Annotated in this window: 50 protein-coding genes, 1 pseudogene and 1 riboswitch (2 of these 52 running past the window's edge); of the genes and pseudogenes, 36 read left to right on the top strand and 15 right to left on the bottom strand. The window is 45.2% G+C overall.

Annotation, left to right across the window (positions count from 1 at the left end):
* From KUA46_RS09525 to KUA46_RS09450, 16 genes and pseudogenes are all read left to right on the top strand, one after another.
* Positions 1 to 21, top strand: the 3' end of a protein-coding gene (locus KUA46_RS09525; RefSeq protein ID WP_153119525.1) for a hypothetical protein. It extends 438 nt beyond the left edge of the window; only the last 21 of its 459 coding nucleotides appear in the window; its start codon lies beyond the left edge, outside the window; it ends in the stop codon at positions 19 to 21.
* 192 nt (positions 22 to 213) lie between these two features.
* Complete coding sequence (locus KUA46_RS09520) at positions 214 to 357, top strand: hypothetical protein (RefSeq protein ID WP_153092852.1); 144 nt, start codon at positions 214 to 216, stop codon at positions 355 to 357.
* A 205-nt stretch (positions 358 to 562) separates the two neighbouring features.
* The gene (locus KUA46_RS09515; RefSeq protein ID WP_218487507.1) at positions 563 to 1,771 is read left to right on the top strand and encodes a radical SAM peptide maturase, CXXX-repeat target family; all 1,209 of its coding nucleotides are present in this window, start codon (positions 563 to 565) and stop codon (positions 1,769 to 1,771) included.
* Positions 1,768 to 2,733 carry a CXXX repeat peptide maturase gene (locus tag KUA46_RS09510; protein ID WP_218487508.1) on the top strand — a complete coding sequence of 322 codons (966 nt, stop codon included), beginning with the start codon at positions 1,768 to 1,770 and terminating at the stop codon, positions 2,731 to 2,733. The genes KUA46_RS09515 and KUA46_RS09510 overlap by 4 nt, the downstream gene beginning before the upstream one ends.
* 25 nt (positions 2,734 to 2,758) lie before the next feature.
* Positions 2,759 to 3,034, top strand: a complete 276-nt coding sequence (locus KUA46_RS09505; protein ID WP_118063970.1) for a CXXX repeat peptide modification system protein — start codon at positions 2,759 to 2,761, stop codon at positions 3,032 to 3,034.
* Positions 3,035 to 3,039: 5 nt separating this feature from the next.
* Positions 3,040 to 3,303, top strand: coding sequence for a Sec-independent protein translocase subunit TatA/TatB (locus tag KUA46_RS09500; RefSeq protein ID WP_228115256.1), 264 nt, complete (start codon positions 3,040 to 3,042; stop codon positions 3,301 to 3,303).
* The gene (gene tatC / locus KUA46_RS09495; RefSeq protein ID WP_119237012.1) at positions 3,293 to 4,084 is read left to right on the top strand and encodes a twin-arginine translocase subunit TatC; all 792 of its coding nucleotides are present in this window, start codon (positions 3,293 to 3,295) and stop codon (positions 4,082 to 4,084) included. The genes KUA46_RS09500 and tatC overlap by 11 nt, the downstream gene beginning before the upstream one ends.
* Before the next feature lie 44 nt (positions 4,085 to 4,128).
* A complete protein-coding gene (locus tag KUA46_RS09490; RefSeq protein ID WP_218487509.1) occupies positions 4,129 to 4,488 on the top strand; it encodes a hypothetical protein in 360 nt (119 codons plus the stop codon).
* A gap of 122 nt (positions 4,489 to 4,610) precedes the next feature.
* Positions 4,611 to 5,393, top strand: coding sequence for a glycoside hydrolase family 25 protein (locus KUA46_RS09485; RefSeq protein ID WP_218487510.1), 783 nt, complete (start codon positions 4,611 to 4,613; stop codon positions 5,391 to 5,393).
* Between the two features lie 95 nt (positions 5,394 to 5,488).
* On the top strand, positions 5,489 to 6,139 hold the full coding sequence (locus KUA46_RS09480) for a murein L,D-transpeptidase catalytic domain-containing protein (RefSeq protein WP_218487511.1): 651 nt from the start codon (positions 5,489 to 5,491) through the stop codon (positions 6,137 to 6,139).
* Between the two features lie 12 nt (positions 6,140 to 6,151).
* Positions 6,152 to 6,838 (top strand): hypothetical protein, encoded by a 687-nt coding sequence (locus KUA46_RS09475; RefSeq protein ID WP_218487512.1) that lies wholly within the window; start codon positions 6,152 to 6,154, stop codon positions 6,836 to 6,838.
* A 388-nt stretch (positions 6,839 to 7,226) separates the two neighbouring features.
* Positions 7,227 to 8,240: an aspartate-semialdehyde dehydrogenase gene (locus KUA46_RS09470; RefSeq protein ID WP_006848280.1), complete on the top strand. Its 1,014-nt coding sequence runs from the start codon at positions 7,227 to 7,229 to the stop codon at positions 8,238 to 8,240.
* 106 nt (positions 8,241 to 8,346) lie between these two features.
* Positions 8,347 to 9,372: pseudogene (locus tag KUA46_RS09465) on the top strand (AAA family ATPase); the annotation flags it as partial.
* Between the two features lie 217 nt (positions 9,373 to 9,589).
* On the top strand, positions 9,590 to 10,084 hold the full coding sequence (locus tag KUA46_RS09460; RefSeq protein WP_153084284.1) for a C-GCAxxG-C-C family protein: 495 nt from the start codon (positions 9,590 to 9,592) through the stop codon (positions 10,082 to 10,084).
* Between the two features lie 12 nt (positions 10,085 to 10,096).
* A complete protein-coding gene (locus KUA46_RS09455) occupies positions 10,097 to 11,746 on the top strand; it encodes a vWA domain-containing protein (protein WP_218487514.1) in 1,650 nt (549 codons plus the stop codon).
* A gap of 267 nt (positions 11,747 to 12,013) precedes the next feature.
* Complete coding sequence (locus KUA46_RS09450; RefSeq protein ID WP_218487515.1) at positions 12,014 to 13,492, top strand: L-fucose/L-arabinose isomerase family protein; 1,479 nt, start codon at positions 12,014 to 12,016, stop codon at positions 13,490 to 13,492.
* Between the two features lie 198 nt (positions 13,493 to 13,690).
* Here the strand turns inward: KUA46_RS09450 and KUA46_RS09445 are convergent, their stop codons facing one another.
* The 6 genes from KUA46_RS09445 to KUA46_RS09420 all read right to left on the bottom strand — a co-directional run bounded on the left by KUA46_RS09445 (position 13,691) and on the right by KUA46_RS09420 (position 21,355).
* Positions 13,691 to 14,695, bottom strand: a complete 1,005-nt coding sequence (locus tag KUA46_RS09445; RefSeq protein ID WP_006848275.1) for a TerC family protein — start codon at positions 14,693 to 14,695, stop codon at positions 13,691 to 13,693.
* 317 nt (positions 14,696 to 15,012) lie between these two features.
* Positions 15,013 to 15,477 carry a copper resistance protein NlpE gene (locus tag KUA46_RS09440; protein ID WP_006848274.1) on the bottom strand — a complete coding sequence of 155 codons (465 nt, stop codon included), beginning with the start codon at positions 15,475 to 15,477 and terminating at the stop codon, positions 15,013 to 15,015.
* Positions 15,478 to 15,627: 150 nt separating this feature from the next.
* Positions 15,628 to 15,921 (bottom strand): hypothetical protein, encoded by a 294-nt coding sequence (locus tag KUA46_RS09435; protein ID WP_118063993.1) that lies wholly within the window; start codon positions 15,919 to 15,921, stop codon positions 15,628 to 15,630.
* A gap of 60 nt (positions 15,922 to 15,981) precedes the next feature.
* Positions 15,982 to 17,637 carry a carboxylesterase/lipase family protein gene (locus KUA46_RS09430; RefSeq protein ID WP_218487516.1) on the bottom strand — a complete coding sequence of 552 codons (1,656 nt, stop codon included), beginning with the start codon at positions 17,635 to 17,637 and terminating at the stop codon, positions 15,982 to 15,984.
* Positions 17,638 to 17,791: 154 nt separating this feature from the next.
* Entirely contained in the window at positions 17,792 to 18,550 is a 759-nt protein-coding gene (locus tag KUA46_RS09425; RefSeq protein ID WP_228114855.1) for a glycerophosphodiester phosphodiesterase family protein, read from the bottom strand.
* A gap of 78 nt (positions 18,551 to 18,628) precedes the next feature.
* Entirely contained in the window at positions 18,629 to 21,355 is a 2,727-nt protein-coding gene (locus KUA46_RS09420) for a TonB-dependent receptor (protein WP_218487517.1), read from the bottom strand.
* Between the two features lie 208 nt (positions 21,356 to 21,563).
* Here KUA46_RS09420 and pafA point away from each other — a divergent pair, with 208 nt between their 5' ends.
* From pafA to KUA46_RS09400, 4 genes are all read left to right on the top strand, one after another.
* The gene (pafA, locus tag KUA46_RS09415; protein WP_218487518.1) at positions 21,564 to 23,189 is read left to right on the top strand and encodes an alkaline phosphatase PafA; all 1,626 of its coding nucleotides are present in this window, start codon (positions 21,564 to 21,566) and stop codon (positions 23,187 to 23,189) included.
* Positions 23,190 to 23,402: 213 nt separating this feature from the next.
* Positions 23,403 to 24,581: a glycosyltransferase family protein gene (locus KUA46_RS09410; RefSeq protein ID WP_218487519.1), complete on the top strand. Its 1,179-nt coding sequence runs from the start codon at positions 23,403 to 23,405 to the stop codon at positions 24,579 to 24,581.
* The gene (locus tag KUA46_RS09405; RefSeq protein WP_218487520.1) at positions 24,508 to 25,506 is read left to right on the top strand and encodes an alkaline phosphatase family protein; all 999 of its coding nucleotides are present in this window, start codon (positions 24,508 to 24,510) and stop codon (positions 25,504 to 25,506) included. Before KUA46_RS09410 ends, KUA46_RS09405 begins: the two co-directional genes overlap by 74 nt.
* A 106-nt stretch (positions 25,507 to 25,612) precedes the next feature.
* Positions 25,613 to 26,638 (top strand): lysylphosphatidylglycerol synthase transmembrane domain-containing protein, encoded by a 1,026-nt coding sequence (locus tag KUA46_RS09400; RefSeq protein ID WP_218487521.1) that lies wholly within the window; start codon positions 25,613 to 25,615, stop codon positions 26,636 to 26,638.
* On the opposite strand, the gene KUA46_RS09395 is transcribed toward KUA46_RS09400, so the two are convergent.
* Positions 26,628 to 27,668 (bottom strand): carbohydrate porin, encoded by a 1,041-nt coding sequence (locus tag KUA46_RS09395; protein ID WP_218487522.1) that lies wholly within the window; start codon positions 27,666 to 27,668, stop codon positions 26,628 to 26,630. The two genes, KUA46_RS09400 and KUA46_RS09395, sit on opposite strands and share 11 nt — an antisense overlap.
* Before the next feature lie 309 nt (positions 27,669 to 27,977).
* Here KUA46_RS09395 and KUA46_RS09390 point away from each other — a divergent pair, with 309 nt between their 5' ends.
* Positions 27,978 to 28,451 carry a PaaI family thioesterase gene (locus KUA46_RS09390; protein WP_022121659.1) on the top strand — a complete coding sequence of 158 codons (474 nt, stop codon included), beginning with the start codon at positions 27,978 to 27,980 and terminating at the stop codon, positions 28,449 to 28,451.
* A 964-nt stretch (positions 28,452 to 29,415) separates the two neighbouring features.
* On the opposite strand, the gene KUA46_RS09385 is transcribed toward KUA46_RS09390, so the two are convergent.
* The gene (locus KUA46_RS09385) at positions 29,416 to 31,401 is read right to left on the bottom strand and encodes a heavy metal translocating P-type ATPase (protein WP_218487523.1); all 1,986 of its coding nucleotides are present in this window, start codon (positions 31,399 to 31,401) and stop codon (positions 29,416 to 29,418) included.
* A gap of 237 nt (positions 31,402 to 31,638) precedes the next feature.
* On the bottom strand, positions 31,639 to 32,076 hold the full coding sequence (locus KUA46_RS09380) for an Hsp20/alpha crystallin family protein (protein WP_022121596.1): 438 nt from the start codon (positions 32,074 to 32,076) through the stop codon (positions 31,639 to 31,641).
* A gap of 449 nt (positions 32,077 to 32,525) precedes the next feature.
* Between KUA46_RS09380 and KUA46_RS09375 the strand changes: the two genes are divergently transcribed.
* Positions 32,526 to 35,180: a SusC/RagA family TonB-linked outer membrane protein gene (locus tag KUA46_RS09375; RefSeq protein ID WP_218487535.1), complete on the top strand. Its 2,655-nt coding sequence runs from the start codon at positions 32,526 to 32,528 to the stop codon at positions 35,178 to 35,180.
* Between the two features lie 12 nt (positions 35,181 to 35,192).
* Positions 35,193 to 36,875: a RagB/SusD family nutrient uptake outer membrane protein gene (locus KUA46_RS09370; RefSeq protein WP_153137882.1), complete on the top strand. Its 1,683-nt coding sequence runs from the start codon at positions 35,193 to 35,195 to the stop codon at positions 36,873 to 36,875.
* Positions 36,876 to 37,055: 180 nt separating this feature from the next.
* On the opposite strand, the gene KUA46_RS09365 is transcribed toward KUA46_RS09370, so the two are convergent.
* Positions 37,056 to 37,658 carry a hypothetical protein gene (locus KUA46_RS09365; protein ID WP_006846405.1) on the bottom strand — a complete coding sequence of 201 codons (603 nt, stop codon included), beginning with the start codon at positions 37,656 to 37,658 and terminating at the stop codon, positions 37,056 to 37,058.
* A gap of 33 nt (positions 37,659 to 37,691) precedes the next feature.
* The gene (locus KUA46_RS09360) at positions 37,692 to 37,967 is read right to left on the bottom strand and encodes a hypothetical protein (protein WP_022121591.1); all 276 of its coding nucleotides are present in this window, start codon (positions 37,965 to 37,967) and stop codon (positions 37,692 to 37,694) included.
* 234 nt (positions 37,968 to 38,201) lie between these two features.
* Here KUA46_RS09360 and KUA46_RS09355 point away from each other — a divergent pair, with 234 nt between their 5' ends.
* The 5 genes from KUA46_RS09355 (at position 38,202) to KUA46_RS09335 (ending at position 45,328) form a co-directional block, all read left to right on the top strand.
* Positions 38,202 to 39,359 (top strand): glycerate kinase family protein, encoded by a 1,158-nt coding sequence (locus tag KUA46_RS09355; protein ID WP_218487524.1) that lies wholly within the window; start codon positions 38,202 to 38,204, stop codon positions 39,357 to 39,359.
* A gap of 51 nt (positions 39,360 to 39,410) precedes the next feature.
* Positions 39,411 to 40,049, top strand: a complete 639-nt coding sequence (locus tag KUA46_RS09350; RefSeq protein ID WP_218487525.1) for an HAD family hydrolase — start codon at positions 39,411 to 39,413, stop codon at positions 40,047 to 40,049.
* Between the two features lie 121 nt (positions 40,050 to 40,170).
* Positions 40,171 to 40,353, top strand: a riboswitch (cobalamin riboswitch).
* A gap of 75 nt (positions 40,354 to 40,428) precedes the next feature.
* On the top strand, positions 40,429 to 42,420 hold the full coding sequence (locus KUA46_RS09345) for a TonB-dependent receptor (RefSeq protein ID WP_218487526.1): 1,992 nt from the start codon (positions 40,429 to 40,431) through the stop codon (positions 42,418 to 42,420).
* A 5-nt stretch (positions 42,421 to 42,425) separates the two neighbouring features.
* Positions 42,426 to 44,486, top strand: a complete 2,061-nt coding sequence (locus KUA46_RS09340) for a YncE family protein (protein WP_218487527.1) — start codon at positions 42,426 to 42,428, stop codon at positions 44,484 to 44,486.
* 38 nt (positions 44,487 to 44,524) lie between these two features.
* Entirely contained in the window at positions 44,525 to 45,328 is an 804-nt protein-coding gene (locus KUA46_RS09335) for a DUF4465 domain-containing protein (RefSeq protein ID WP_218487528.1), read from the top strand.
* Between the two features lie 564 nt (positions 45,329 to 45,892).
* On the opposite strand, the gene ettA is transcribed toward KUA46_RS09335, so the two are convergent.
* Positions 45,893 to 47,590: an energy-dependent translational throttle protein EttA gene (ettA, locus tag KUA46_RS09330; protein ID WP_006847047.1), complete on the bottom strand. Its 1,698-nt coding sequence runs from the start codon at positions 47,588 to 47,590 to the stop codon at positions 45,893 to 45,895.
* Between the two features lie 182 nt (positions 47,591 to 47,772).
* Between ettA and KUA46_RS09325 the strand changes: the two genes are divergently transcribed.
* Positions 47,773 to 48,426 carry an MgtC/SapB family protein gene (locus tag KUA46_RS09325; RefSeq protein WP_218487529.1) on the top strand — a complete coding sequence of 218 codons (654 nt, stop codon included), beginning with the start codon at positions 47,773 to 47,775 and terminating at the stop codon, positions 48,424 to 48,426.
* 58 nt (positions 48,427 to 48,484) lie between these two features.
* Here KUA46_RS09325 and KUA46_RS09320 read toward each other — a convergent pair whose 3' ends face one another.
* A complete protein-coding gene (locus KUA46_RS09320) occupies positions 48,485 to 49,210 on the bottom strand; it encodes a class I SAM-dependent methyltransferase (RefSeq protein ID WP_218487530.1) in 726 nt (241 codons plus the stop codon).
* Positions 49,211 to 49,247: 37 nt separating this feature from the next.
* On the bottom strand, positions 49,248 to 49,937 hold the full coding sequence (locus KUA46_RS09315) for a DUF4476 domain-containing protein (RefSeq protein WP_218487531.1): 690 nt from the start codon (positions 49,935 to 49,937) through the stop codon (positions 49,248 to 49,250).
* Positions 49,938 to 49,973: 36 nt separating this feature from the next.
* Between KUA46_RS09315 and KUA46_RS09310 the strand changes: the two genes are divergently transcribed.
* The 7 genes from KUA46_RS09310 to KUA46_RS09280 all read left to right on the top strand — a co-directional run bounded on the left by KUA46_RS09310 (position 49,974) and on the right by KUA46_RS09280 (position 56,561).
* Positions 49,974 to 50,141 carry a hypothetical protein gene (locus KUA46_RS09310; RefSeq protein WP_218487532.1) on the top strand — a complete coding sequence of 56 codons (168 nt, stop codon included), beginning with the start codon at positions 49,974 to 49,976 and terminating at the stop codon, positions 50,139 to 50,141.
* Positions 50,142 to 50,558: 417 nt separating this feature from the next.
* Positions 50,559 to 50,816, top strand: coding sequence for a hypothetical protein (locus KUA46_RS09305; RefSeq protein ID WP_006847053.1), 258 nt, complete (start codon positions 50,559 to 50,561; stop codon positions 50,814 to 50,816).
* 479 nt (positions 50,817 to 51,295) lie between these two features.
* Positions 51,296 to 51,967 carry a hypothetical protein gene (locus tag KUA46_RS09300; protein ID WP_218487534.1) on the top strand — a complete coding sequence of 224 codons (672 nt, stop codon included), beginning with the start codon at positions 51,296 to 51,298 and terminating at the stop codon, positions 51,965 to 51,967.
* A 105-nt stretch (positions 51,968 to 52,072) separates the two neighbouring features.
* On the top strand, positions 52,073 to 52,543 hold the full coding sequence (locus KUA46_RS09295; protein ID WP_434725787.1) for a hypothetical protein: 471 nt from the start codon (positions 52,073 to 52,075) through the stop codon (positions 52,541 to 52,543).
* 263 nt (positions 52,544 to 52,806) lie between these two features.
* Positions 52,807 to 54,282, top strand: coding sequence for an IS66 family transposase (gene tnpC / locus KUA46_RS09290; protein ID WP_434725783.1), 1,476 nt, complete (start codon positions 52,807 to 52,809; stop codon positions 54,280 to 54,282).
* A 49-nt stretch (positions 54,283 to 54,331) separates the two neighbouring features.
* Positions 54,332 to 55,129, top strand: coding sequence for a transposase (locus KUA46_RS09285; RefSeq protein ID WP_434725786.1), 798 nt, complete (start codon positions 54,332 to 54,334; stop codon positions 55,127 to 55,129).
* A 223-nt stretch (positions 55,130 to 55,352) separates the two neighbouring features.
* Positions 55,353 to 56,561, top strand: coding sequence for a PD-(D/E)XK nuclease family protein (locus tag KUA46_RS09280; RefSeq protein ID WP_218487910.1), 1,209 nt, complete (start codon positions 55,353 to 55,355; stop codon positions 56,559 to 56,561).
* A 384-nt stretch (positions 56,562 to 56,945) separates the two neighbouring features.
* Here KUA46_RS09280 and KUA46_RS09275 read toward each other — a convergent pair whose 3' ends face one another.
* A protein-coding gene (locus KUA46_RS09275) for an acyl-CoA dehydrogenase family protein (RefSeq protein ID WP_218487911.1) crosses the window boundary here: on the bottom strand, positions 56,946 to 57,671 show its 3' end. It continues 978 nt past the right edge of the window; the window shows 726 of its 1,704 coding nt (coding positions 979-1,704); the start codon falls outside the window, past its right edge; it ends in the stop codon at positions 56,946 to 56,948.

Genomic DNA, 57,671 nt, shown 5'->3' with positions numbered 1-57,671 from the left:
GGAAAATGGCAATTTCTTTAAAATGAATATAATATATGAATAATAAAATTCAATCAAGGCGTGAATTCTTTAAGAATGCAGCCAAAAGTGTTTTGCCCATACTCGGATGCATGATGCTTCCTGGTAGTATTATGGCACATGAGTTTGTGAGTGAAGAGGCTCCTCAATCTTGTAATGGCTCTTGCTATGGTCTTTGTACAACAACATGTACAAATGGTTGTAAAGGTCAATGTAAGGGATGCAAGGGTAGTTGTGAAAATGGCTGCTCTGGTGGATGTTCACGAGAGTGTACAAGCTCATGTGGCAGTGGTTGTGGGCAAGGATGTGCTCAATCTTGTGTTACAGAATGTTCTATAGGTTGTGCGCAAAGTTGTGGTATGGATTGCCAAAATCAGTGTTATTATAATTGTGGAAACAATTGTTTGTCAACCTGTACTGGCGGTTGTAGTCGTGGCTGTAGCGGTAATTGTCGTGGGGATTGTACGGGAACATGTAGTGGTCGTTGTGGGTTAGGCTGTTCTCGTGGTTGTTCGGGTGGTGCTATATTTGTATCTTATTAATTATGGATGGAATTAAAGAACGAAGAGAAGAGTGGCAATCTGGAATGGCAAAGAACATTACTTTCATTGTTACGAAGGATTGCCAATTAGCTTGTAAGTATTGCTATCTTATAGGAAAAAATACGAAAGAACGTATGTCTTGGGAGATAGCAAAGGCTGCTATTGACTATATTCTCGATCATGAGGAGGATATGAAAGAGGAAAGTGTGATATGGGACTTCATTGGTGGAGAACCATTCTTGGAGATTGACTTGATAGACAAAATATGTGACTATCTTAAAGTCGAGATGTATCGCAGAAATCATCATTGGTTCAACTCTTTTCGTTTTTCTTTCTCAACGAATGGCATTAATTATAGTTCAGAAAAAGTACAAAAATTCATTAAGAAGAATCATTCTCATTTGAGTATTGGTATCACTATTGACGGAACTAAACGTAAGCATGACCTCAATCGCATTTGGAAGGCCAAGGAGATGGAGCAAGGGATGTTGCCTAAAACAGAAGACGAGAAAGGGTCTTACGATGATGTTGTCAAGAATATCCCTTTGTGGTTAGAGCAATTCCCTGGCGCAGGTACAAAAGTGACAATAAGTAGTGCAGACATACCTTATATAAAAGAAAGTGTGCTCCATCTATATTCATTGGGAATCCATGAGGTAAACATAAACTGTGTGTTCGAGAATGTATGGAAGCAAGGAGATGATATCCTGTTTGAGAATCAACTGATAGAATTAGCTGACGCAATCATAGAGGAAGATTTATATAAGGACAATGCTTGCTCTTTTTTTATGGAGCACATAGGAAAACCATTAGATTGCATTACTAACAATCAAAACTGGTGTGGGGCAGGTCAGATGCTTGCTGTAGATGCTGAAGGAACATTCTATCCGTGTACCCGATTTGCTCAGTATTCTCTTCGTAATAAGAAAGCTTGGGTTATAGGTAATGTTCGTGATGGCATAGACAAAAATAAACTTCGTCCATTTTTGACATTGGATAGATGTACTCAATCTACACTGGAATGTATTGATTGTAATGTGGCGTCAGGTTGCGCTTGGTGTCAAGGAGAAAATTATGATGCTGCAGACACTCCAACTGTATTTCAACGTTCAATAGCTATCTGTAAGATGCATAAGGCAAGAGTCAGAGCTAACAATTATTATTGGAATAAGCTCTATCGTAAACTCGAAAGGGAAGGAGGTGAGAAATGATGCAATATCTCGTGATATTATTGGATGATACATCAGTATCTTTCTGTCATTATTCAAATGATTCAAAGGAAAGTAACTTGATGCCTATTGAAACATTGAAGGCAGGTATCGTTTTTGCGATGAAGGAGAACCTGAACATTCAATTTGTTTATCCTTGTCATAAGTTACCGCAGGAGTATCTTGAAGTAATAGATCGAATTGATCATACTAATATTCAGCCGGCTTGTAGGGGTGGAAATGGTGAGGTCATCGTTTTAAACGATATTGATGATACTGAAACTGTCGTGTTGAGACATGGAGTATCTTATGTCTTGCGGATAGATAAGCTTACGTTGTTTTCAAAGGTGGATAAGGTATGTGAGTTGCTGCAACAGGTAATGCGACTGAATGTTGTAATAACTGACGTAGAAACCTTTAAGGATAAAGATATCCCTCTGTATAAAGAGTGTTTGAACAAGTTGTCTATGGCTGCAGAGCTTAGCTTTTCAAAAGGAAAAAAAGTACAGTGTAATTTATTGACGGATAGAATGGTGCTTGATAAAATGAATAATTGTGGTGCTGGTGATACAACGATTACATTGGCACCTGATGGAAAATTCTATATTTGTCCAGCATTCTATTTGACAGATGAAGTAGATGCATTGGGGCGTTTAAACTATAGTATAGGAGACTTGCAGAATGGAATGAATATCAAGAACTCTCAGTTGTATAAACTTGATTATGCTCCACTTTGTCGTCAATGCGATGCCTATCAATGTAAACGTTGTATTTGGTTGAACCGTAAAATGACATACGAGGTGAATACACCAAGTCATGAACAGTGTGTGATGGGACATTTGGAGCGGAATGCAAGCCGTAACTTATTGCAAAATATTCGCAAATATGGCACGTTCTTATCGGGTCGTGATATCAGAGAAATCAATTATCTTGATCCCTTTGATGTGAGAAAAGAAAGGGAATAATCAAATTTTAAAAGAATAAAGAATAATGGCTACAAGAAAAAAGATAGGTCAGGTTACACCTGAAGAAAAGAATGAGATACAGCAGTTGTTTGAGCGTCGTAATGGCTTGAACGAGTTGGCTAAGATTTTAACGGCAGACAATGCTGAATTATATGAGAAATTGGTGAAAGATCTTGGTGAAACAGGAACCAAGTTCCAATCTTGGTGGGATAGAATGGGAGCTAAATATCAATGGGAGAGCATTGAGGGAGGCAACTGGGAAATCAATTTTGATACGTGTGAAATCTATTTGGTTGCATAAGGCTTATGGTGAATTTATTATTAATGATAGGTACATCGGAATTACTGCTTATTGCAGCTTTGGTGTTGCTTCTCTTTGGTGGTAAAAAATTGCCAGAGATGATGAAAGGATTGGGGCAGGGTGTACGTAGTTTCAAAGATGGAATGAAAGAAATTTCAGATCCAGATAGTGATGAACCTCACTCTCGTCAGCAAATGCACTCTACAGAGCAGACATCTACATCCAAAGTAGATAAAACCGATAAACAAACGGAAGAGAATGGCAAATAATCAGAATGATAATCTGATGACTTTCGGAGAGCATCTTGAGGTGTTCCGCAGGATGCTCTTTCGCATCATTGCTATTACAATTTGTTTGACAGTCGTTATTTTCTGTTTAAAGGATACTACGTTTCATTTATTGTTGGCTCCGTGTGACAATCATTTTGTTACTTTTCATCTGCTTGAAGAGGTATTCGAACGGTTGGAAATTGATTTTCGTTTCGAGCCATATTCAATACGTTTGATTAATACAGAGTTGTCGAGTCAGTTTATGACTCATGTGTCAACATCGGTGTATTTGGCATTGCTATTGGTTTCTCCCTATATTGTGATAGAGTTGTATCGCTATATAGCACCTGCATTGTACGTGGATGAACGTCGATATTCTGTGTTGCTGGCAATAGCGATATATCTGTTGTTTATTTTGGGAGTATTGATGAGTTACTTTGTGTTGTTTCCATTTGCATTGCGTTTCTTGGGAACATATCAGGTTGCTGCAAGTGTGGTGAATCAAATTAATCTAGATTCGTATATTTCAACATTTGTTACCTTGACACTTATGATGGGGTTGGTGTTTCAATTGCCTATATTGTCTTTATTTTTGGCAAAAATGGGAATTTTAGAAGCTAAGTTCATGAAGCAATATCGTCGACATGCTTTTGTTTTGATAAGTATTGTTGCTGCTGTCATAACTCCACCAGATTTGTTTACTTGTATTATGGTGCTGCTGCCGATGTATGGACTCTATGAGGTAAGTATTTTTGTGGTTGGTAAAGTTAGCCAAGGATAGACTGTCAATGTATTTGATATGAAATTTTAAAATGGTATATTATTATGAATAAGTTTTTGCTTTTTAGTATTCTATTGCTTGTTGGTTGTCATGAACAAACGACAAAGCAACAAGAGAAACAAGTTGAAAATAGCTCGGTGCAAGTTCCAAGTAGTGTATATGCAAATTCTAGATGGAAATGTCCTTATTGTGGAATGGAACTTGATGTTTTTGATACATTTATAATGGATCATAAGCAAAAGAAATGTTTGCAAGAGAAATCTACTCGAAGTTCTTCTTACGAAGATGACGTTGAAGATGCATACAAAAAAGGCTATGAGGAGGGCCTTGAAAAGGGAAACAAAGATGGTTATGATAAAGGATATAATGAGGCTTCCAACAACGAGTGGGAAGAATATAATTAGTAACTCCTGATGGTTTCGTACTTCCAGGCCCCCATTTCATACATTTATCCCCCAACTTTCTATGCTGTTTCAAATAAATTCATTATCTTTGCCCCCTGAAGACAACTAAAAGATAAAATATAATGAAGAAAGGATTAAAATATACTTTGGTTTCCTTAGGCAGCCTGGTCGTTTTGGCTGGTATTGGTCTGGGAATCATGTATGTGGTGTCGCCATATAAGGTGAAGCGATGGGTGGGCATCGCTTCATCTTATTCTGATGTGTTCGTTGATAGATTGAAAGGGCAACCTTATACTCGTGGCGGATATGACGGTATTGATGTATCGAAACACAATGGAGTTATCAAGTGGAAGGAAATAGCGAAGAACAAGCGAATCAAGTTCGTTTATATCAGAGCTACACATGGTAAGGGATATGTGGATCGACATTATCGTCGAAATATCAGACTGGCTCGTAAATATGGGTTGAAGGTAGGATCTTATCATCTGATGTCTGCCGGCTCTTCAGCAACTGTTCAGTTCCGGGATTTCCAAAAGATGGTGAAGAAGAGTGAACAGGACTTGATTCCTGTATTGGATGTGGAGGAGAAAGGCATCCAGGGAAGATGGAAGGGACGACAGCTGCAGGATAGCATACAGGTGTTTGCTGACTTGGTGAAGAAACACTATGGCAAGTATCCTATCATCTATAGCAACGAGAGCTTCTATAATAAGGAGATGGGGGCGAAGTTCAATCGTTATTATCTCTTCATCGCCAATTATAACTCCCGACAACCCTCTATCGACGGCAGAGGAAAGTGCAATATCTGGCAGTATTCAGAAACCGGACATTTGCATGGTATTGGAGAATGGGTAGATTTAAGCAGATTCATGAATGGTACAACCATCAAGGACTTGATGTTGTAGGCATTGATGATTTCATACACATAAGCGAGTATTTGATACAATCCACGTATGGATAGCATCATTACTTGCTTATTTTTTTCTACTTTTGCACTATTATGAAGAAGTTATTGATCATATTGGGAATACTGGTTCTGCTTGTCATCGGTGTTCTTTTCGTTCCACCTATTTATAATAGGTTCACAAAACCGTTTTTTAAGAATACGGTGGATGCTAAAGAGTGGTATCATCAGGTGGATTGTGAGAACCTGACACAAGTAAGAGATTATTGCGACAGACGAGGATACAGTACGGATTACTATATCCTAGTGGATTTCTCCAAACCATCTGGTAAGAAGAGGTTCTTTATCTATGACTTGCAGCGTGGCAAAAGAGTAATGAGCAGCTATTGCATGCATGGAAGTGGTAAGGGAAATACAGCAGCCCAACCAAAGTTCAGCAATAACCCTGGAAGTGGATGCACAAGTCTTGGAAGATATGTCATGATAGGAAAAGGTGGAATGAAGTTCAAGAACTGCGTTCGCCTTCGAGGGCTCGACAAGAGCAATTATCTGGCAGAAGCCCGTGGCATCCTGATCCATTCTGCTGGCAAGGTGACAAGATTCTCCGGTGAGAAGGAGTATATTCCGCTGGGAACAGAGAGCCGTGGCTGCTTTACTGTATCAAGGAGCTGCGTGGAGAAAGTGATGCAGATATACAAGGAATCTTCCAAGAGAAGACCGGTATTGATTTATGCAAAATACAAATAAAAAGAATATTCTATGAAGAAGTTATTGCTGTTTATAGCTGGAATCTTAATCCTGTTTTTAGCAGGTTGTTCCAATGAAAATCAGAGTCATGGCAATGAGGGAATGGGAGACAGCCTCCCTGCTGATCCTCCATTGGGTTATGTCATAGAGTTAAAGCCTTTGGGAAATTTCTCCCGTCAGGAGGCAGAACAGTTGAGAGAAGAAATCGTGAAGCAATTGGGTATCATTCTCTATACGAAACCAAAGGCTTGGTTAGAAGCTTCTGTGTTTGTTGGAGACAAGAAAGAAATACCTGCCTCATGTCTCTACAAACCAAGAAACAGGTATTGGGCTGGGGGAATCCTGAAAATGTTGCATGAAGAGCATGGAGGTAATGATGAAATCGTAACGATAGGTTTGACGCATCGAGACATCTCTACTTCTATTCATGGACAATACAACTATGGAATCATGGGATTGAGTTTCCGGCCAGGTGACGCCTGTGTGGTTTCAACCTTCCGATTGAAACGAAAGGATGACTTATGGAAAGTAACAATCCATGAATTCCTGCATTCTCGCGGCTTATCGCATTGCAAGAAGAATGACCCGAAGTGCCTGATGCAGGATGCCCATGGCAAGAATACCTTTTACATGAAACATGGTTTGTGCAAGGATTGCAAGAACTCTTTGAGGATGATTATGACTCATCAAGAGAGATAATTCAATTTTCCAGCACTCTATCGTGCCTTGAATATAATCCAAGGAGAGATTTCCTGATATTTTTTATGAGGATGCTTGCATTCTTCTTTTGAACTGCCAAACGCAATAGCAACTATTTTTCTCCAATTTTCTGCATATTCTTGCAGAAAAGTAAGCAGAAATGATAAATTTGCAGCAAAAAGCAATAATTTTTGGGAATTTATGCTTGATATTGTAGAAAAAGTCTTAACTTTGCAGCGGATTTGAGAAAATAAGCAGTTTCCGGCTATCTGAAAATGAGAAATCATGAAGCTATCAGAAAATGAGGAATCATGAAGATGATAAGGAGGCTGGCTTTCTCTTCCACAGTTTACACTTATAACAACTTTATAAATTAAAAGATTCGATTATGAAAGTAGCAATTGTTGGTGCAAGTGGCGCAGTAGGACAGGAATTCCTGCGTATCCTTGCTGAGAGAAATTTCCCTATGGATGATTTGGTGTTGTTTGGTTCTGAGCGTTCTGCCGGACGAAAATACAACTTCAAGGGAAAGGACTATGAGGTCAAACTTTTGCAGCATAACGATGACTTTAAAGATGTCGATATTGCTTTCACATCTGCTGGTGGCGGCACTTCAGAAGAGTTTGCCGAGACTATCACCAAGTATGGTGCCGTGATGATTGATAACTCTAGCGCATTCCGTATGTGCGACGACGTGCCTCTGGTTGTGCCTGAGGTAAATGCTGAGGATGCCCTGAACCGCCCTCGCAACATCATCGCCAACCCTAACTGTACCACCATCATGATGGTAGTAGTGTTGAAGCCTATCGATAACTTGAGCCATATCAAGAAGATTCATATCTCTTCTTACCAGAGTGCTTCAGGTGCTGGTGCTGCTGCCATGGCTGAACTTGAGCAGCAGTATAAGGATATCATCGAGACCGGTAAGACTGAGCATATCAATAAGTTCCCTCATCAGTTGGCATACAATGTCATTCCACAGATTGACAAGATGACTCCTAACGATTACACCAAGGAGGAGATGAAGATGTATAACGAGACCCGCAAGATTATGCACTCTGATGTTCGCACCAGTGCTACCTGCGTTCGCGTTTCTTCACTCCGTTCTCACTCAGAGAGTGTTTGGTTCGAGACAGAGAAGCCATTGGCAGTAGAGGACATCCGCAAGGCTTTGGAGGCTGCTCCAGGCGTAACTGTAAAGGATGATGCCCAGAACTACGTTTATCCAATGCCATTGGAGAGTGCTGGTAAGGACGATGTATATGTAGGTCGTATCCGCAAGGATCTGGCTGATGACAATGGTAACACATTGTGGTTGACTGGCGACCAGATTCGTAAGGGTGCTGCCCTGAACGCTGTTCAGATTGCTGAGTACTTGATTAAGGTGGGCAACGTAAAGTAAGCCATACCTTATTTATATAAAAGAATATGAGGAAGTTAAGGGATAATGAATTTTATCTCTTAACTTCTTTTCGTCTTTATACGATTCTGAATAGAAAAGTAAGAATATGCTTGAAAGATTCAAACAATTACTCGGTGAGATGAACCGGGGAATTTATGAGAAGGAGACGGAGATATCACTCTCGCTCCTGGCAGCTCTGGCAGGTGAGAGTATCATCCTGCTGGGACCTCCGGGTGTGGCAAAGAGTATGGTGGCCAGACAGTTGAAGACGGCATTCAGGGAGGCTCAGAGCTTTGAGTATCTGATGTCGCGATTCTCTACACCCGATGAAATCTTCGGTCCGGTGAGCATTCAGAAACTGAAGACTTCGGATACTTACGAGCGTGCGGTGGAGGGTTATCTGCCTACTGCCGATGTGGTTTTCCTGGATGAAATCTGGAAGGCGGGACCTGCTATCCAGAACACGCTCCTCACGGTGATTAATGAGAAAATCTTCAGAAATGGCAATCGCGAAATGCATCTTCCTTTGAAACTTCTTGTGGCTGCCAGTAATGAACTTCCTGCAAAGGGAGAAGGACTGGAGGCGCTCTGGGACCGATTTGTCATCAGAATAGAGAGTAGACCGATTAAGCTGGAGAAGAATTTCCGGGCGATGCTGCTGGAGGCTCCCACGGATTTCTCTAGTCCCACAGATTTCACAGATTCCACAGATTTTTCTGATTTGAAGATTACTGCAGAGGAGTATGCTGAATGGGCGGAGAAAATCTGTAAGATTGGCGTGAAGGAGGAGGTTCTTGATGCAATTTCCGCCATCCGTAAATCTCTGAGAGCCGTGAATGTGGATGAGGCTGCCGAGCGCAGAAATATCTATGTGAGCGACCGCCGATGGAAGAATATCGTCCGTTTGCTTCGCACTTCTGCCTTTATGCAGGATAGAGAAGAGGTGGATATTTGTGATCTGCTTCCTATCTACCATTGTCTGTGGCAGGAACCTGAGGAGCGTGACGCTATCCGAAGCATCGTAATCCGTGCACTCTTTTCTCCTTTCGCAGAAAAACTCGTGGAGATGAAGAATGCGCTTGCCGAAGATATTAAGTATCATCGTGTTCGCAGAAATCCTGATGATGGCAGAGATTACGAGGGTGAAATCGAAACCCTTTCGGATGGCTTGACTTCGCTGGAAAGACGGTTGGGCGAGAATCTCTTCGTGTCTTCGGATGATAAGACAGAAATTTCGGCCTATCTCCGTGATTTCTATAAGGAGTTGGCGTTTACCCGACAGGATACGATGAAACTTTATGAGGTTTAATCGCCTCCTATTACATTATTATATATAGAAGAATCTAAACATGATGAATGAACAGAAAATATTGACTCCAGAGTTGGAGGCGCGTGTTCACCAGGCGGTGGATAACTTTATGCAGGGCTATGGCTGCTGCCAGTCGGTAGTGGCTGCCTTTGCCGATTTATATGGTCTTGATGATGAGATGGCGAAGCGCATTGGTGCCGGCTTCGGTGGTGGAGTAGGCAGAATGAGAATGATGTGTGGTGCTGTTTCGGGCATCGTGGTGCTCGTTGGCTTGGATTGCGGACAGACCGAGGGGGATGACCGTGAGGGCAAGTCGGCATGCTATAAGGTGGTGCAGGATTTGCTCGCCAAATCGAAGAAGCAGAACGGCAGTATCATCTGTGCCGAAATCCTCGGCTTGAAGGGCCACGAGAAAGCGCAGTCCAGCTATGTGGCTTCGGCAAGAACGGCAGAATATTACAAGTCTCGCCCTTGCGCAGCCAAAGTAGAGAGTGCTGCAAGAATCTTCGCAGAATATCTAATGGAGAAAAAATAAGGATTTACTCCTATGAAATATCAGAATAACAAGGACTTGGCGGAGGCACAGTATTACTTGAAGATGCTGGATGACTTCTGCAAGTCGGGACAGGTGAAGATTCCTGATCCGACAGGCACCGCCATGCCTTGGAATTTGAAGGAAGACCCGCTGAAGGATTATCTCATTCATCTCTTTACCCTGAAAGTAACCATAGAAGAAACTGGCGAAGAGGTACAGAAATTCGTGCGACAGGTGGTGAACAGCAAAATCAAGAGCAAGGTTTTCTATGATAGCGTGGGAAAATTCATCGTGGAATGCGTCCATCACATGCGGTTCCAGCGCCAGCGTGCCTGGACCGAGAGTCATCGGGCTGATGATGTGCTCGATTGGGCTCCCTTCAAGCGGATGGATGAACAGGTGTGGCTCCCCTTTCTCGACCAGCTGGAACAGGAACATGCTGAAGATGGGTTCGATAAGCCTTTCTTCCTCAAGCTGATGACTGGAGACGGGGCTTCGAAACCCGAAAACTGGGAAAGGCTGGTAAGAGACTGGAAGGTCTGCATCGACCATCAGGTATTGGACAAGCTGAAGGACTTCATCTCCCTCCGTCAGAACAACTTCGAAACAGGACTGGTGCGCATGATGGACCAGATAACCCGCAACATGAAGACGAAGGGCGTTTCGGAGCAGCGAGCCGTACAAGCTTGGGAACTGATGACGAACGGATGGACTGAAACGGAGTTTGAATGCCGTCTGAACCAGGTGAAGATTCAGGACAAATATCCCGAAATCAAGGAAATTGTGGCGAAGATGGGACGAGTAGCCGATGCCAACGGCAAAGACCGGCTCACCATCGCATCGGGCGTAGAGATGAAGATGGAGCATTCAGCGGGTAGCGATATCGAGGGCATTACCATGGGCGATGATCTCAACTCCCTTCTCCCCCTCGAACTGGCACAGTACAGCGATGAAGATATGGAGGGCCTCTTTATCTATAAGTATCGCACGCGAAGACTCCAGACCTTCCGTTATAAGAGCGAGATGTCGAAACCATCCCGCAAACTCGGCTTTACCCATGCCTCCCGCAAGGGTCCGATGATCGTCTGTCTGGACACCTCAGCCAGTATGTATGGCACGCCCGAAAGGATATCCTCTACACTCATCTCTCTGCTGGAAGAAACGGCAGAAGATCTGGAGCGAGACTGCTTCCTGATAGATTTCTCCGTCAGTACCCGTGCCATCGACCTGATGGCGAAGCGCAAGGCTGAGCGCCTGAAGAGAATAGGAATCACTATGATGGAATCAGCCAAAGCAGATGCAGTCCCGTCAGTTGGAGACGGGCAGGCGCATACCGGGCGAGGCATCCGTCGCCAGCCAACGACAACCCACCTTCCATTTATCGGCGGCGGAACTTCGGCAAAGAAGATGATGACCCAGATGTTCGAACTTCTCGACAACGACGGTCTTCATTACGTGAATGCCGATGTGCTTTGGATTACCGACTTCCTGATTCCAGATCCGCCACAGCAGCTGTTGTCGAGATTCCGGGAATACAAGGAGACGGGTACCCGATTCTACGGCATCCGCATCGTGCGTGATGATGACAAGGAGCCGAACGCCTGGAAGGAGTACTTCAATCAGATTTATACCATCCGGTACCGCCCGCTGCGAAGATATTAAAGAAGATGTTAAGGCAGAAAAGGGGGATTAGATGATAATAGAGACATGTATGAAATGTATCAAGAACTTTATCATATGTTACATTTGGCGCAGAATTTCGGTTTTGCGCCATTTTTTTGAATTAAAAATTCCTTAAAACGCTTGGTGATACAAAATATATTTGTACCTTTGTGCTCGGAACAATGAATAATTGTCAGCCAAACAAATTAGAAAAGAATCAATAAATATAAGCAATTTATACAAAAACTTAAGTAATAAACTAAAATTATGGTAAGCAACAACATTCCACAAGTAAAGCTCGGTATTATTGCCGTTAGCCGTGACTGTTTTCCAATCGCGCTTTCTACTCAGCGCCGTGAGAACATCGTAAAAGAGTACAAGGGTGAAATTTTCAACTGCCAGACTACAGTTGAGAACGAGAAAGATATGCTCAAGGCTTTGGGCGAAGTGAAAGAGCAGGGCTGCAACGCTTTGGTTGTATTCCTCGGTAACTTCGGTCCTGAGACTCCTGAGACTTTGATTGCAAAGAACTTCGATGGTCCTTGTATGTTTGTTGCAGCTGCAGAGGGTGACGGCGACATGATCAATGGTCGTGGCGACGCTTACTGCGGTATGCTCAACTGCTCTTACAACCTCGGCATGCGCCACCTGAAGGGTTACATCCCTGAGTATCCTGTAGGTACAGCAGAGGACGTAGCTAAGATGATTCAGGACTTCGTACCAGTAGCTCGCGTTATCATCGGTTTGAAGGGCTTGAAGATTATCACCTTCGGTCCACGTCCACAGGACTTCTTCGCTTGCAACGCTCCTATCAAGGGCTTGTACGAACTCGGTGTTGAGATTGAGGAAAACTCAGAGCTCGACCTTCTCGTAGCTTACAAGGAGCACGAGAACGACCCACGTATCGACGAGGTTTGCGCTGATATGGCCAAGGAGATGGGTGAAGGCTGCTACTATCCTGACCTCAGCCGCAGAATGGCACAGTTTGAGTTGACATTGCTCGACTGGGCAGAGGTTCACAAGGGTTCTCGCCAGTATGTAGCATTCGCTGACAAGTGCTGGCCTGCATTCCCAAGCCAGTTCGGTTTCGAGCCTTGCTATGTAAACAGCCGTCTCGTTAGCCGCGGCATTCCTGTAGCTTGCGAGGTTGATGTCTATGGTGCGCTCTCAGAGTACATCGGTATGTGTGCTTCTGACGATACCGTTACATTGCTCGATATCAACAACTCAGTTCCTCAGTATATCTATGATGAGGACATCAAGGGCAAGTACGATTATAAGTTGACTGATACCTTCATGGGCTTCCACTGCGGTAACACTCCACAGTGCAAGATGTGCTCTAGCCGTAAGATTAAGTATCAGCTCATCCAGAACCGTTTGTTGGAGAATGGTGGTAAACCAGACTTCACCCGTGGTACCTTGGAGGGTGATATCGCAGCTTCTGACATCACATTCTACCGTCTGCAGTGCGATTCAGAGGGCAACCTCCGCAGCTACATCGCAGAGGGTGAGGTTCTCGATGTTCCTACCCGTTCATTCGGTGGTATCGGTATCTTCGCCATCAACGAGATGGGCCGCTTCTATCGTCACGTATTGATTCAGAAGGGTTATCCACACCACGGAGCCGTAGCATTCTCTCACGTAGGTAAGACCTTGTTCGAGGTATTCAAGTATCTCGGCATCAAGGATATCGCTTACAACCAGCCAGCTAGCCTGCCTTACCCAACAGAGAATCCTTGGAAGTAAATTGAGTGAAGAGAGAAGAGTGAAGAAACAAAGTTCGGCGGCCGAAGGGTAAGCCAATTCATTTGCTCTTCTTTCTGTACTGAGTTCATAAAAGATAAGGGCGATTGCTTATCCCTTGCGTGGGGAATAGCAATCGCCCTTTTTATGTTTTCTTGGAAGGAGATTACCTGATGATAATCTCCTTTACGAATGGTTTGCTTATTTCGTATTTTCCAACGCTTCCTGTTTCTGCGGAATCACCACCGAAGCCCCGATGCTGACGAGCAGTACGAGGATGATGAATACCAGCGAACTGACAGCATCAATCTCGAAGAAATCGTGGATGAGCATCTTCACACCGATGAACACCAGCAGCACACTCACACCCACCTTCAGATAGCGGAACTTGTCTGCTATCGCTGCCAGCAGGAAGAAGAGGGCACGCAAGCCCAGGATGGCGAAGATATTCGAGAAGAACACCACGAACGGGTCGAGCGATACTGAGAATACGGCTGGGATGCTGTCGAAGGCGAAAATCAGGTCGCAGAACTCGATGAATACCACCGTCATCACCAGCGGACCCAGATGCAGGCGCTTCTGCATGAACTTCACTACCGGATGCTCCAGGGCATTGATTTCCTCCTTCTTGTTCCTGTTGAGGAACATCTTGGCACCGCTGTAAACCAGGAATCCTCCGAATACGAGTAATATCCAGGCGAAACGGCTGATGAGCGCAGCACCCGCAAAGATGAAGACGAAGCGCAGTACGATGGCTCCCAGGATACCCCAGTTCAGTACGTGCTGGTAATCTTTCTTGTCCACTCCGAACGAGGTGAAGATCATCATCATCACGAAGAGATTATCTACCGAGAGCGTCTTCTCTATCAGATAACCCGAGATGTAAGAGATGGTCATGTAGTGGCGATATTGCTGCAGACTCCCCTCATAGTCGTTCGGGTCCAGTTTGAGATGCGAAGCATAGCGCGAGGCTATCAGCTTCAGGTCGTCGAAGTTCTCGATGCCGTGCACCATGTCGCCATGAAAATAGATGAATACGGCGAAGGCGAGCGCGAGAATAATCCATACAGCCGTCCATGAACCGGCTTCCTTGATAGACACCACATGTGCCTTTCGGTCGATGACCAGCATGTCTAATACGAGTATGGCGGCGATGAAAATCACGAATCCCACCAAAAACATCGATTCAGTAAAAACATGTTCCATTTTTCTTTATCCTTAATCTATTTAGTATATTCCATTGAATCTTAAAATCATTTCATCTGTTAGAAACGTGGGCGCAAAATTAGGAAAAATATCTGGAATAGCGAAGGTTCCGGTGCAAAACTTAATTGATTTTAACTTGAAAGGGGCTTTTAAAGGTAAAAAAGTAAAAAGGTAAAAAGAGCCTAGCGGAATGTTAAGCTAGGGTGCTCTTTTTACCTTTTTTTAGGGGGACCAGCGATGGAATCGCTGGGAACGGGGGCGTAACGAGGGGTGTGAAGGGGGTAAGGCTCTTTTTACCCTTTTACCTTTTTACCCTTTTACCTTTTCTTAGTCAGCACATAGTGCTTAGCCATGGCGCCTTCAGGCTCATTGCCCAGTGAATCGGTCATGATGAGGCTGTTGGCATCCTTTACCTTGTAGTAAGATGTCTCGCCGCTCGATGGACGAGTGATTTCTACCACGTTGTTAGCCAATACCTTGAAGATACCGCTTGCTTCGTCGTGACCATCCTTGCGCTCCAGATAGTCGGCTGAGTACTGGTAGGTGCTGTCGGCGTTGAGCGTCAAAACGGTCTTGATGCCCGGACAGTCGGCAGCAGGGAGAGTTCCCTCGTAGGTGCCGGCGATGGAATCGAGAATGACATCGTTGGAATTGAGCGAATCATTTTCAGCATAACTGAGGCTATCCTGGTCAGCCCCCTGGCTATTTGTCTTCTTGCCATTGCAGGAGACAACTGACAATGCAGCGATGACGGCTGCTGTCAAAACTAATTTCTTTTTCATACTATACTGCTTTTTAATTGTTACTTATTTACGGAATCTCTTCTCTTAGAGAGCATTTTCCCCGAGAAGGATTTCTCTTCGCAAAAATAGTGTTTTATTCTGTTATCCGCAAGTTTTACACAGAAATTTATAGAATATTATACTATTTTCTCAGTTTATGATGATGGGCACAATCTCTTCTTCGCTGGGCCAATGAGGCAGATAGAAGAGCGGGCGAGGGGTGCCGCCCAAGCCCGTCCAGTCTATCTGTTTCACAAAGTCGAAATCGGGAGGACCGAAGTCGAAACTTCTGCCGTAGAGCACGATGGCGCCTCTGCCTTCATCTATCTTCCACAAACCGCCCCCGTAGGTGCATTGCTCGCCGGGTGACAGCATGTCACGGTGCAGGTAGACACGCCCGAACTTCAGTACTCCGTCTCTGTTGATAATGAATTTCTGAAACATCTCTATTTCTGGTTTATTCAATGAAATCTGTATTCCGATTGATTCAATGTAATGAGAGAATTATTTCTTCTTCCAAAACAGTTTGTCTATGAAATCATAGCGCTTCTCCATTTGGGCATCAGTTTTTACGACGGTATTCACGTCTATCTGAAGCACAGGGGCTACTGCCTTGCCGTTGGTGGATGGCCACTCAGGCAGACCCAGACCATTCGGATTGCCGGTCTTTACGAAATTGACGTAATACTGGCTGAAGATGTCGCTGATCATATAATCCTCCGGCTGCCATTTGAACACGCGGTTGGTTGGCAATGTACCCATTGCATACTCGATGTCGGCAGAATGAACGGCTCCCTTGTCTTGTGGCGCAGGAGCCGCATCTTCCTTGGCATCTACCACGCCGCCAGCCAATGCAGCCACCTTACCCTTGATGGCCATAGCAGGACGAGGATGGCAATAGCGGTAGCGATAAACAGGCTGTCCGCCGGTCAGCTTGTGCATGTTGCCCCACTTCCATGTTGAATAATCCAGGAAGATATCCGAAGCCAGATTCACGCCCGGCTGTTCCAATACATCCTTATCGCTGTTGATGCCGTAGAGGCGGAAGAGTTCATCGGTGTTCTCTTCTCCGAAAGTAGCCTTGGCGCCAGCTTTCAGATTCTCAACGGTTGGCTGCTTGCCCATCAATACCGCCAATGGAGTCATCTCCTGGTTGTTGCCGCCGATAAGCAGAGGCACCTTGGTCTGCTCGCCCTTGGCAAATACCTCTACAGGCTGTTCTTTCATAAAATATCCGTCGATATTATAGACAGGAACCGCTCTTACTTCCGCCAGCTTCATCAGTTCCTCGGCAGGAAGGGCACGAAGTTCGTTGAGGTTCTTCATTCCAACCTTCTTTCCCACTTTCTTGCCGTTTTTCTTACCTATCTTCTCTGCTATTTTCTGGGCAAGCTGCACGCCTTCCTTTTCGGCCTCCTTCAGTGTAGCCACCTTCTTGAATCCCATCACCGAACCGCTGGAACCCATTGCCTGTGCAAAGAGTCCCTGGCAGAGAGGGGAAGCCATCAGGGCGCTGACCGACATGGAACCTGCCGATTCGCCTACGATGGTGATGCGGTTAGGGTCGCCGCCGAAAGCCTCGATATTGTCCTTTACCCACTGGATGGCAGCCACCTGGTCCATGAATCCATAGTTGCCTGAACCCTTGTAGGATGTTTCCTTAGAGAGTTGTGGATGGGCGAAGAATCCGAAGATACCCTCGCGATAGTTGGCTGTGATGGAGATGATGCCCTTGCGTGCCATCGCATCGCCCGCATATCGAGGTTCGCTTCCGCTACCCGCCATCAGTCCTCCGCCGTTGAAATAAATGAGTACCGGCAGATGCTCCTTCATGGTCTTTGCCGGTGTCCATATATTAAGGTAGAGGCAATCCTCGCTGTTGGTCTTCGTACCGAAGTTCATATCGCCGAAGAGAGGTTCCTGCATCGGGTTCGGTCCGAACTCCTTGGCCTCGCGAACGCCCTGCCATTTCTGTACAGGCTGCGGAGCCTTCCAGCGGAGATTTCCTACCGGAGGGGCAGCGAACGGAATACCCTTGAATACTGTGATGCCTGAGAGGTCTTTTCCTTCGAGGATACCTTCGGCAGTCGTTACCTGAGTCTGCGCCATCATTCCCATACCAGGGAGCAGAAAGGCAATGGATAAGAGTAGTTTTTTCATATCTTAAATCTGTTTGTTTGCAATGATACTGCAAAAATAAACAAAATATCATTACCTTGTCTTGTTCATGCTTATTTTTTAAGTCTTTTTGCAAAAAAAAAATAAGGGCAGGCCCCTCATGATGAGAAACTTACCCTTTTTTCTGATTGTTGTATTATAAATTCTTGGCTTTTTCCGGTTCATTGGTTGTCACGTAATCGATGCCTTGCTTAAAGAAATATTTGATGGCTTTTAGATTGTTGACTGTCCAGACATTGGTAATCAGGCCGAGTTTCCGGGCTTCCTTGATCCATAACGGATGTTCGTAGAAAACGCTATCTTCATAATCGATGCCTGCATAGCCTGCATCCTTGGCATCGAGAGGGGTTAGGTCGCCATTGAGATAGGAAACCTTGGCTCCTGGAGCGTGGCGAACGAGATAATCGCAGGCGTGCTTGCTGAAGGAAATATACTCTGTTCTTGCTTCCAGTCCGGCTTCTCTTACCATCTTCAGGGTGGCATCTATGCAGCGGTCTTCATCGCTCTTCTGGATGTGCTCTTTTACTTCGAGGATGAGCTTCATATCGCCCAATGACTTGGCAGCATTGAGATAGTCCTTCAAGGTAGGAATCTTCTCGCCATTCTTGAGTCGCTTGTCCTTGATATCGGCATAGTTGGCATTCTCTATCTTGATGCCGTCAACATCATCATCGTGGAAAACTACCACCTCGCCGTCGCGTGTGATATGAACATCAAACTCTGAGCCGTAAACCCCTATCTTATAAGAGTTCTGAAGAGAAGAGATGGAGTTCTGGGCAGAACCTTCTGTCTTCCAATAGCCTCTGTGGGCAATCACCTGCTGGGCTCTATCCTTGGCTGAGGATGGGAGAATCACTCCCATCAGCAGCATCATATAAATCAAAATTCTTTTCATTGTTTTTATCTTTAATATATTTCTTCAATATGTATTTCGTTATACTTATGAAACGTATTCCAGTCTGCACTTATTGTCTTAGAATCCCATTTTAAACATCACGCCGACAACGGAGCGGGAACCGCCGATGTAGGTTGGGAAACCAATCTGTCGGCCGGAATTACCTGCATCTACGATATATTTCTCATCGAGTACGTTCTTGCCAAAGGCTCCAATCTCGTAGTAAACCTTGCCTGGCTGGAAACGGTAACCGGCTGTGAAGTTGAGCAGTCCGTAGGCATCCTGGGTAAACTCTGGCTCGTTACTCTCTTCGAAGAACACCTTCGATTTCCATGAATAGGTAGGGCGGAGATAGAAGGAAGCCTTCTCGCCGGTTGGCACGTTCAGGTCGAAGCCGATGGCAAAACTGTTCTTTGGAGTAAGGCGAAAGCGGTTGCCGGCATAAAGCTGTGCGTTTCCGTTGTCATCCTTGTCGTTGAACTTGCCCTCTATGTACGACCAGTTGCCGAAGAGATTCAGGTAGCGGCATGGAGAGTAGCTGATGCTTGCCTCCAGACCGAAACTGTGGGCACGACCTGCATCATCGTATTCAAACTTGCTGGTGGTAGCGTTGAAAACCGATGTCTGATAGTTATACCAGTCATAATAGTAAGCGCAGAAATCGTAATTCAATCTGCCTTGCAGGAGACTTCCCTTTACACCTGCCTCGTAGCTGTAGATGATTTCAGGGTCGAGTGTCTCGAAATCCTTAGGATTGTTGTTGAAATACAGCACTCCCGGACGACGGCCACGAGCCACGCTGGCGTAGATGTTGTTGCGACCAATCATGTAGTTGAGGGCTGCACGACCTACCCACGACCAGTAGCTCTCCTTGGCAGTTACCTTGGCGCTACCCTCGGTAGGGCGATAAAGTATGGCACCAAACATGCTTGGTACGGTCGCTGAAGAGTAGCCTGTTTCCTGATTCTCATAAGTTCCGCGGATACCCAGGGTGAAGTTCAGATTCTTTGTGAGTTTGAAGGTTCCGTCAGCGAAAACCTCTACAGCCTGGTTGGTTCCGTAATTCTTGCCCTGTTCGGTATAGGCAGTATCGAGCACTTTGGCCGAAATGCCCTGCAAGGTAGCCTGAATCTGTTTGCCGTTATCGCCCAAGCCAGCAAGAACCTGGTCTAAATCCATTCCTACAGCACCCAGAGCAGTCTTCAAATCACCATAAATATCAGGAGTGGTGGTCAGCGCCTTCAGTTTGCCATCAGCATCTTTTTCAGGATTCTCAGGGAACCACTTGCTCATGAGCTGGGCGAGTGCAACATCTACCATCGGCAGGTAAGCGCCAGGAAGATACTGGCTGAGCAATCCCTTTACATTATCTATCTGACTGCTGAGCGAAGCCTTCACACTCTTCTGGATAAACACCGGATAGAGGTACTGGAGATTCGCCTTGGCGTTGACATCCTGTGATGAATTCTCGTAGAAATAGCTGGCTCCCACGAAGCCAGAGAAGAACTTTTTGTCATCATAATTGAATCTGAATTCCTGGCTAAACTGAGTTCCCTTCTCTTTTTCCTCGCAGAGCAGGAGTGGGAGATTAGTACCATCTGCATCGAAATGCTCATTGCTGTTGAAGGCTCTGAATCCGGTGATGGAATTAAACGACCAGCGGTTGCTGATGTTGTGGTCGATATTGAGCAGGGCGCCACCCACGTTTCGCTTGATGCCCAACTGCTTGCCGGCTTCCAGGTTTGCAGGACTGTTTGGGTTGCTATTGCCAAAGGCTGGGTTGATGCTATGGAAGGAAGTGCCTGGATAATCATCGTGCTGATAATCGAGTACCACGCCCACGGAAGTATCATCGTTAGCCCACCATTGGGTAGAGTTTCTGAAAGCCAGGGCATTCTTGCCGTTCAGTCTGCCGCCTGCCTCGTTCTTGATGAAACCATCGCGTGCATCGTAGTCGAAGGCAAAGCGGTTGGCAAGTTTGTCCTTGATGATTGGGGTGTTGATGAAACCTGTTACCTGGCGTTGGTTGTAGCTGCCGTAGTTCAGGGAAAGTTCGCCCTTCTGTTCATTTACCGGTTTGTGGCGGATGATGTTGATTCCGCCAATCTCAGCACCTCTTCCGAAGAGAGTTCCTTGAGGACCTTTTACTACTTCCAATCGTTCCAAGTCGAATAGTTCAACGGCAGAAGAGCGGCTTCTAGATGTAGAAACGCCATCCATAAACACGGAAACTCTTGGCTGGGAATAAGCCTCGCCGCCATCTGAAGTTACACCACGAATCACGTAGCCAGGGTTGTTAGGACTCTGCAGCTGAATCTGAACGCCTGGGGTAAACTGAGCCACGTCGTCCATCTGGTGGAGATTGAGTTTCTCCATCACGCTACCTGTTACGGCACTTACAGCCACAGGAATCTCCAAACTACTCTGCTTCTTCTTCTGGGTAGTGACGATAACTTCGCCCAGGGCTTGTGTATTTTCCTTCATCACTACCTTCAGGTTGTTGTCGTCAGCATCCTTGGTGATGGTGTTGTATCCTATATAAGTAAAGGTGAGTTTGTCGCCATCGTTCACGTTGACGTGGAACTCGCCGTTCAAATCAGTCTGTACATTCGTGTTTCCGCAGCGAACCACCACGCCAGGCAAAGCCTCGCCCTGTTCGTTGGTCACCTTGCCGCTTACGGCATTCACGCCCAATGCTTTAGAATTAGTTTTGTTTCCTTCTGGAGTATTGTCGGCTTTCGCCTCCAGACATGCTACGCCCTGCACGAGCAGGGAAGCCATTAATACAATCTTAAATCTGTTCATAATCTATTGTTTCTTGCATATTTATTTTTTTCGACTGCAAAAGTAGAATGATTTTGTTACATCGTGGTTTCTATCTGGTGAAGAAAAGATGAAGTTGAAATCAGTATTTTTTTCTTCACTCTTCTTTCATTTCTTTGTAACACGATGGCAACATCCTTTAAATACCTTTGCGGCGGTAAAAAGTATTACAGTATTTTTGAAGAAAGAAATGAATAAGGTATTTAGTTTTATTGCGTTGGCATTTCTGGGATGCGGCTCTGCTGCTGCCCAACAGGTGAATGTTTCTAACGTTCAGCGCCCCAAACTGGTAGTGGGCATCGTGGTTGACCAAATGCGATGGGATTATCTCTATCGCTATCAGAAGCGCTATGGTGAAGGTGGATTCAAGCGACTGCTCAACGAGGGTTTCTCTTGCGAAAACACCCGTATTCCGTATGTTCCATCGGTTACCGCCATCGGTCATACTTGTCTCTATACAGGCAGTGTGCCTTCTATCCACGGAATCGCCGGAAATAATTTTGTGAAAAATGGCAAGAAGGTGTATTGCACGGATGATGAAACCGTGAAGCCGGTGGGCTCCAACAGCAAGGCGGGCTTGATGTCGCCTAGAAACCTCTGGGTTACGACTCTCGGAGATGAGATGAAGATTGCATCCAACGGCAGAGCCAAGGTAGTGGGAGTGGCATTGAAAGACCGTGCTTCCATTCTTCCTGCAGGTCATAATCCGAACGGTGCCTACTGGTTTGATGATGAGAGCGGAAAGTTTATCACCAGTTCTTATTATATGAACCAGTTGCCCAAGTGGGTGGACGCGTTCAATAACCAGCATCTGCCAGAGCGTTATCTCTCGGAAAAATGGAATACACTCTATCCTGAGAATACTTACGTTGAAAGTACGGAAGATGAGAACGAGTATGAGGATGGCATCCGCAAGGGCATGAAGGCTACGCTGCCGCTCAATCTTCCAGCCCTTTATAAGAAATATGGTTACAGCATTATCCGCAAGACTCCTTTCGGCAATTCGCTGACGATAGACTTGGCGAAGGCTGCGGTAGACGGCGAGCAGTTGGGTGCAGATGATGAAACCGACTTGCTGGCAGTAAGCTGCTCCAGCACGGACTATATCGGTCATCAGGTGGGAACTCATGCGGTAGAGACCGAGGATACTTATCTGCGCCTGGACAAGGCGATAGCCGATTTCCTTTCTTTTCTCGATGAGAAGGTGGGCAAAGGAAATTATCTGGTTTTCCTGAGTGCCGACCATGGAGCGATGAACAACGTCCGTTTCCTGCAAGACCGCCGCATTCCAGCGGGTAATTGGGATGGTGATGCTGTAGCTGAGAAACTGAATCAGACCCTGGCTCAGGAGTATCCTAACGTGGGCAATCTGGTGAAGACCGTGATGAACTATCAGGTGTTTTTCAACCGTAACATCATCAAGAAAAACAAGTTGGATTTCGCCAAGATTAAGCAGAGCGTGGTGGACGTGTTGAAGGAAGACAGTTGCGTGCAGTATGCCTGCGATATGGAGAAGACGATGACCGAGAGCATTCCTGAGGATGTGAAGATGCGCATCGTGAATGGTTACAACCGTGAGCGAAGCGGTGATGTTGCCATCGTATTGAAGCCGAACTACTATGCCCACGGCATGAAGGGAACCAATCATGGTGAGTGGAATCCATACGACACCCACATTCCTTTGGTTTTCATGGGTTGGGGAATCCAGCACGGTGCAACCACCAGGCAGACATTCATGACCGATATTGTGCCAACCATCGCCGCCCTGCTTCATGTGCAGGCGCCAAATGGTTGCGTAGGTCAGCCGATATTCTAGTATTTTATTTAGAGCCTTATTCCTGAACCCGATTCAGGAATAAGGCTCTAATCGTATTCTGAGTTTTTAACTCTATCTTCATTTTTCTCTAACATCTTTGAAATATGAATCTTATACCTTTGCACTCGGAAAGGGGCGATGAACAGCTTCGTGTAACATGCATCTGCCACTTTACCAGCTATATATTAGATGTTTAAAGATGTATAAAGAAAAATGAAGGTAATTTTTGTAATTCAAGGAGAGGGTAGAGGTCATCTCACCCAGGCGTTGGCGCTTAAGCAGATGCTTCTGCACGAGGGCCATGAAGTAGTGAAGGTTTTAGTGGGCAAGAGCAAGAACAGGGTGATTCCTGAGTTCTTCCAGAATAAGATAGGTACTCCTATCGAGGTTTTTGACAGTCCGAATTTCTTGCCGTCTAAGGACAACCGCAAGTTCAATCTCCTGCGCTCCCTGGCTTACAATACGCTCTTGGTTCCCAACTATCTTTCAAGTATCCATTTGATACGGAAGAATATCCAAAAGAGCGGAGCCGACATCATCATCAATTTCTACGAGGTGTTGTGCGGCATTACCTGTTCTCTCTTCTGTTTCGGTATTCCTGAGGTTTGCATCGGTCACCAGTACCTCTTCCTCCATCCTTCTTTCCAGATGCCTGGAAAGTATTCCGTACCAGAATCTTTATTAAAATTCTTTACCCGTATCACCTGTATGGGAGCCACAGCCAAGTTGGCGCTCTCCATCCGTGACTACGGGGATGAGCCTGTGCACGGCATTAAGGTGGTTCCGCCGTTGCTCCGTCAGGAAGCCAAGACCATCATCCGCCATCATGGCGACTACATTATGGGCTACATGCTGAATGCCGGTTTTGCCGAGGATGTGAAGGCTTGGCACGAGAAGCATCCCCATACCCGTCTTCATTTTTTCTGGGATCAGCCTGATGCGCCCGAAGAACTGAAGGTGGATGATACGCTCACCTTCCATCGCATCAACGACGAAAAATTCCTCAAGATGATGGCTGGCTGCAAGGCTTTCACCACCACCGCCGGCTTTGAGAGCGTCTGCGAGGCACTCTACATGGGCAAGCCTTGCATGCTGATTCCGGCTCATGTGGAGCAGGAATGTAATGCGATGGATGCAGAAAGAGAAATGGCTGGCGTGGTGAGCGAGGATTTCGACATCGATAAACTGAAGGCTTTTGCCCGTGATTACGAGGAGGATGTGGAGTTCAGAATGTGGGAGAACCATGCTGAAAGCCGAATCGTTGCCGCCATAGAAAACGCTTACGATACTTATTATTATAGAAAGGAGAACCAGGCTTATGAAGAAGAAAATGATTCCATTGTTGCTGCTTCTTCCCTTGTTGTTCCTGCTCGCCGTGTATGGCAAGGATAGCAAGAAGGAGGAGTCGCGTGTGGTAGTGATAGCCATTGATGGTTTGAGATGGCAGGAGGTGTTTGAGGGCGCCAGGCGCGACAGTCTGATGCCGTTTCTCTGGGAGATGGGCAGGAAGAAGGGCTGCATGATAGGCAACCGTAACCGGAAATCGAAGATGGAGGTGGCAAACGGCATCTGGAAATCCTATGCCGGTTACAGCGAGATGCTCTGTGGTGTAACCGATGATGAGCACATCTTCGACAACCGCAAGCAGTATAACCCCAATCGTTCGGTTCTGGAATTGGCTGAGGCTTGTTCTGAGTACAAGGACAGGGTGAATGCCGTGGCGAGTTGGGATGTGGTTCCTTATATCCTGAATTATCGCAGAAGCGAATTGCCGGTGGATTTCCGCTCTCCTCACAGGGTGAGCAAACAGGTAAGAAATGACAGCGTGACTCTGAACCGTGCCTTGAAAACCCTCATGGAGAAGCATCCCAAGCTTCTCTTCGTAGAGTTTTGCGAGACCGATTATTACGGGCACCATGGCAAATGGCAGGAGTATCTGAATGCTGCCCATCAGAACGACCAGTTTATCCGCCAGTTGTGGAAATGCTGCCAGCAAGACCCCTTTTATAAGGGCAACACCACCTTTCTCATTACCTGCGATCATGGTAGGGGAGAAAGCCTGGGCGTTCACGCCAACCGTGGCGAAGTAGATTCCAAAGCTTCCTGGACAGAACATGGTAAAGAAATCAAAGGCAGCAACCAAACCTGGCTGGTGGCTTTCGGAAAAGATATTCAGCATCTGGGAGAAATGGAAGGGGGCAGAACCATCTACACCAAGCAGGTGGCTCCTACCATTGCCAGCATCCTGAAGGTTCCGTTTACGAATGATGATAATCAACAGCCGGAGGCTTCGCCGATTTATAAGATTCTCAAATAAAGTTTTGGACAGATATCAGCATTTAATTGACGGACAACAAAATAGATTAGCCATTTAATCGTTATATTACTATATATAATAAGGTATAGTCTAATTTGGGGATAATATGAAAAAATGGCATTTATGGTTGGCGGCTTCCATCGGACTGGTGGTCATCGTTGGAATGATGATTCGGGAGTTTGATGTGGAAGTTCTGAGCAGGATAGATTTGTCTCCCAGGTTCTTTCTGGGGGTAGTAATGGGCGTGTTGCTCTTTGCGGTCCAGAATCTGATGCTCACCCTCCGTTTCCGTCATCTCTGCCAGCGTAAGTTATCCGTAGCCGAGGCGTTCCGCATCAATGTGCTCTGCGAGTTTACTTCTGCCGTCACTCCTTCGGCGGTGGGGGGAAGTGGTTTGGCTTTTGTCTATCTCAATCGCGAGGGAGTTTCTATGGGCAGAAGTATCTTCACCATGTTTGCAGCCCTGCTGGCTGATGAGGCTTTTCTTGCCATCAGTTGCGTGTTGCTCTATTTCTGTGTTCCATCGCATCTCTTGTTCAGCTTGGCTGATGGAGTGGGGATTTCTGCGGATGCTACGAACGAATGGATTAAGGGCGGAGTGCAGGTTATCTTCATCGTCAGCACCCTTATCGTTGCTGTCTGGACGGCCATCCTCTACCTCTTGTTGTTGCATCGTCCTCAGATTCTGGGCTGGGTATTGAAGGGATGTTGCAAGATTCCTTTCCTTCGCAGATTCCTGCCCAAGGTAGAGAAGTTTTCCGAGGAGATGACGATGGCTTCGGAGGAGGCAAAGCTGGAGGGCGGAAGATTCTGGCTGCAGCTGATGGGTTATACTTCCCTGGCGTGGCTGTCGAGATTCGCCATCGTGGTAGCTATTCTCATTGCCTTCCATTGTCAGGGCAACATGCTGGTGGCTTGGTGCCGCCAATGGGTGATGTGGATGATTTCCATTCTGAGTCCTACGCCTGGCGGAAGTGGCGTGGCAGAGTTGATGTTCCGCCTTTATTATGCCGATTTCCTGCCCGATGCCTCAGTAGCCATCCTTGCCGCCATGCTCTGGCGCGCCATCTTCTATTACCCCTTCCTGGTGATGGGCACCCTGGTCTTGCCGAAATGGATTGCTAGAAACTGACATAGAGTCGGGCACTGAGTGCCGTGAAATCTCCATTGTCGTTTTTGATGTATTGGAACGATGGCTGAAGGGAGATGGATTCCGTCAGCTGTCTTTTCCATGTTACTTCCAGCGAATATTCCGAACCCTGCTGGAAGCGGGCGTACTGACCTGACAGGCCGCACTCGTTCTTATCGTCCTGATAGGCGCCGCCCAGTTCAGCGTATCGGTAGCAGGCATTCTGATGACTGGTGTTCTCGGAATATTGCACCATGCACGAAATGTTCTTGTCGTCAGCCTTCCATACACTCTGCTCTCCGTAAATCCACCAGCCACAGGTTGTTTTGCCCTTGGATTCATCGGCAGAAACCATTTCGCCATCCTCGTTGATTGGATATTGACGGGTATGGACGGCAGCACCCGCAAAATATTTTCCACCTTTATGTTCATACTCCAACTGCGACATGTTGAAGATTCCATCCTTCTTCGGGCGAACCAGGAAAGGATTGTCGTGCGCTTTCCAGCCATTATATCCCGCACCATTATACAGACTGTTTCTGAAAGTCCATCCTCCCTTGGTTACATCAAAGTAAAGGGTCAAGCCTGAATACGGATAGTTGGCTATCGGATAGCTGGAAGCAACGGTAGGAAAGATTCCCTCAGAACTGTTCTGGAAAAGTGCCGTAACATCAGAGGTGAAGAAATCCTCGTTCACATTCCTCACACCTACAAACAGATGACCTGAATTCCACTCGTGCATGTAGCCCAGCACGGCAAGCATGGCGAAGTTATTGTCTGCATCTATGTTCGAAAATCCCTGCCAGTCATCAATAATGCCATCGTTGGTCTTTGCCACATGCAGCGTAGCCGCCTCGAACGAATCCTTTCCTTTTCCTATCGGAACACTCAGTTCCAATCTCAGCTGATTAATCAAATTGGTGTTCCTGTTCATGTCCCATTGCCATTCCGAAATATATTGTCCGTTAAAGCTCTGTGCATGAGCAAGGCAGATATTGATGCTGCTTAAAATAATAAAAATAATTCTCTTCATTTCTTTATGTTTTGTATAATTTCTTGTTCATTTGCCCGCCGCTTGCGAGCATCTTTCTAATTCACGCTGCAAAGATACTTGATATTTTAAAATCCTGCAATACTTAATAATTAGTATTTTTATTTAATCTAAATAAATAAGGCTCTTTGCTATCCTCATTTCTAGGTATTGTGGTTCTCTTATATGGATGGAAGGTTCTGTTCAGTCCTTATTTTTAGGTATTAAACGGCTACCAACAATAATATTTTTTAAAAACTTTGTCTTATCAGATATTATTCGTACCTTTGCATTGTTTAAAAAAGTTAGAAAATGAAGAAGATATTAAATCCATATTTGAACAAGGAGGGTTACAACTGCGTTTGCTGTGCCCCAAACAATCCTGTGGGATTGCATCTTGAGTTTTGGGAAGAGGGTGAGGATGTGCTTACCATCTGGAATCCCGGCGAGAATTACCAGGGCTGGATCAACACCCTGCATGGCGGAATCATCAGTATGCTGATGGATGAAGTGGCAGGCTGGGTTATCAACCGCAAACTGCAGACAACGGGTGTGACGATGCAACTTAACGTAAAGTACAAGAAGCCTGTGATGACAACCGATTCGCAGATTACGGTGCGTGGTCACATCGCCAGTCAGCGCCGCAATATCGTCACCATCCACCTGACTCTGGAGAACTCTAAAGGCGAGGTTTGTGATGAGGGCGAAGCCATCTACTTTACCTTTGGTCCTGATAAAGCCAAGGAGATGGGGTTCGACAGCTGCAAGGTAGAGGGGGAGGAATAACTCTCCCCACTTGTTTGTAATGCTGGAGTCTTTCTTGAAGTTTTGAAAGTTCTTAAAGTTGATCATGCTCAGTCTGCGTTTAAGAGTTCCTTGAATCACAATTCCCCAGAAAGCCGTTTCCTGCCCATTTTTGTGGTCTTCATTGATGACCGGCGCCTGCCATCTATTAAGACCAGCCTCGGTCGTCATAGATGACCGACTTTTGGCACAAGAAGGCTGTTCTTTCGATTGCCGGTGCAAAGATACAAAAATTCTAAGCAGAAAGCAAGCTTTTTCCGGTAGAATGTTGAAAAATAGTGCGTAAGTAGCTGATGTGTAGAGGTATAAGTGTTTTCGGTTTGTGCATCTGATTGCAAAAGCTGCCTTTGGAATCGTTTTTTGATGTTGGGAAAGCGGTCATTTTCGGTCACGGTCATTTTCGGTCATTTTCAAAAATGATTCGGTCATTTGGGCCTATAGTATATATAAATATATTTATATAATACTATAGGGGAGATTTGCGCCCCCGAAAACGAAAATGACCGAAAATGACCGTGACCGATAATGACCGGATTAGGCTTCTGATAGTTATTCGAGAAGAAGAGATGGATGATTGTAATATAATGGTAATCAGCAAATTAGCTTATATTATAGTTTCGGCTTGTACCATGTTTTGTATTGTAGGAACAGCACATATTCATCTTCTCTCTACCCCAGTTTTCTTGCTTTTTTACTAGAATCTTGACAAAAATATATCAAGAAATTCCTCGTTTTTCCCCTTTCATCCTACCTTTTACCCCTCTTATTTTAGCTTTCTGAAGGGGTGGAACGTGCCATCGGAACCACTTTTTCTTGCTCCTAAGAGCATTTTTCTCCTTCTTTCTCTGTAAAAGAAAGGTGTATTTTGGTATGCTTGAAAGGGAGGAAAATATAATAATGGCAGATTCCAAATTAACGCATCAGGAATCTGCCATTTTCTATCATTTTACGCTAATCTCAACCTCAGCGAATTAAGCACTACGCTTACGCTGGAGAAGGCCATCAGGGCACTTGCCCACATCGGGGTTATCTGGAAATCAATGCCGAAGATATGAAGGGCTCCGGCTGCCAACGGGATGCAGATGATGTTGTAGATGAACGCCCAGAACAGATTCTGCCAAATCATGTGAACCGTCTTCTGGCTCAGTTTTACGGCTTCCGGAAGTGCCAGAAGGTCGTCGCTCATCAGCGTAATCTGCGCCACATCCATCGCCACATCCGTTCCCTTTCCTATCGCCATGCTCACGTTGGCAAGGGCCAGGGCCTGGGTGTCGTTGATTCCGTCGCCCACCATCGCTACCTGCTTGCCTTCGTCCTGAAGTTTCTTTACCAATGCCTGCTTGTCGCCAGGCAGCACCTTGCTCTGGTAATGCTTGATGCCGGCTTTATCAGCCCAATAATGAGCCGCTTCCTCCTTGTCGCCACTCATCATATACACCTCTATTCCCCTTTCCTGCAACTGCTTCATCGCTTCCTGGGCATGAGGCTTGAGGGTCTCTCTCGTCTCCAGATCCAAATCCTCCTGCTTGGTGAAATCGATGTTCTGGTTAGGAATGGTGAGGGTGCCGGTCTTGTCGATGACGAGGGCGTTAATCTTGTGGAGATTCTCCAGCGCCGACGCATCCTTGATGAGAATCTGCTTCTGCGCCGCCTTGCCGATGCCCACCATCAGGGCGGTAGGAGTAGCTAAGCCCATGGCGCATGGACAAGCGATGACCAATACGGCTACGGCTGAAAGGATGGCCTGCGGAAGAGCAGCGTTTCCGCCTATCAGCCACCATACTAAAAAGGTGATGAGGGCGATGGCTGCCACGGCTGGAACGAAAATCAGAGCCGCCTTATCCACGATGCGCTGCACGGGCGCCTTACTGCCCTGCGCCTCCTGAACCATGCGGATGATGTGCGCCAGGGCGGTGTTCTCGCCAATCTGCTTGGCTCTCATGCGGAGCTTTCCCTGACTCGGAATGGTGCCAGCCAGCACGTTGTCGCCTGCCTTTTTCATCGCCGGAGTCGGTTCGCCGCTTATCATCGCTTCATCTACATAGGCAGCATCGGGAGTCATGAAACTCTCTGCCTGGGTAACCACGCCATCCACCGGAATCTTCTCGCCGGCTCTTACCTCTATCATGTCGCCTATCTGAATAGTGGAAATCGGAACTTCCTCCATCTTGTAGTCGTTGGTGCCTTCTATCTTCTCGTAAGTCACCAGTCGGGCGGTTTTCGGCTGCATTCCCATCAACTGGCGAATGCTGCTCGCCGTACTGTCCTTTGCCTTTTCTTCCAAGCATCTTCCGGTCAGCACGAAGGTGATGATCATCACGGAAGCATCGAAATAAGTGTGCCATTCTATGCCTCTCGCTCCCCATACCATTTCTCCGAAGAAGGTGTTGAAGGTGCTGAAGAGGAAGGCGATGAGGGTGCTGAGTGCTACGAGCGAATCCATGTTTGCCGTATGATGTAAAAGCTGTTTCCAAGCGGAAACATAAAACTGTTTGCCGCAGTAGAGCAGGTTGGCGAGTGCCAGGAGCAGACAGATCTGGTTGGCGAAGGAACTCGAGTGATGAGCCGAGGCAACGCCATCTGAAATCATATTCTGTTCCATACCCAGGGAAATCCAGCCCATGGAGAAACACATGGTCAGAATGGCGAAGAGCCAGGAAGCAAGGGTTCGGCGGCGCAGGAGGGTGAACTCACGGCGGTTGATTTCCTCCACGCTTCTGTCGTTTTCGATGACGAGGTCGTAGCCGGCGTTGCTGATTTCCCGTTTCATATCTTCCAGAGAGATGATATCGGGGTTATAGTCTACCAGGGCAGTTCGGCTCGCCAGGGAAACCGAGGCGGAGTTGATGCCTTCTAGCGACTGCAGCTTCTTTTCAACATTGGCAGAGCATACGCTGCAAGCCATGCCTATTACTGGAATTGTTTTCTTCATCTGTTTCTTATATAAATGTTCTGAATTCTATAAGCAGAAGCTTTCATATCTGCTTTTCTGCCTGCAAAATTACATATTAATTATGGAAGAAAAAAAAATATGGTGAAAAACTTTTGGCTACTCCATGAAAATCATTATAATAAGGTAGATGAAAAATGCGATGTTTCAGGTAAGAGCACAAAAAAAGGCAGGTTCCAAATTGCTTTGGAATCTGCCTCCATCATTTATGGGAGATGATTATTTGACTTCGATGTTCTTTGTAGTCTTAGCCTCCTCCTTAGGAGTAAGCTTTGGAATCTCGACCTCGAGTATACCATCAGCTACCTTTGCTGAAATCTTCTCACGATCAGCATCCTCAGGCAGCGTATAACACTGCTGGTAGTTGCTGTAAGAGAATTCGCGGCGCAGATAGTGCTCGTGCTTGTCTTCATCCTTGTGTTCCATCTTGTTCTCGATGGCGATGTTCAGATTACCATCGTTATCGATGTTTACACGAACCCACTCTTTCTTCAAACCAGGAGCTGCAACCTCCATGATGTAATTCTTATCTGTCTCCTTGATGTTAATGGCAGGAGCAGTAGCATTCATACGTGACATTACTTCGGTATTGAATAAAGTATCATCAAAGAAGTTACTCAACCAATCTGAATCATTATTTCTACGTGCTAACAACATAATTAAAACCTCCAAATTTTATTTTACTCGTCCTCTCGGTTCCTTACGGCTCCGTCGGGATTTCTGCTTGTTAATATTCTTGTTATTTTTTTGCATTCGCCTCGAAACTCCGTCATTCTTCTGAACTCCTTTATCTTTTGGCTTCAGCTTTCACTCTCTGTTTTTGCAACTTATGTGCCAGCGGACTGAAAGTGGTAATGTTGGCACGAAAGGATAAATATTTTAAACTTTTCTGCCAGATGATGCGGTTATCTCAACAAAAAAGTGTAACTTTGTCACCAACTAAATAATTCCAAGAAGCTTGTTTTTTTTGAAGTTTTTTCAAGAAAACGTACTTTGAATCACTCTTTTTTATTATATTTGCAATCGAAAATCGATTTGAACCTTGACTAAACGATGAAATAGTTATGGAACAGAAGTTAAAAACCATATTTTATGCGATGGGTGCGATGATTCTTGCACCCCAAACCCTCTGTGCTCAGTCTGTGAACATCGAAGGCTTAGATTCCTTGCGCTTATCAGGTTCGGTGAGTGTAGTGGAGCCTGAACTTCTGAAGAAGGGTGTGCTCAATAATGCCCTGGATGCCTTGAGCGGACAGACGGCAGGTGTTAACGTCACTACCAATGGTCTTGACCGTATTGCTATGTTGAACTCCGTCCGGGTTCGCGGTACAACTTCTATCATGGGCGGCAATGATCCTCTGGTGATTATTGATGGTGTTACTTCTGATGTGGCGACGCTTGCTACAATCTATCCCGCCGATATAGAGAGCTTTACAGTACTGAAGAATGCCAGCGAAACGGCACTCTATGGTTCCCGTGGTGCTTCGGGCGTTATCCAGGTAAAGACCAAGAAGGGTACGGGTAAGGGATTTCAGATTTCTTACGAGGGAAACTATGGTATAGAGGCGATGTACAAAAGTATGGAGATGCTCAATGCCGCCGAATACATAGCTGCTGCACAGAAGTATGGGCTGGAGTATAACAATAAGGGATATGATACCAATTTCCGCAAGGCGATTACCCGAACCGGAAATATCCAGAACCATTATCTGGCCTTCAGCGGTGGCACTCCGCAGAGCAACTACCGCGCTTCTTTTGGCTATATCGACCATAACACGATTATTCGGAGCAAGGGCTATCGTAATCTGGTGGCTAAGATTGATGTCACCCAGAAGGCGTTTGGCGATAAACTGACGGGAGATTTCGGCGTGTTCGGTTCGTCTTTCAAGAACAATGATATCTTCGACAGTCAGGCGCTTTTCTATTCTGCCGATGCCATGAATCCTACTTATCCTTATGATAAGCTGAACGGCAGTTGGGTGAAGAATGGGGCTGCATCTCAGGTGAATCCTCCCGCTGCCTTGCTCAAGGAGCGTAATGATACGAAGAACATGAACTTCAATGCTCATCTGAAGTTGAACTATGATATGACAAATTCTCTGAGTGTTTCTGCCTTCGGAGCATATAGTTATGCTTCCAACGAGAACAACCAGTTCTGTCCTACCTGGGTTTGGGCGCAGGGCAATCTCTATCGTGGGGAGTTCAAGAGCGAGGACTGGCTTGCCAATGTATCGTTTAACTATCAGCATTCGTGGGGAATCCACAATCTGAAGGCAATGGTGGGTGCAGAATATCAGAAGGATATCCGAACGGGATTCTGGACTTCTGCGAAGGGAATCACCAACAACGACATGTATTACCATAACATAGGTGCTGCTGCATCACGGCCTTTCGGTGGGACAGACAGCAACTACGAAGATCCGACCCTGGCTTCTGTGATGGGCAATATCGACTACACCTTATATAATAAGTATAGTCTTTCGGTTTCCATGCGTGGCGACGGTTCTTCGATGGTGGGCAATGACCATACCTGGGGTTTCTTCCCATCCGTCTCTCTTTCCTGGGATATGAAGCAGGAGAAATGGCTCCGTTCTCTCAAGGAAATTACCATGCTGAAACTGCGTACGGGCTATGGACGCTCAGGTAATCTTGGCGGAATATCTTCTTATACCACTTTGAATACGGTGCGGCAGAATGGTATTGTTTCGGTGAACAGTTCTCCTACGGTTACGATGGGAATGATTAGCAATAACAATCCTGATCTGAAGTGGGAAACCCGCGCTACCTGGAATATCGGAGCTGATTTGGGATTGTGGAACAACAGGCTGGTTTTGACGGCAGAATATTACTATTCCAAGACCACCGACATGCTCTATGCCTATGATGTGCCGATTCCGCCTTTTGCCTATGATAAACTGTTGGCAAACCTGGGTTCTATGAGCAACCAGGGTTTGGAGGTCGGCGTTTCCTTCACTCCTATCCAGAAGAAGGACATGGAACTGAATATCAATATGAATCTCTCCTGGCAGAAGAACAAACTCCTCTCGCTGAGTGGTGAATATGACGGAATGCAGATGTCGGCAGCCGATATTACTGCGATGGGTGCCTTGTCGGGTGCCGGTCAGCATGGTGGTTACAACAATGTGGTCTATCAGATAGTTGGTCAGCCTTTGGGGGTATTCTATCTTCCTCATTGCAAGGGGATTATAGAAGATGGAAATGGGCATTACCGCTATGATATCGAAGATTTGGACAAAAACGGAACCGTAGATTTGAGTGATGGCGGTGACAGATATATTGCCGGTCAGGCTACTCCTAAGGTAACGTTGGGTTCCAATATCAGTTTCCGTTATCGTGACTGGTATCTTTCGTTGCAGATGAACGGAGCCTTCGGACATAAGATATTCAATGGTACGGGTTTAGCCTACACCAATATGTCGAGTTTCCCGGATTATAATGTGCTGAAGGGAGCTCCTGAGAAGAATATCGTTGACCAGAATGTTTCTGATTATTGGTTGGAGAAGGGCGATTATCTCAACTTTGAGAATCTCACGCTGGGCTATGATATCCCTATCCGAAAGGGCGTGGTGCAGTCGCTCAGAGTTTCGGCGAGTGTCAACAATCTTGCCACCATCAGCAGTTACAGCGGCTTGACTCCGATGATTAACAGCTACGTGGTGAACAGTACGATGGGTATTGATGATAAGCGGACTTATCCTGTTTACAGAACCTTCTCATTGGGTTTAAGTGTTCAATTCTAAAATCAGAAAGTTATGAAACGATATAGATTTTTATTTCTGCTGCTGGCGGCATTGTCTATGACATCCTGCCTGGACGAACATCCTAAGGATCAGTTGGACGAGGATGCCATCTATGGCTCTGCATCTGATATTTATATCAATGCCGTGGCTTCTCTCTATAATTATATAGGTGGAGCTAACGAGAGTGAGGGCATCCAGGGCACCTGCCGTGGCATTTACGATTATAATACGCTGACCACCGATGAGGCGATGATTCCGATTCGAGGCGGCGACTGGTATGATGGTGGCCTCTGGAATGCCATGTACCAGCATCGGTGGAGTGCCGATGACCAGTCTCTTTATGATACGTGGAAGTACCTTTATAAGGTTATCGTGCTGGCTAATAAGTCTTTGGATATTATCAGCAACAAGTCGGCCCTGCTTTCTGCCGCACAGCAGGAGGAATATCGGGCTGAGATAAGAGCCATCCGGGCTATGTTCTATTACTATGCTATGGACATGTTCGGTCGGGTTCCATTGGTCCTTTCCAGTGCAGAACAGCTTCATTCCAGCCTGTTCCAAGGTCAGACAGATCGCAGTTCTATCTTCCAGTTTGTCTTTCAGGAGTTGCAGCAGGTATTGCCTTCACTTCCCGACCAGCACAGCAATAAGGAAGGCAATTATTATGGTCGCATCACCCAGCCGGTAGTCAACTTTCTGTTGGCGAAATTGGCTTTGAATGCAGAAATCTATATGTATGATGACTGGACCCAGGGTTATGCGAGCCGTCCGAAGGGAAGTGACATTCATTTCTCTGTGCCGGCTTCTGATGCCTCTTTGCGTAATGGCGATAAGGTGGAGTGTAGGAAGTTGAATGCCTGGGAAACCTGCATTTATTATTGTGATAAACTGGCAGAAGAAGGCTATGTCCTGGAGTCGGATGATTCATTCAATTTCTCTACGCATAATGAGACATCGAAGGAGAACATCTTCACGATTCCGATGGATAAGAATATCTATACCAACCAGTTCCATTATCTCTTCCGCTCTTACCATTATACGCATGGCGGTGCCTTGGGCTGGGGAAGTGAGAATGGTACCTGTGCCACGATTTCTACGATGAAAGCCAATCATTATGGCGAGGATGATGAAGATGCCCGTTGCAAGATGAACTTTGTGGCGGGAGTGGTAAAGGTAGATGGTCATGAACTGCTGATGGATAATGGAAAGCCGTTGGAGTATCAGCCTTTTGAAGTGGCTCAAAACCTGACCAACAGTAAGTTTGTCAAGACGGCTGGAGCGAGAATGGCGAAGTATGAGGTGGATAGAACCTCTTATATGGATGGCAAGTTGCAGAGTAACGACCTAGTTCTTTTCCGCTATGCAGATGCTTTATTGATGAAGGCAGAGGCAAAGGTCCGAAACGGAGAGAATGGTGATGAGGAGTTGAATAGGATTCGTGCCCGTGTGGGAATGCCTTACCGTAAGGCTACGCTCGATAACATTCTGGAAGAGCGGTTGCTGGAGTTGGTATGGGAAGGATGGCGTCGTCAGGATCTCATCCGCTTCGGCAAATTCACCGGTGCCTACGATCTCCGTACGCCTCTTCAGGGTGAATCCTCCGGCTACACCACCGTCTTCCCGATTCCTCAGAAATGCATCGATTTAAATTCTGAATTGGTACAGAATAAGGGATATGTCAATATTTTGAAGTAAAGAAACTTGAATAGTGTATATGAAAAGAGAAAAGCTCGCCAGGACTTTGAGGGTCTTGGTGAGCTTTTCTCGTTTTTATTTCCCGAATCTGGAAGTATCTACTTCTTCATGCTGCTTGGCCTTGTAGCCGCCGAAACGATAGGTGAGGCCTATGATTCTGCCAAAGTACATGTCCGCTTCCTATCCATCAACAAGCGCATCGAATGCCTCTTTGAAGTATTTGTCGAACCACTCGGCTGGGTGATCTGTTATCTGATGCTTGCCTGATTTCTCGATGTGAATGGCAACAATGTCGCCAAAATCGGAAGTGCCATCAATGAAAAGAATGTTTTCAAAAAGTGGTAGAGAGGCTCTTACTCGTTTGATGCCTTCCGTGAAGTTATATTCTATCACGTCTTGGTTTACATTATGACCGCCCATTGTGTATCTTTGGATAACACGAGATAGAGAATCTTCTTTCGAGGATAAGCCGAAAAAGATGAGGCTGATTTTATAACCTGCATCTTTAAAATCCTGAACAAGATTGACTGGCAAATCTGTAGAGAAGTTCGTTTCGAAAGCAAAATTCTTGTTTTGTGAAATGGCTTCTTCTTTTTCTTTCATCAATGAAGAGATAACAGTTCCATCTATCCATCGCTCTATCCAATCAGGATGTTCGTTTCGAAGAGACATTGCTAGAAGGTCTCCGTCAAAAGCTTTTACTGTAGAATAAAATATTCCAAGCCTACTTTTGCTAGCTCCATTTGGACCGGCTATAATTGTAAATTCAGGTCTTCTTTTCATAATCTTAATAGAAAAAGAGGTGTTACGAAGTAATTAATGGAGTAAGTAACTCATTTTCCCCTTTCCTGGAGCTGCAACTTGTTTTATGATAGTATATTCGCGTGTCGCAAAATCAAGAGTTGCTTCTACATCGCTTCCATCAGGATTAGCAAGATAGGTTTTTCCGTTTTCAAAATACGGCACGGAAATGCCTTTCGCCCACGCTTCCAGGTAGATTCGTTCCACCTCATCGTGTACGGCATTATTGGTTTCCCGAATCGTCTTGCCATTCGAGAGTCGCCAACCTTCTATTTCTTCATATTTGCACATAAGCCTTTAACCTTTAGAAAACCTTTGAAAAATCTACTGCAAAAATACGAGGAATCTTTTTAATAGCCAAATGTTTTAACCTCTTTTTTCTATCAGCTCTTATCTGAAGCATCAGTTTTTGAAAGTTTTTCCAAAAAAGGTTTGTGGTTTCAAGAATAATGGCTAATTTTGCGGGCTGAAAGGGGAATCGCTTGATAGGCGATGATTCTTGGAATGATATAATATAAATAGGATATGGATAGGAAAAATGATGGCCTCAGACTGATGGATGGGGCTGGATATAAGAAGATAATAATAGCTTGTGACTCTTATAAGGGTTGCCTTTCGAGCAGAGAGGTAAATGAGGCGATTGCTTCGGGATTAAAGGAATGGAATGCGGATGATGCTTCTCCCGAAATAAAGAAATTGTCTCCTGATGCTGCTTCTGAAATGAAGAAATTGGATTCAGATGATGCTTCTCCCGAAATTATTACCCTGGAAATGAGTGATGGGGGAGAGGGTATGCTCGATGCTTTCCTCTCGGCGATGAAGGGAGAGCGAGTGAAGATTCATACCCATGATGCGCTGATGAGATGGATTGAGGCGGAATACGGAATCGTGGATGATACGGCGATTATCGAGATTGCGCAGACTGCAGGACTGGCTCTGATTGAGCCTGAACAGCGCAACCCGATGAAGGCTACTTCCTGGGGCGTGGGCGAGATGATTATGAATGCTTATCGCCGGGGCGTGCGACGTTTCATCGTGGGCTTGGGCGGCAGCGCCACATCCGATTGCGGCATTGGGATGCTTAAGGCGATGGGCGACGACTGGAAGAAAATCCGACAGGAATGCAGCTTTGTGCTGGCTTCTGATGTTACCAATCCGCTCTGTGGCGAAAATGGGGCGGCTCACGTCTTTGCGCCTCAGAAGGGAGCTGATGCTAAGATGGTGCAGATGTTGGATGATAGGGCAAGGAAGTTTGCCGAGGTAAGCGCCAAGCATTTTGGATATGATAGGAGTGAGGTTCCTGGGGCTGGTGCGGCCGGAGGACTGGGTTATGCATTCCTGCAATATTTCAATGCAGAGGCTCGTCCAGGGGCTGAACTGCTTTTAGAGAAAATAGAGGTTGATGTGCTCATTCAGGATGCTGATCTCGTGATTACGGGCGAAGGTCATAGTGACCGTCAGACCTTGATGGGGAAACTGCCGCAAAGGATTCTGGAGCATGTTACCAATCAGAAAATATGGCTAGTATCGGGCGGTGTTAGCGATAGAAAGGCTATGCTGGATGCAGGATTTGATAGAGTTGTTCAGGTTACTCCTGAAGAAATGCCATTGGATGAGGCGATGAAGCCAGAAGTGGCTCGTAATAACATAATAAAGGCAATTCGTGAGCAATTTGCTTTGTAGTTTCAGTTATAATCTGTACCTTTGTGACCGTTTTCAAATAAGGTAAGAATAATGAAGTATATAATTTTTGATTTTGATGGAACCATCGGCGATTCGCAGAGTCTCATAGTGAAGACCCTGCAGGATACGATGCGTGCAAGAAAGCTGGAAGTGAAATCGGAGGAGGCTTGTGCCAAGACCATCGGGCTTCGATTGGATGAGGCCTTCGTTTCGCTCTTTGATATGAGTGATGAGGAAGGGATGGAGTGTGCTGCTACTTATCGGGAGATATTCCTGGAAAACAAGCAAACGATGATCGTAAAGCCGTTTCCTCATGTGATAGAAACGCTCAGGGAGTTGCATCATCGCGGATTTGTGTTGGGAATGGCAAGTAGCAGAAACCATTGCTCGTTGGATGGATATGTGAAACAGATGCAGTTGGAGGATATTTTCTCTTCCATTGTGGCGGGCGATGATGTGGAGCATGCGAAGCCAGCACCCGATATGGTCTTCAAGGCATTGAAGGAGATGAAGGGAACGGCAGATGAAACCCTTGTAGTGGGCGATATGACCTTCGATGTAGATATGGCGCATCATGCCGGCTGCAAGGCCTGTGCCGTGACTTATGGCAACGGAACCCGCCAACAGCTCGCCTCTGCCGAATGGATCATCGATGATTTAGCAGAACTCCTGGAAATCGTAAAAGAATAAACTGAACTCTGAATAAAAAGATAATTTTATCCTTGCTGGAATAAAAAAGCGGATAAAGTTATCTTTTTATTCATTTTTTTATAGTACCTTTGCACCCGCAATTGGTTCGCTGCCACCTTCTGCCGCCTTAGGCAGGACTGGTGCGTAGTGATTAAAAGGGAATCGGGTGAGAAGCCCGGACAGTCCCGCTGCTGTAAGCGTCTTATTGCGGCAAGCATCATGGTCACTGACATTTTTCGGGAAGACCGCTTGCCATGAGTTTGAGGACGCAAGTCAGAAGACCTGCCGTTGCCATCTCTACCATCAGGAAGTGATGGAGGATGAAATCATTGAGCCTCGTGGGTTAGGCTTTTGAATGAAGATAAAAACATAATAGTAGATGAAAAGATTGTTTGCAATAGCCATGCTGGGTGTTGTTGCAAGGTCTGCCTTTGCCAATGGCGAAACGCAGGACTCTGTACAAGTGCATCACATCCAAGAGGTTGTGGTTACCTCACGATTGATATCCAGGGAAACTATTCCATCACAGACATTGGGAGGTGAGGAACTCAAAAAGTTGAATTCCTTGTCGGTGGCCGATGCCTTGCGTTATTTCTCGGGCCTGCAGCTCAAGGATTATGGAGGCGTGGGTGGCATCAAGACAGTCAACATTCGCAGTATGGGTACCAATCACTTGGGTATCTTCTATGACGGCATCGAACTGGGCAATGCACAGAATGGGCAGATAGACTTGGGGCAGTTCTCGCTCGACAATGTGGAGGAGATTTCGCTCTACAACGGTCAGCGTAGTGCCATCTTCCAACCAGCGAGCGACTTTGGTAATGCTGGCTCCGTCTATATCCGTACCAAGGCTCCCCGCTTCATAATGGGCAGGCGATACAACTTGTTGGTGATGGCTAAGTATGGGTCGAGCGATACCTTCCGGTTTTCATCGCTTTGGGAGCAGAAACTCTCCGATCATATATCTTCCTCGTTAAGTACAGGTGTGCTGACGTCGAGCGGACGCTATAAGTTTCGTTATAGGCGAGTGACAGAAGACAATACGGTGGCTTATGATACCACCGCCGTGCGCCACAATGGTGACATTTGGGCTTTCCGTATCGAGGAAAACGTGAGGGGAGGCATTGCCGATGGATATTGGAACGTGAAGGCGTACACCTACCACTCGGAAAGGGGAATACCTGGCGCCATCGTCAACAATGTGTGGCGAAGAGGCGAACGCCAGTGGGACCACAATACCTTTGGACAGGCTGTATTCCAAAAGTCATTTGGTGACAAATTCTCTACCAAGGCATTGGCTAAGTATGCCTATTATGTGACGCGCTATGTCAATAATGATGAGACGCAGATACATGTAGACAATACCTATCGTCAGCAGGAGATGTATTTCTCCACTTCGAATGTCTATGAGATATTGCCAAAGTGGAGTGTCTCAATGAGCTATGACTTCAAGTGGAACAAGTTGAATGCCAATATGGTGGACTTTGCTTTCCCTCATCGTTACTCCAACTTCGTGTCGTTAGCCACGGCATTGACGCTGTCACGCATCCAGGCACAAGCCTCGTTGGTGGAGCAGGTGGTCAAGGACCATGTGAAGTATGGGGCGTCATCGTCATCTCGCAGCACACTGACGCCAGCATTCTTTGTAAATGTCTATCCGTTCGAATCCAAGTTGCTGGCAGTGAAGGCCTTCGCTAAGAAAAGCTTCCGCATGCCGACCTTCAACGACCTCTACTATGCAGATATGGGTAACAGTAAGTTGAATCCAGAGTCGGCGTTGCAATATGACCTGGGATTTGTGCTGAACAAGGATTGGAAGCAAGGCATCGTCGACCATTTCCGCTTACAGGTGGATGGCTATTACAATACGGTGCACGACAAAATTGTGGCTTATCCTAAGGGGCAGCAGTTCCGTTGGACGATGCTCAACTTGGGCAAGGTACACATCAAGGGCGTCGATGCCATGGCTGAAGTGGGACTGGAACCAGCCAAGGGTTGGAAAGTTACGGCCCGCTTGCAGTACACTTATCAGGATGCTCGCGACGTGACCGATTCCAATACCTCTTATTATAAGGACCAGATACCTTATATCCCATGGCACAGTGGGTCTGCTATCTTGGGCTTGTCATGGCGAGAGTTGGACTTGGCGTATAGCTTCATCTATTCCGGTGAACGTTATTCGCAGCAAGAGAACATCCTCTACAACCATCTCCAGCCCTGGTATACGCACGACATGAGCGTGGCTTATCATGCAAGGAAATGGTCGGCAAGACTGGATGTCAACAACATCTTCAGTCAGGATTATGACGTGATACTTAACTATCCGATGCCGAAGCGCAATTATATGCTGACATTGGAATATAACTTTTGAAATAAATGAAGGATAAGATATATCATCAACCCAATCTGGCAAAGTCTTGGTTCTTAGCCTTGCTTTGTTTTCTGGCTCTATGTATGCAGTCGTGTCGGGATAGCGACACCGTCATCTCATCTGAGCCTGAGGATACAGGCAGTAAGGCAGAGAAGGGCGATGTCATGGGACTCTACTTGCTCAACCAGGGCAATATGGGCAGCAACAAGGCTACCCTCGATTTCCTGGATTTGTCGGGCGATAATAGTGAAAACGTCATTTATCATCGCAACATCTACTCTGAACGCAATCCTAACGAGATTAAGGAACTGGGTGATGTTGGCAATGATATCAAGATATATGGCTCCAAACTGTGGATGGTCATCAACTGCTCCAATAAGGTAGAGGTGGCAGATGCTTATACTTGCAAAAAAGTAGCGAAGATAGACATCCCCAACTGTCGATACCTTGCCTTTGATGAGGGATTTGCCTATGTGAGTGCCTATGTGGCTCCTGTGAATATGCGCCAGGATGCCGAAGTGGGAGCTGTTTATAAGGTGGACACGCTGACCATGAAGGTAGTGGACAAGGTGACGGTGGGCTATCAGCCCGATGAATTGGCTGTTGTGCATGGCAAACTGTATGTTGCCAACAGTGGCGGTTATCGCAATCCCAACTACGATCGTACGGTGAGCGTCATCGACCTCAAGACCTTTAAGGAGGAGCGGAAGATTGATGTGGCAATCAACTTGCATCGCTGTCGTGCCGATAAGTATGGGCAGCTATGGGTGAGTTCCCGAGGCGACTACAAGGAGGTGCCTTCACGATTGTATTGGCTCAAGCCTAATGCTGCAGGGCAGATGGAAAAGGGAGGTGAACTGGAAGTGCCGGTCTCCAACATGTGTATCGTGGGCGATTCACTATATTATATAGGTGTGCAGTGGAATGAAACTTCAAAGAAAAATTCGATAGAGTATGGTATCGTGAATGTCAGCCAACACAAGGTAATTGCTCATTCCTTGTCTAGTGCTCCGGAGATACAATCCATCGAGATGCCATACGGCATCATCGTCAATCCTCAGAAGAAAGATTTCTATCTGATGGATGCTAAGAATTACGTGTCAAGTGGTGAGTTGTTGCACTTCAAGGCGGATGGCACCTTCGATTGGCGAGTGTGGACGGGCGATATTCCGGCAGAGGCAGCGTTTGTTTATCGCAAACCTCAGTTGCCATCGTCGGATCCGAGCCAACCAGCCGAGAAGTATAGCAAGTATATCTTGGCGGTGGATGAGTATGTGCCGGCTCCAGGACAATTCGTCAATACGATGCCTCAATATGAGGAGGGTGACGATGCTAAGGAGATGGCAAGAAAATGTACAGAAACCATCGGTGGAGACAAGGGCGGTTTGGTGAGTCTGGGTGCCTATGGTGGTTACATCACCTTTCATTTCGATCATTCTATAGCGAATGTGAAAGGTGAGAAAGACCTTTACATCAAGGGCAATGCTTTCAAGGACAATAGCGAGCCTGGCATCGTGATGGTATCGCAGGATGTGAATGGCAATGGTTTGCCCGACGATCCTTGGTATGAACTTTCCGGCAGTGCTGATGTTGACAGTGTGGGCAAGGTGGTATATGGCTATGAGATAACCTATACCAAAGATGCCATGCAAGATATTCCATGGACAGACAATCAGGGAAGGAGTGGAGTTGTTAATCGCAACACTTTTCATGCCCAGGAATATTTCCCTTTGTGGTTGTCAAGTCCATTACGCTTCGAGGGTACCCTTTTGCCGCGTAATGGCCATGATACCAGCGGCAATGGAACCCATTGGGTTTGTGATGCCTTCCGGTATGGATATGTTGACAATGTGAGCAATAGTGACATCGATGGATGTAGTTTCGATATCTCTTGGGCGGTAGATAAAAATCGAAAGCCAGTGGCGCTCGACCACATCGACTTCGTGAGAGTGTATAGCGCACAGAATCAAATGTGTGGTTGGCTAGGTGAAACTTCCACAGAGGTGAGTGGGGCTGAGGACCTGCATCTCCAAAAGTCAATCAGTGCCAAGAGTAGAAAGAGTTAATAAATAATAAGATAATTTTAGTAATAAACAAAACAACAATGATGAAAAAGTATTTTTATTTGTTGGCACTTGTGTGTGCCACTAGTTTCTTCACAGCATGTAGTGACGACGACGATGACAACACTCCTAAGTATGAGACCATCACTTTCGAGGGTAGTAACTGGAATGCATTGATAGATAATCCTCAGTATGGTGGAAAGATGCTCTATGGAGAGAGTGGTAAGGGTTTCACTGAAGATAATAGAGTTTATGAGTGGACTGATGCTACAACTTCTTTGCATTCAAAGATAAATGGTGCAGATTATGGTAAGGGTATGTCTTGGGCTTATTGGAATGGCGGTGCAGCTGTTTCTAACTATCACAGTACCATTGATGAAGGTACATTTAATACACAGCTTTCTATTCCTGCAGATCTTGCAGCTCACTCTGGCAGCAACTTCTTGATGATTTATGGTTCAATAGATGGATATAATGCTCCTGTTCTTGACTTCAAGGATGGTAAGGCTCATACCATGAAAGGACTTTGGATTACCAATGGTACCTACTTCCTCAATGTGATGGCTAATGGCGATGGCCTCTGTACAAAGGCAATAAGTTCTACCCAAATCTCTGTCGTGTTCGAAGGCTTCAAGGCTGATGGTACTACATCTACAGGTACAGTTAAGTACACTGTTCAGGATGGTACAAACTCTTTGAAGAGCTGGCAGTATGTTGATCTCTCTTCTCTTGGCGAGATTAGCAGCTTGAAGGTAAACTATGAGGCTTCAGAAGATATGAAGGGGCAGTATGGTTATAATGCGCCTGCTTATATAGCTGTAGATGACGTAGAAATCTATAAGTAAATCTGATATAGCGATAGTTTCTTATGAAAACGGCTGTATAGAAACAAAAAAGGTGTGTCTTAAGGCAAAGACACACCTTTTCTTTTTGTTTTTGCGTCAAAGAATTGCCATATTGATAGGTTATCTCTTTGATTACGAATGCATTATGGGTATGGCAATTCTCTGTTCTTCGGTTCTATCTGCCATCTATTGCCATAAAAACCAGCGAAATATAGGTGTTTTAGAGGGATTTTGGGGTGAAAACTAAGAAAGCATTGAGCAAAAATCCTTTTTTTCGCTTCAATGCTTGGCTTTTTCATTTGTTTTTTTGCAATTTAACTGACGACATAGAAGAAATTACGTCCCGACGTAGCATCTGATACGTCCCGACGTAATAATCATTATGTCGCGACGTACAGCCAGATACGTCGCGACGCAGTTTCCTGAACGTCCTGATTGCATCTGGTAAAGCTTTTGAAAACGGCTACATAGAAACAAAAAAGGTGTGTCTTAAGGCAAAGACACACCTTTTCTTTTGTTTTTTATTGTTTCAGAGCCGAGTTCTTCTTTATCTTTTTCGAATCTTTATTCCTCCATCAACTTGCGGTAGCGACCCTTCTTGATCTCTGTATCGCCAAGGCGGCGCGCCTTGTTGATTTCATACTCAGAATAGCTGCCCTCGAAGAAGAAGACCTCACCATTGCCCTCGAAGGCAAGAATGTGGGTACAGATACGGTCGAGGAACCAGCGGTCGTGGCTGATAACCACCGCACAACCGGCAAATGCCTCCAAACCTTCCTCCAATGCACGCAGCGTGTTCACGTCGATATCGTTGGTTGGCTCATCGAGGAGCAAAACATTACCCTCCTGCTTCAATGCCAATGCCAACTGCAGACGGTTACGCTCACCACCCGAGAGAACACTGCAGAGCTTGCTCTGGTCGGTGCCCGAGAAGTTGAAGCGGCTGATGTAAGCACGCGCATTCACATCTCTGCCACCCAGACGCAAGGTTTCGTTGCCCTGGGAAATCACCTCGTAAACAGTCTTCTGTGGGTCGATGTCCTTGTGCTGCTGGTCAACATAAGCCAGCTTCACGGTCTCACCCACCTCGAATGTGCCGCCATCTGCCTGATCCAAGCCCATGATGAGGCGGAAGAGGGTAGTCTTGCCGGCTCCGTTAGGACCAATCACACCTACGATGCCGTTAGGAGGAAGCATGAAGTTGAGGTCGTTGAAGAGAACCTTTTCGCCGAACGCCTTCTTTACATGCTGAGCCTCGATAACCTTGTTACCCAGACGAGGACCGTTAGGGATGAAGATTTCCAGCTTCTCCTCGCGCTCCTTCTGCTCCTGATTGAGCATCTGCTCGTAAGAATTCAGACGAGCCTTACCCTTAGCCTGACGGGCCTTAGGCGCCATGCGAACCCATTCCAACTCGCGCTCCAATGTCTTGCGGCGCTTAGAGGCAGTCTTCTCCTCCTGAATCATTCGCTTGGTCTTCTGGTCGAGCCAAGAAGAGTAGTTGCCCTTCCATGGAATACCCTCGCCACGGTCCAATTCCAGAATCCACTCGCTCACGTCGTCGAGGAAGTAGCGGTCGTGGGTTACGGCGATTACGGTACCCTCATACTGCTGCAGGTGCTGCTCCAGCCAGTCGATGCTCTCAGCATCCAGGTGGTTGGTAGGCTCATCGAGCAGGAGTACATCCGGCTTCTGCAAGAGCAGGCGGCAGAGAGCCACGCGGCGGCGCTCACCACCCGAGAGATTGGTTACAGGCCAATCACCAGGAGGACAGTGCAGGGCAGCCATCGCACGCTCCAGCTTGGAGTCGATGTTCCAGGCATCGGTTGCATCAATGATATCCTGCACCTCAGCCTGACGCTGCATCAGCTTGTCCATCTTATCAGGGTCTCCGTAATATTCTTCGAGACCGAATTTATTGTTGATGTCCTCGTATTCTGCGAGTGCATCATAGATTTTCTGCACACCCTCCATCACGTTTTCCTTCACGGTCTTGTTCTCGTCGAGCGGAGGATCCTGAGGCAAGTAGCCCACAGAGTAGCCTGGGCTCCAAACCACCTCACCCTGGGTAGGTTGCTCAAGTCCTGCGATGATTTTCATCAACGTAGATTTACCGGCACCGTTCAAACCGATGATACCGATTTTTGCTCCGTAGAAGAACGATAGGTAGATGTTCTTCAGAATCTGTTTCTGGTTTTGTGGGATAATCTTAGATACGCCCACCATTGAGAAGATGATCTTCTTGTCGTCAACTGTTGCCATGTATATAAATAAATGTGTATTTGTGAATAAATTGCCGAAATTGGCACTAACAGTTGCAAAGATACATTATTTTTTTGAAATTCTCGCCTTTCTTTCAAAGAAAAGTTGTATATTTGCATTGATAACATCAAATAGAGGCATTTTGTAATGCTTCTTTCATCTTTTAAAAAGAAAGGATATTTATGGATGCAACCTATATAGACCTGACTGTTCGCCTGTCTCTAGCTCTCATTTTGGGAGGAGCGATAGGCATCGAAAGAGAATACCGTGCCAAGGAGGCGGGGTTCCGAACTCACTTTCTGGTAGCCCTGGGTAGTGCACTTTTCTGTGTTGTTTCCCAGTATGGATTTGGCTTTGATCTGAAAGATTCCTCGCGCGTTGCTGCCCAAGTGGTTTCGGGTATCGGATTCCTGGGCGCCGGTACCATCATCTTCCAGAAGAATGTGGTCAGGGGGTTGACTACGGCTGCTGGTTTGTGGGTGACGGCAGCTATCGGATTGGCTTGCGGAACGGGTATGTATGTGGCTGCAGCTATTACTACGATGATGGTGTTGATGGGACTGGAGGTGCTGAATTATCTGATACCGCAGTTGGGAACCTCTACCATCGAACTGAATTTCTCTGCTCCATCAAGGGACAGCGTGAAGGAATTCATCAGTAAAATCAAGCTGAAAGGTATGGAAGTTCATTCTTACGAACTGAAAGAACGGAGATTTTCTAAGGAAGAATTTGTGGAGGCGAGCATTGAAATAAAAGCCAAACGGGGGTTCCATACGCTGGAGATTCTGGATTATATGAATGATTTCTCGGACGTTACGATTTCGACGATTAAATAGAAAGAAAAGATAAAAAGGAGTTAAGACCATCATCTTAACTCCTTTTATCTTTATATGCTTAGAAAATCCTAGCCAGATAGTCGTAATGTTCGCCTTCTGCCACGAGTTCGCCATGCAGACCGCAGGTTTCGGCGATGGATTTGAGCAATGGGAAATCTACGTAGAGCCAGTCGAAACAGTCTCCCTTAATGTCTTTGTAAATCATCTGATAATCCACTTCACCATAGTAGGCACCATTCAGATTGATGTCGAAACTTCCGTCTTCATTCTCGTAGATATATTTGAGGTCGGAGGAATCGATAAGAATCTGTCCGCCCTTGTTGAGCAAAGCCTTGAGACGGTTGAAGAGGGTAGGGAGATGTTCTATCTTTCCGGCGATACCCGTTCCGTTCATCAGGAGGAGGATAGTATCGAACCCTGTTACCAGATGTTCATCGAAAAGATTGATGCATTCCGCATCCTTTACTCCTCTCAGTTCCATCGCTTCGCAGCTCAGAGGAGAAATATCAATGGCTTTTACCTCCAAGCCCTTCTCCTGCAAGGCGAGCGTATGGCAGCCGCTGCCGGCTCCGATATCCAGTACACGCCCTTTTGTGAGTTGCAAGGCCTTCTGCTCCAGCATCGGCATCTCCTCAACTTTTCTGAAGAGATGTTTCACCGGCATTTCGTCCTCTTCGAACATAGAAGAGAGCACACGTAATCTTCCTGCTCTTCCCGATTTCTGATAATCAAGGATAGCGGCACCCATCGGGTCTTTGTCTTTTGATAATATCTTTGTATTCATTTATTTTGCAATTTTTGAGTGCAAAATTAATGCTTTTTCATTGAATATGCAAGTTTTGAGGAGATATTCTGCTGCTTCTTAATATTTCTCCTACCTTTTGCTTTTCGCTTTCAAAACTGAATTGCTGATAGATGATACTGGCATTCTGCAAATCTATGATATGGGGAGCCATCAGTTTGAGGGCTTTCATCTTGCTGTCACCAAAAGTGAATATATTCATCATGCTGACGGCTTGGGCACAAGAATAGTAACAGCCGAGGCTAGCTACTTCTATCAGATCGAACTTGTTGTCATCAAAGCTTGCCTTCTTCACCTTATTATATAGTTTGGTGAAGGAAGCATCATCGAGACAATAGCCGTAATCCATTCTGCCATCTGGATCACATCTTCCATCGTAGAGGGGTGGAGTTGGGTGTGGCTGCTGTACATTCGACGTCTGGCTGTTGGGTTCTATGATTCTTGTATCGTACTGCACAACCTTTCCGTTTCTGTCGAAGAAGACCGTGATGTACTTGGAATCTCCAAACAGATTATTATATTTGGCATATTCCCATTTGTCCCCATATATATTGAAACTGGTGATCTTAGGCTCTCCCAAGATGGCAATCACTTCTTGTTTGGTCATTCCGCGCTCTACGTTTCTTTTTCCTTTAGCCGAAGCCGAGAGGCAAACGGCAAACATCAATATGGTTGTGGCGATGAGCGCCATTACTTCATTTCTTTTCATAAGCGATACTGTTTTTATAAGTTATTATATTGTTTTATGGTTGCAAAAGTACAGCTTTCTTTTGAAATAAAAAGAGAAGGATTCCCTAAAGTAGAAGGGAAAATCCCTATTTCCGATTTTGGTTATTTGTTTCACTTTTCGGGAATGGCTGTGATTATAAAAAGAGATTATCATTTACTGCTAAAGCCTAATATGCCTGAATAAACGCACCGAGACGACTGGGTAAGTAACGAAAGGCGTTTAATCAGATTCAATGAACTAATATATTAAGTATACGAAGCCTGTTTCTAGAAGATTCCTACTGCAGTCAGCAGCTCTGCTGAGCCTAGTCAGCAGGTCTGCTGAGCCTAGTGGCAACCCTCTTTAGTTGTACGACTATACCCTCTTTAGTTGTACAACTATATACCCTTTAGTTGTACGACTATATACCCTTTAGTTGTACGACTATATACCCTTTAGTTGTACGACTATATACCTTTTAGTTGTACAACTATACACCTTTTAGTTGTACGACTATACACTTTTTAGCTGTACAACTGTATACCAACTTTAGGGTCGAACCATGAAGCGAATAAGTTTACGGCAAGACTTCTGCTCCATCATTTCCTCAGCAAGGAGAATATGGAGTGGTTGGCTCAATATGCCGAGTTTGGCTTGGTGAATGAGCAGAAGCTGGCTCTAGTCTTCGTGAGAGAAGTGGGTGTGATAGATAATGCTACTTATCGCCAGCTGGATTCTTCGATTACTCATGCCCGTGCACGCTTGGAGATTCATAAGCTCTGCGATCTTGGATTTATCGAGAAGAAAGGGCAAGGTCGTAGCACTTATTATATAAGAACCTCCAAGGTGGTATCCTTAGGAGAAAGGTTACGACCTTAGGACGAAAGGTTACTACCTCAGCATGGTATATTAGGCGAAAAGATACCACCTCAGCATGGTACATTAGGCGAAAAGATACCACCTCAGCATGGTACATTTGGCAAAAAGATACCACCTCAGCATGGTACATTGGGAGAAAAGATACAATCTTTACGCCTTGACGTTCTGGATAATAGCTATAAATCAAGTAACCATTTCCATACAGGTATCACTTCTATTTTCTTGTCTTTTACAACAATCTCTTCTTCCAACTCGTAAGTTAGGATTATGAGACGCTTGCAATCCAATACCTAGTATTTCTCTGATAACTTCTTTTTGTATCATAATCTCTTATTGTTTAATTGATTTTACGAAAATACGATTATTTTGTTAAATCGACTAAACAATATGCATAATTTAACATAAAAAGTATCTATATATCCTAGTTGATGTCGTTTTAAGATATCGGATAGCTTATGTTCATTTCGATGCATGGATGATTGGGGAGAGACAGGCTCTATGCTTCGCAATCTAAGCTTCTGCTCCATCATTTCCTCAGCAAGGAGAATATGGAGTGGTTGGCTCAATATGCCGAGTTTGGCTTGGTGAATGAGCAGAAGCTGGCTCTAGTCTTCGTGAGAGAAGTGGGTGCGATAGATAATGCTACGTATCGCCAGCTGGATTCTTCGATTACTCATGCCCGTGCACGCTTGGAGATTCATAAGCTTTGCAATCTTGGATTCCTAGAGAAGAAGGGGCATGGTCGTAACACTTACTATATAAGAACCTCTAAGGTGGTATCCTTAGGAGAAAGGTTACGACCTCAGGACGAAAGGTTACTACCTCAGCATGGTACATTGGGAGAAAAGATACCACCTCAACATGGTACATTGGGAGAAAAGATACCACCTCAGCATGGTACATTGGGCAAAAAGATACCACCTCAAGGCGAAAAGATACCACCTCAGCATGGTACATTTGAGATCGAAAGCCAAACGAAAAGTCGTAACGAATTACTGAGGGAACTTCCTAAAGGGCTCCAAGAACGAGTTGCAAAACTAGGAAAGTGGGCATCTCGGGAAAAGGTTAGTCAACTCCTTGTAGATTTATGCGCTTTTAAACCTTATAGCTACGAACAATACTGCGTTAAATTAATATTTAATCGTCTGTAAATCAATAACTTATATTAAGAAGTGCTTATGAAAACTTAACTGTAAAAAGTTGGTCAAGTCGCTGATTTTCAGTAACTTTGTAGATCACGACAAATACAATATTACATGAATACAGGACTTGACCAATATATGGATATCTTTAAAGATGCAGTTGAAGATTCAGCTGCAAAGATAACAAAAAGTTTCGAGAAAATACTCATCGAGGTGATAATTTTGTTCATGGTAATACCAAGAAAGATAAATTTCACCCAAATGGGGAGGTATGGCTTGCATGTTGAGCAAACCTATCGCAACGCATTCGGCTTGAAAAAGTCGAAGTGCATTGATTGGCTCAAACTTAATGTCTCACTTGCCAAGCGCTTCTTGGGTAAACAGGGAAGATGGGCTATTGCCATTGATCCCAGCTACATCAGTAAAGCTGGCAAGAAAACACCACATATCGGTCGTTTTTGGTCAGGATGTGCTCAGTCTGTTAAACATGGTCTCGAAATCATGGGTATTGGCCTCATTGATATTGATGCCAAAGACGTAACTGCTCAGCACCCCTATAGAAAACTTCTCGTTAATAAAGCATAAACTTGATTTTGCTTATTTTCTTCATCATTACAAACTTTTTAATGATTGAGTCGATGAGGACGTAGGCTGTTTAAAACAGTTCATTTAACGAGTTCTTTTCCGATGATGCCTCCAACATGTCTCCTTTGTCTATTATCTCCCTTCAACAGATTATCTGCCAGGAGATGCGTTTTTGCATTCCCCGTAAGTCAAAAGTCTGCGTTAATGGATGTAAATCGTGATTTTGCCATGTGGAGAAAAATGCTTATCTTTGCACCAAAAAAATGGCAAGCGACTGTACTGACATAGATGTTGTTTTGCGCCAGATAAACCAGCGTCTGCGCAAACTTGAGAAGTCCGACTCCGAGAAGACTGAGGAGATCGGACGCCTCAACCGTGTCATTAACCAGAAGGACGTGGAGATACATAATCTAAAGACAGAACTTGCTTCCACAAAGGCAGAACTTGCCGTTGCTAAAGAGCGCATCAAGGAACTCGAGGGAGCTGATGACGATACATCAAGTACACCAGGAAAGCCCGAGAAAAACAGCAGTAACAGCAGTATCCCTCCATCCCAAGAAAGTATCGCTTCCCGTGAGCTGCGCAGGACAAAGTCTCTTCGCAAGCCAAGCGGAAAGCCGAGCGGTGGACAGCCTGGCCACAAGGGTCACACACTGCAGACTATAGCAGAACCAGACGTAATTGTAAAGCACGAACCAGTCTATTGTAAATGCTGTGGTCGGCTCTTGATTGATATACCATGCCAGAAGATCCGTAAGACACAAATTGTTGATATCAAGGTGGTCGTAGAGACCTGCGAGGAACAGTATTACGAGAAGGTCTGTGAATGCGGTTGCGTAAACAACTGCGAAGCTCCCAACTGTCGTATCAAGTATGGTGACAACCTCCGTGCACTGGTGACATACCTTAATGTAGTGCAGTGTATTCCGTTCAAAAGGATTGCAGAACTTATATCCGACCTGTCCGGCCAGAATATAAGTGAGGGTACAGTGCAGAACATACTCAAAGAGAATAGCGGCAAGGCAGACTGTGCATATGAGGAAATACGCAAGAGGCTGGAAACAGCGTCTGTCGTAGGAGCCGATGAAACTGGTGCTACGGTAGGAAAGCATCTGCATTGGAACTGGATATTCCAGAACGACCTGCTTACATACGTGTTCCAGTCAGAATCGCGAGGTCAGAAGGCCATAGATTCCAGGTTTCCAAAGGGACTTCCCTATTCGACACTTGTGACTGACAGACATCAGAGCTACTTCAAGATGAATGTTAAGGACCATCAGGTCTGCCTGGCTCATCTTCTTAGGAATGCAGAGTATCTGAACGAACTGGATCCAAACCAGAACTGGTCACGGAGATTCATCCATCTGATAGAACACTCTATAAATCTCAGAAGAGAGGACAACATTACCTCTAGAAAGATAAAGGTACTGAAGACAAAGATGAAGAACCTCTTGGGTGAAAGCCTCACGCATTTAGATAACGAGTTTGAGAAATTCAAGAGGGGTATCCTTAAAGTCAAAGACTACCTATTTACCTTTCTCTCCAATCCAAGTGTGCCTTACGAGAACAATGCCAGTGAGCGGGGAGTTAGGAAAATCAAGATAAAGCAGAAAGTCAGCGGTTGCTTCCGAACAGACAGCGGTGCCGATGATTTTGCCAAGTTGCACTCCATTGCTGAAACTGCTATGAAGAACGGAAATTCTAAATTCAATGCAATTCTTGCTGTAGTACAACAGTAAGACGATTACTCATGCCCATAGGGGTGCTGAGTAGTTACCCAAAGACTGCATGATGTTAAAAGCACACCAGTCGCTAAGTAATAAAGAACTGAGTCTTAGAAACAAGACTATGGTAGATTTCTATATCAGCGTCATTAAGCGTTACCGCAAGGAACTTCTTAAACTCTCAACCCTCATAGTTGCAGATGCTTACTTCTCTACAAGTACATTTGTTAATGGGATAAAGAAAGAAGGGTTCTCTTTGATAAGCCGCTTTCGTGACAATGCTTGTCTCTTTTATGTCTATGCTGGTCCACGTACTGGAAAACGTGGTCGCCCCAAGACCAAGGATGGCAAGATTGATATGAAGAATCTTGACCTCACTCGAATGGAGAAGATGGAGATGAAAGATATAGAAGGAACAGCTTATACTTTGATAGCCTATTCCAAGGCACTCAGGTGTAAAGTTAGACTTGTCATCTGGCAGATGCCGAATGGCAAGAAGAAACTATTCTTCTCTACAGACACCTCACTTTCGGGTGAAGAAGTACTTCTTTATTATAGAACCAGGTTCCAGATCGAATTTTGCTTTCGTGACGCCAAAGGCTATACTGGTCTTATGGACTGCCAGGCTCGCGATAAGTGGAAACTCGATTTTGCTTTCAATGCTTCGTTCACATCACTAAATGTTGCCAAGGTAACTATGAAGGAGATGGGAATGGAATATTCTATGTCTTCATTCAAGTCACTGATGACCAACATTTATCTGGTGAAACGAATTTTTAAAGCAAGCGGGTACACCCCGAACCGAACTTTAATTAGCAAGATTTTCAAAGATCTCTCGTGCTTACAGCGTATAGCTGCTTAGCACATTATTGAATTATTAACGAACTATTGTACGAAGAGCTTGCTTTGATAATTCAAAGAGCGGCCAAGCCTATGAAGGATAAGTACATAAAGCCTTTACGATTAGCAAACAAGCTCTTTTATTGGATTCCCGAGATGATTAATCATCCACTGCAAAAGTATGTAGCTGACCCCTCGATGGCGAGAAGTAGCAATAAAAAAAGAAAACAATAGGATTAAGATATATGAATATTTTTAAAATTGTGCAGACATTTGCGTCTCTTACTCAGGAAAGTGTTTTGAATACGCTATCCCTTTCTCGTTCATTTCGACAATGTTATATTGAGAATACTGAGATGTTGCCAGTTTCCATAAATCCACTTGTTGATGCACATTTTAATCAGAGATTGAGAGAAACTGCGCATAGCAGAATATTATATTCTCTATTGACAGGAAGTAATGTCGTAAAAAAACATTTTATAAAGTTTTTTTTAGACATAGATGTGTCAGCTAATGATATTACGATACCATATCCTGATAAAAATAGAATTGATTTAACTATTAAAGGGAAAAACTTCTTCTTGATAATAGAGAATAAAGTTAATGGAGCACAGGAACAAAAGGAACAGGTTGATAGATATGTTGATATAGCAAGCAAGATTTATCCTTCAAAGGAAATCTATGTACTATATCTGAACCAAGATGGATATACCTATCCGTCAGAGTATTCTTTATCATCTAAAGTTAAAATGAAGTTAGGTAAGAATTTTATCTGCAAAAATTATAAGGTTGATATTCTAAACTGGCTATATTCTGTCAATAGGATAATTCCTTTTGATACAGAACAGCAGCTAAAAAGTTCTATAGTCGTTTATATTGGCTATTTAGAAGAATATTTTGGAAACTCAAAAAGACAAATAATTATGAATAATAAACTTGATAAATTGATAGTGGAACAACTCAAATTAGATAATAAATCTACTTCTGAAAAGCTACAGGTTATTGAAGATGAATTGGAAAATGTTCAGAAACTCTGTGAACGCTTAGAGTTCTTACAAGAACAGTATCAAGAGGAATATGATGAGGAAAATTTTAAAGAATGGTATAATAAATGTGTTGGCATTATTGACGATAAGCTTATCCTTACATGTCAATCTTCTACGGAATTCGGCTTTGATTTTGATTATCGTAAATCTAAATTCCGATGTGAGGTTTCTGTTGACGAAGGGGGATACTATTGGGGGATTAAGTGTTTAAGTCAGAGAATCTGTAAAAACGTACAGGGAAAATTGAAAGATATTGTGCTTAATAGTAAGTATGGATTCCATAATAATGAGGAAAATGCACCGGAATGGGTTGTGTCAGATTATGCTTCTGAGAGTGATATTGTAGAGCGTTTTGTTACGTTAACGTCAATAATTATTCAGCAACCAGAAGTGATTCTCTGTCAATAAGATTATAGGTAACTACTCATATCCATAGGGGGCTTCAATGGGGACTGAGTAGTTACGAAGAAATCGGCTTATAAAGTATATTTATGAGGTGTACATTTCTTTTGCTCCGATTGAGGTAGATGCTTGTTGCATTTTTTTGCAGAAAGTCCCTTTAATCTTGTACTTTGCTGTACAAAACTTGATATTTTTGCTAATTCAATGAAAATGAGGAAGATAGATATGTGGTATCCGATTCCCCCGAAATCCTTACTCTAATAATATCCGATTCCCCCAAAATTTTTGGGAGTATATCAGGTAAGTGAAGAAGAAAGTTTGTAATAAAAAAGTCCGTGAACATTCGTTTGTCCACGGACTTTTTAAAATTATCTTATTCTTATAAATGTCTTACGCCTTGAAGCTCTCCAAGTCTTCTGCCTTGAAGTTCTGGATGTATGTTGAATGGCCGAGAACTTCCTCCTCTGCCATGCGAACATATACGTTGGCACTCTTGGCAAACATCTCTGGCGCCTTGGTAGCATCGTCGAGGATGAGAAGAGACATTACGATGTCGCCAGTCATGTTGTAGAGACGGCGAGCCAGGAAGTCGTGAACTGCCTGATCGTTTGCCTCCTTCACCTTGTTGATGGCTGCCTCGTAAAGTTCTACGAGCTTAGCTACACGCTCCTTCAATGGCTTCAAATCCTCTGATACCTCATTCTCCAACATCTCCTTGATAATGCTGAGATAAGTGCCGTTGGTGATGTAGCGGATGGCTGCAACTACCTGAAGCTGGGTGGTTCCCTCGTAGATAGAGAAGATGCGGGCGTCACGGAACAGGCGCTGGCACTTGTACTCCATGATGAAACCAGAACCACCGTGAATGCTGATGGCATCGTATGCATTCTGGTTGGCATACTCTGAGTTCATACCCTTAGCCAATGGAGTAAATGCATCAGCCAAGCGGGTGTATTTCTTCATCTCCTGACGCTCCTCTGGAGTGAGCTTAGTGTCGCGGGCGATGTCTTCCAAAGCCTTGTAGATATCTACGTAGCGAGCGCAGCAGTAGAGGAGTGAACGGCCTGCATCCAACTTAGCCTTCATTCTTGAAAGCATGTCGTATACAGCTGGGAA

The sequence above is a fragment of the Segatella copri genome, from assembly GCF_019249765.2.
In the GTDB taxonomy this organism is placed as follows: domain Bacteria; phylum Bacteroidota; class Bacteroidia; order Bacteroidales; family Bacteroidaceae; genus Prevotella; species Prevotella copri_K.
This window is presented reverse-complemented; position numbering and strand designations above follow the sequence as displayed.

Excerpts from the sequence above, each read along its gene's own strand:
- KUA46_RS09390 (WP_022121659.1), top strand. The coding sequence starts at position 27,978 with ATGAAGAAGATATTAAATCCATATTTGAACAAGGAGGGTTACAACTGC.
- KUA46_RS09380 (WP_022121596.1), bottom strand. The coding sequence starts at position 32,076 with ATGTTGTTAGCACGTAGAAATAATGATTCAGATTGGTTGAGTAACTTC.
- KUA46_RS09365 (WP_006846405.1), bottom strand. The coding sequence starts at position 37,658 with ATGAAAAGAAGACCTGAATTTACAATTATAGCCGGTCCAAATGGAGCT.
- KUA46_RS09295 (WP_434725787.1), top strand. The coding sequence starts at position 52,073 with ATGAATACAGGACTTGACCAATATATGGATATCTTTAAAGATGCAGTT.
- KUA46_RS09370 (WP_153137882.1), top strand. The coding sequence starts at position 35,193 with ATGAAACGATATAGATTTTTATTTCTGCTGCTGGCGGCATTGTCTATG.
- KUA46_RS09280 (WP_218487910.1), top strand. The coding sequence starts at position 55,353 with ATGAATATTTTTAAAATTGTGCAGACATTTGCGTCTCTTACTCAGGAA.
- KUA46_RS09325 (WP_218487529.1), top strand. The coding sequence starts at position 47,773 with ATGGATGCAACCTATATAGACCTGACTGTTCGCCTGTCTCTAGCTCTC.
- KUA46_RS09460 (WP_153084284.1), top strand. The coding sequence starts at position 9,590 with ATGATGAATGAACAGAAAATATTGACTCCAGAGTTGGAGGCGCGTGTT.
- KUA46_RS09355 (WP_218487524.1), top strand. The coding sequence starts at position 38,202 with ATGGATAGGAAAAATGATGGCCTCAGACTGATGGATGGGGCTGGATAT.
- KUA46_RS09455 (WP_218487514.1), top strand. The coding sequence starts at position 10,097 with ATGAAATATCAGAATAACAAGGACTTGGCGGAGGCACAGTATTACTTG.
- KUA46_RS09440 (WP_006848274.1), bottom strand. The coding sequence starts at position 15,477 with ATGAAAAAGAAATTAGTTTTGACAGCAGCCGTCATCGCTGCATTGTCA.
- KUA46_RS09285 (WP_434725786.1), top strand. The coding sequence starts at position 54,332 with ATGATGTTAAAAGCACACCAGTCGCTAAGTAATAAAGAACTGAGTCTT.
- KUA46_RS09470 (WP_006848280.1), top strand. The coding sequence starts at position 7,227 with ATGAAAGTAGCAATTGTTGGTGCAAGTGGCGCAGTAGGACAGGAATTC.
- KUA46_RS09485 (WP_218487510.1), top strand. The coding sequence starts at position 4,611 with ATGAAGAAAGGATTAAAATATACTTTGGTTTCCTTAGGCAGCCTGGTC.
- KUA46_RS09430 (WP_218487516.1), bottom strand. The coding sequence starts at position 17,637 with ATGAAAAAACTACTCTTATCCATTGCCTTTCTGCTCCCTGGTATGGGA.
- KUA46_RS09315 (WP_218487531.1), bottom strand. The coding sequence starts at position 49,937 with ATGAAAAGAAATGAAGTAATGGCGCTCATCGCCACAACCATATTGATG.
- KUA46_RS09395 (WP_218487522.1), bottom strand. The coding sequence starts at position 27,668 with ATGAAGAGAATTATTTTTATTATTTTAAGCAGCATCAATATCTGCCTT.
- KUA46_RS09310 (WP_218487532.1), top strand. The coding sequence starts at position 49,974 with ATGGTTGCAAAAGTACAGCTTTCTTTTGAAATAAAAAGAGAAGGATTC.
- KUA46_RS09360 (WP_022121591.1), bottom strand. The coding sequence starts at position 37,967 with ATGTGCAAATATGAAGAAATAGAAGGTTGGCGACTCTCGAATGGCAAG.
- KUA46_RS09340 (WP_218487527.1), top strand. The coding sequence starts at position 42,426 with ATGAAGGATAAGATATATCATCAACCCAATCTGGCAAAGTCTTGGTTC.
- KUA46_RS09520 (WP_153092852.1), top strand. The coding sequence starts at position 214 with ATGGTTGTAAAGGTCAATGTAAGGGATGCAAGGGTAGTTGTGAAAATG.
- KUA46_RS09320 (WP_218487530.1), bottom strand. The coding sequence starts at position 49,210 with ATGAATACAAAGATATTATCAAAAGACAAAGACCCGATGGGTGCCGCT.
- KUA46_RS09305 (WP_006847053.1), top strand. The coding sequence starts at position 50,559 with ATGGAGTGGTTGGCTCAATATGCCGAGTTTGGCTTGGTGAATGAGCAG.
- KUA46_RS09515 (WP_218487507.1), top strand. The coding sequence starts at position 563 with ATGGATGGAATTAAAGAACGAAGAGAAGAGTGGCAATCTGGAATGGCA.
- KUA46_RS09490 (WP_218487509.1), top strand. The coding sequence starts at position 4,129 with ATGAATAAGTTTTTGCTTTTTAGTATTCTATTGCTTGTTGGTTGTCAT.
- KUA46_RS09410 (WP_218487519.1), top strand. The coding sequence starts at position 23,403 with ATGAAGGTAATTTTTGTAATTCAAGGAGAGGGTAGAGGTCATCTCACC.
- KUA46_RS09345 (WP_218487526.1), top strand. The coding sequence starts at position 40,429 with ATGAAAAGATTGTTTGCAATAGCCATGCTGGGTGTTGTTGCAAGGTCT.
- KUA46_RS09475 (WP_218487512.1), top strand. The coding sequence starts at position 6,152 with ATGAAGAAGTTATTGCTGTTTATAGCTGGAATCTTAATCCTGTTTTTA.
- KUA46_RS09375 (WP_218487535.1), top strand. The coding sequence starts at position 32,526 with ATGATTCTTGCACCCCAAACCCTCTGTGCTCAGTCTGTGAACATCGAA.
- KUA46_RS09425 (WP_228114855.1), bottom strand. The coding sequence starts at position 18,550 with ATGAAAAGAATTTTGATTTATATGATGCTGCTGATGGGAGTGATTCTC.
- ettA (WP_006847047.1), bottom strand. The coding sequence starts at position 47,590 with ATGGCAACAGTTGACGACAAGAAGATCATCTTCTCAATGGTGGGCGTA.
- KUA46_RS09505 (WP_118063970.1), top strand. The coding sequence starts at position 2,759 with ATGGCTACAAGAAAAAAGATAGGTCAGGTTACACCTGAAGAAAAGAAT.
- KUA46_RS09385 (WP_218487523.1), bottom strand. The coding sequence starts at position 31,401 with ATGAAGAAAACAATTCCAGTAATAGGCATGGCTTGCAGCGTATGCTCT.
- tatC (WP_119237012.1), top strand. The coding sequence starts at position 3,293 with ATGGCAAATAATCAGAATGATAATCTGATGACTTTCGGAGAGCATCTT.
- tnpC (WP_434725783.1), top strand. The coding sequence starts at position 52,807 with ATGGCAAGCGACTGTACTGACATAGATGTTGTTTTGCGCCAGATAAAC.
- KUA46_RS09510 (WP_218487508.1), top strand. The coding sequence starts at position 1,768 with ATGATGCAATATCTCGTGATATTATTGGATGATACATCAGTATCTTTC.
- pafA (WP_218487518.1), top strand. The coding sequence starts at position 21,564 with ATGAATAAGGTATTTAGTTTTATTGCGTTGGCATTTCTGGGATGCGGC.
- KUA46_RS09445 (WP_006848275.1), bottom strand. The coding sequence starts at position 14,695 with ATGGAACATGTTTTTACTGAATCGATGTTTTTGGTGGGATTCGTGATT.
- KUA46_RS09350 (WP_218487525.1), top strand. The coding sequence starts at position 39,411 with ATGAAGTATATAATTTTTGATTTTGATGGAACCATCGGCGATTCGCAG.
- KUA46_RS09420 (WP_218487517.1), bottom strand. The coding sequence starts at position 21,355 with ATGAACAGATTTAAGATTGTATTAATGGCTTCCCTGCTCGTGCAGGGC.
- KUA46_RS09480 (WP_218487511.1), top strand. The coding sequence starts at position 5,489 with ATGAAGAAGTTATTGATCATATTGGGAATACTGGTTCTGCTTGTCATC.
- KUA46_RS09435 (WP_118063993.1), bottom strand. The coding sequence starts at position 15,921 with ATGTTTCAGAAATTCATTATCAACAGAGACGGAGTACTGAAGTTCGGG.
- KUA46_RS09450 (WP_218487515.1), top strand. The coding sequence starts at position 12,014 with ATGGTAAGCAACAACATTCCACAAGTAAAGCTCGGTATTATTGCCGTT.
- KUA46_RS09405 (WP_218487520.1), top strand. The coding sequence starts at position 24,508 with ATGAAGAAGAAAATGATTCCATTGTTGCTGCTTCTTCCCTTGTTGTTC.
- KUA46_RS09500 (WP_228115256.1), top strand. The coding sequence starts at position 3,040 with ATGGTGAATTTATTATTAATGATAGGTACATCGGAATTACTGCTTATT.
- KUA46_RS09335 (WP_218487528.1), top strand. The coding sequence starts at position 44,525 with ATGATGAAAAAGTATTTTTATTTGTTGGCACTTGTGTGTGCCACTAGT.
- KUA46_RS09400 (WP_218487521.1), top strand. The coding sequence starts at position 25,613 with ATGAAAAAATGGCATTTATGGTTGGCGGCTTCCATCGGACTGGTGGTC.